The 57,671-nt window shown below is 63.1% G+C and carries 46 protein-coding genes (2 of these 46 cut by a window edge); 24 read left to right on the forward strand and 22 right to left on the reverse strand.

Going from position 1 to position 57,671, the window contains the following annotated elements; translation table 11 throughout:
• Nucleotides 1–645: the start of a TonB-dependent receptor domain-containing protein gene (locus HNQ60_RS23865; protein WP_184335290.1), read on the reverse strand. It extends 2,082 nt beyond the left edge of the window; only the first 645 of its 2,727 coding nucleotides appear in the window; the start codon lies at nt 643–645; its stop codon lies beyond the left edge, outside the window.
• 206 nt (nt 646–851) lie between these two features.
• Between HNQ60_RS23865 and HNQ60_RS23870 the strand changes: the two genes are divergently transcribed.
• Both HNQ60_RS23870 and HNQ60_RS23875 read left to right on the forward strand, forming a co-directional pair.
• Entirely contained in the window at nt 852–1,652 is an 801-nt protein-coding gene (locus HNQ60_RS23870; RefSeq protein ID WP_184335291.1) for a DUF72 domain-containing protein, read from the forward strand.
• Nucleotides 1,653–1,735: 83 nt separating this feature from the next.
• Nucleotides 1,736–2,251: a DUF2490 domain-containing protein gene (locus HNQ60_RS23875; protein WP_184335292.1), complete on the forward strand. Its 516-nt coding sequence runs from the start codon at nt 1,736–1,738 to the stop codon at nt 2,249–2,251.
• 11 nt (nt 2,252–2,262) lie between these two features.
• On the opposite strand, the gene HNQ60_RS23880 is transcribed toward HNQ60_RS23875, so the two are convergent.
• Entirely contained in the window at nt 2,263–3,060 is a 798-nt protein-coding gene (locus HNQ60_RS23880; RefSeq protein ID WP_184335293.1) for an exodeoxyribonuclease III, read from the reverse strand.
• Between the two features lie 164 nt (nt 3,061–3,224).
• Here HNQ60_RS23880 and HNQ60_RS23885 point away from each other — a divergent pair, with 164 nt between their 5' ends.
• Together HNQ60_RS23885 and HNQ60_RS23890 are read left to right on the forward strand one after the other, a co-directional pair.
• Complete coding sequence (locus HNQ60_RS23885; RefSeq protein WP_184335294.1) at nt 3,225–4,541, forward strand: PQQ-dependent sugar dehydrogenase; 1,317 nt, start codon at nt 3,225–3,227, stop codon at nt 4,539–4,541.
• A 318-nt stretch (nt 4,542–4,859) separates the two neighbouring features.
• On the forward strand, nt 4,860–7,865 hold the full coding sequence (locus HNQ60_RS23890) for a TonB-dependent receptor domain-containing protein (protein WP_184335295.1): 3,006 nt from the start codon (nt 4,860–4,862) through the stop codon (nt 7,863–7,865).
• Between the two features lie 109 nt (nt 7,866–7,974).
• Here HNQ60_RS23890 and HNQ60_RS23895 read toward each other — a convergent pair whose 3' ends face one another.
• Nucleotides 7,975–9,207 carry a TCR/Tet family MFS transporter gene (locus HNQ60_RS23895; protein WP_184335296.1) on the reverse strand — a complete coding sequence of 411 codons (1,233 nt, stop codon included), beginning with the start codon at nt 9,205–9,207 and terminating at the stop codon, nt 7,975–7,977.
• An 87-nt stretch (nt 9,208–9,294) separates the two neighbouring features.
• Between HNQ60_RS23895 and trxC the strand changes: the two genes are divergently transcribed.
• Nucleotides 9,295–9,732: a thioredoxin TrxC gene (gene trxC, locus HNQ60_RS23900; protein ID WP_184335297.1), complete on the forward strand. Its 438-nt coding sequence runs from the start codon at nt 9,295–9,297 to the stop codon at nt 9,730–9,732.
• A 6-nt stretch (nt 9,733–9,738) separates the two neighbouring features.
• Here the strand turns inward: trxC and HNQ60_RS23905 are convergent, their stop codons facing one another.
• The gene (locus HNQ60_RS23905) at nt 9,739–10,902 is read right to left on the reverse strand and encodes a DUF3089 domain-containing protein (protein ID WP_184335298.1); all 1,164 of its coding nucleotides are present in this window, start codon (nt 10,900–10,902) and stop codon (nt 9,739–9,741) included.
• Nucleotides 10,903–11,027: 125 nt separating this feature from the next.
• Here HNQ60_RS23905 and HNQ60_RS23910 point away from each other — a divergent pair, with 125 nt between their 5' ends.
• A complete protein-coding gene (locus tag HNQ60_RS23910) occupies nt 11,028–12,335 on the forward strand; it encodes a serine hydrolase domain-containing protein (RefSeq protein ID WP_184335299.1) in 1,308 nt (435 codons plus the stop codon).
• A 105-nt stretch (nt 12,336–12,440) separates the two neighbouring features.
• On the opposite strand, the gene HNQ60_RS23915 is transcribed toward HNQ60_RS23910, so the two are convergent.
• Nucleotides 12,441–12,896, reverse strand: coding sequence for a GNAT family N-acetyltransferase (locus HNQ60_RS23915; RefSeq protein WP_184335300.1), 456 nt, complete (start codon nt 12,894–12,896; stop codon nt 12,441–12,443).
• Between the two features lie 211 nt (nt 12,897–13,107).
• Here HNQ60_RS23915 and HNQ60_RS23920 point away from each other — a divergent pair, with 211 nt between their 5' ends.
• From HNQ60_RS23920 to HNQ60_RS23940, 5 genes are read left to right on the forward strand one after another with little or no spacing between them, the layout of a single operon-like run.
• Complete coding sequence (locus tag HNQ60_RS23920; protein WP_184335301.1) at nt 13,108–13,869, forward strand: FadR/GntR family transcriptional regulator; 762 nt, start codon at nt 13,108–13,110, stop codon at nt 13,867–13,869.
• Nucleotides 13,866–15,269 carry an FAD-binding oxidoreductase gene (locus HNQ60_RS23925; RefSeq protein ID WP_184335302.1) on the forward strand — a complete coding sequence of 468 codons (1,404 nt, stop codon included), beginning with the start codon at nt 13,866–13,868 and terminating at the stop codon, nt 15,267–15,269. The genes HNQ60_RS23920 and HNQ60_RS23925 overlap by 4 nt, the downstream gene beginning before the upstream one ends.
• Nucleotides 15,270–15,290: 21 nt before the next feature.
• Nucleotides 15,291–17,447, forward strand: coding sequence for a TonB-dependent receptor (locus HNQ60_RS23930; protein WP_184335303.1), 2,157 nt, complete (start codon nt 15,291–15,293; stop codon nt 17,445–17,447).
• Nucleotides 17,447–18,760, forward strand: coding sequence for an MFS transporter (locus HNQ60_RS23935; RefSeq protein ID WP_184335304.1), 1,314 nt, complete (start codon nt 17,447–17,449; stop codon nt 18,758–18,760). Before HNQ60_RS23930 ends, HNQ60_RS23935 begins: the two co-directional genes overlap by 1 nt.
• The gene (locus HNQ60_RS23940; protein ID WP_184335305.1) at nt 18,757–20,355 is read left to right on the forward strand and encodes a tannase/feruloyl esterase family alpha/beta hydrolase; all 1,599 of its coding nucleotides are present in this window, start codon (nt 18,757–18,759) and stop codon (nt 20,353–20,355) included. Before HNQ60_RS23935 ends, HNQ60_RS23940 begins: the two co-directional genes overlap by 4 nt.
• A 58-nt stretch (nt 20,356–20,413) precedes the next feature.
• Here the strand turns inward: HNQ60_RS23940 and HNQ60_RS23945 are convergent, their stop codons facing one another.
• Nucleotides 20,414–21,586 (reverse strand): amidohydrolase family protein, encoded by a 1,173-nt coding sequence (locus HNQ60_RS23945; protein ID WP_184335306.1) that lies wholly within the window; start codon nt 21,584–21,586, stop codon nt 20,414–20,416.
• A gap of 182 nt (nt 21,587–21,768) precedes the next feature.
• Here HNQ60_RS23945 and HNQ60_RS23950 point away from each other — a divergent pair, with 182 nt between their 5' ends.
• The 4 genes from HNQ60_RS23950 (at nt 21,769) to HNQ60_RS23965 (ending at nt 24,982) form a co-directional block, all read left to right on the forward strand.
• On the forward strand, nt 21,769–22,323 hold the full coding sequence (locus HNQ60_RS23950) for a thioesterase family protein (protein ID WP_184335307.1): 555 nt from the start codon (nt 21,769–21,771) through the stop codon (nt 22,321–22,323).
• A 107-nt stretch (nt 22,324–22,430) separates the two neighbouring features.
• Complete coding sequence (locus HNQ60_RS23955) at nt 22,431–23,804, forward strand: Kelch repeat-containing protein (protein ID WP_184335308.1); 1,374 nt, start codon at nt 22,431–22,433, stop codon at nt 23,802–23,804.
• Nucleotides 23,805–23,937: 133 nt separating this feature from the next.
• Nucleotides 23,938–24,321 carry a hypothetical protein gene (locus tag HNQ60_RS23960; RefSeq protein WP_184335309.1) on the forward strand — a complete coding sequence of 128 codons (384 nt, stop codon included), beginning with the start codon at nt 23,938–23,940 and terminating at the stop codon, nt 24,319–24,321.
• A gap of 142 nt (nt 24,322–24,463) precedes the next feature.
• Nucleotides 24,464–24,982 (forward strand): Rid family hydrolase, encoded by a 519-nt coding sequence (locus tag HNQ60_RS23965; protein ID WP_184335310.1) that lies wholly within the window; start codon nt 24,464–24,466, stop codon nt 24,980–24,982.
• Nucleotides 24,983–24,986: 4 nt separating this feature from the next.
• Here HNQ60_RS23965 and HNQ60_RS23970 read toward each other — a convergent pair whose 3' ends face one another.
• Both HNQ60_RS23970 and HNQ60_RS28180 read right to left on the reverse strand, forming a co-directional pair.
• Nucleotides 24,987–25,835 (reverse strand): SDR family NAD(P)-dependent oxidoreductase, encoded by an 849-nt coding sequence (locus HNQ60_RS23970; protein WP_184335311.1) that lies wholly within the window; start codon nt 25,833–25,835, stop codon nt 24,987–24,989.
• Between the two features lie 66 nt (nt 25,836–25,901).
• Nucleotides 25,902–26,606: a GNAT family N-acetyltransferase gene (locus tag HNQ60_RS28180; RefSeq protein ID WP_221304415.1), complete on the reverse strand. Its 705-nt coding sequence runs from the start codon at nt 26,604–26,606 to the stop codon at nt 25,902–25,904.
• A gap of 76 nt (nt 26,607–26,682) precedes the next feature.
• Here HNQ60_RS28180 and HNQ60_RS23980 point away from each other — a divergent pair, with 76 nt between their 5' ends.
• From HNQ60_RS23980 to HNQ60_RS24005, 6 genes are all read left to right on the forward strand, one after another.
• On the forward strand, nt 26,683–27,738 hold the full coding sequence (locus tag HNQ60_RS23980) for a LacI family DNA-binding transcriptional regulator (protein WP_184335312.1): 1,056 nt from the start codon (nt 26,683–26,685) through the stop codon (nt 27,736–27,738).
• A gap of 147 nt (nt 27,739–27,885) precedes the next feature.
• Nucleotides 27,886–29,271 carry a DUF1254 domain-containing protein gene (locus HNQ60_RS23985; protein WP_184335313.1) on the forward strand — a complete coding sequence of 462 codons (1,386 nt, stop codon included), beginning with the start codon at nt 27,886–27,888 and terminating at the stop codon, nt 29,269–29,271.
• A 148-nt stretch (nt 29,272–29,419) separates the two neighbouring features.
• Nucleotides 29,420–30,115, forward strand: a complete 696-nt coding sequence (locus HNQ60_RS23990) for a YIP1 family protein (RefSeq protein WP_184335314.1) — start codon at nt 29,420–29,422, stop codon at nt 30,113–30,115.
• Nucleotides 30,116–30,138: 23 nt separating this feature from the next.
• Nucleotides 30,139–31,359 carry an efflux RND transporter periplasmic adaptor subunit gene (locus HNQ60_RS23995; protein WP_184335315.1) on the forward strand — a complete coding sequence of 407 codons (1,221 nt, stop codon included), beginning with the start codon at nt 30,139–30,141 and terminating at the stop codon, nt 31,357–31,359.
• Nucleotides 31,356–32,096 (forward strand): ABC transporter ATP-binding protein, encoded by a 741-nt coding sequence (locus HNQ60_RS24000; protein ID WP_184335316.1) that lies wholly within the window; start codon nt 31,356–31,358, stop codon nt 32,094–32,096. The genes HNQ60_RS23995 and HNQ60_RS24000 overlap by 4 nt, the downstream gene beginning before the upstream one ends.
• Nucleotides 32,093–33,364: an ABC transporter permease gene (locus HNQ60_RS24005; protein WP_184335317.1), complete on the forward strand. Its 1,272-nt coding sequence runs from the start codon at nt 32,093–32,095 to the stop codon at nt 33,362–33,364. Before HNQ60_RS24000 ends, HNQ60_RS24005 begins: the two co-directional genes overlap by 4 nt.
• A 59-nt stretch (nt 33,365–33,423) precedes the next feature.
• Here HNQ60_RS24005 and HNQ60_RS24010 read toward each other — a convergent pair whose 3' ends face one another.
• Complete coding sequence (locus HNQ60_RS24010; RefSeq protein WP_221304416.1) at nt 33,424–33,975, reverse strand: Npun_F0296 family exosortase-dependent surface protein; 552 nt, start codon at nt 33,973–33,975, stop codon at nt 33,424–33,426.
• A gap of 64 nt (nt 33,976–34,039) precedes the next feature.
• Nucleotides 34,040–35,326, reverse strand: coding sequence for a hypothetical protein (locus tag HNQ60_RS24015; protein ID WP_184335319.1), 1,287 nt, complete (start codon nt 35,324–35,326; stop codon nt 34,040–34,042).
• A gap of 236 nt (nt 35,327–35,562) precedes the next feature.
• Between HNQ60_RS24015 and HNQ60_RS24020 the strand changes: the two genes are divergently transcribed.
• A complete protein-coding gene (locus tag HNQ60_RS24020) occupies nt 35,563–37,032 on the forward strand; it encodes a lysozyme family protein (protein WP_184335320.1) in 1,470 nt (489 codons plus the stop codon).
• A gap of 43 nt (nt 37,033–37,075) precedes the next feature.
• On the opposite strand, the gene HNQ60_RS24025 is transcribed toward HNQ60_RS24020, so the two are convergent.
• Nucleotides 37,076–37,516: an ABA4-like family protein gene (locus HNQ60_RS24025; RefSeq protein ID WP_184335321.1), complete on the reverse strand. Its 441-nt coding sequence runs from the start codon at nt 37,514–37,516 to the stop codon at nt 37,076–37,078.
• Between the two features lie 352 nt (nt 37,517–37,868).
• Between HNQ60_RS24025 and HNQ60_RS24030 the strand changes: the two genes are divergently transcribed.
• Both HNQ60_RS24030 and HNQ60_RS24035 read left to right on the forward strand, forming a co-directional pair.
• Nucleotides 37,869–39,488 (forward strand): GMC family oxidoreductase, encoded by a 1,620-nt coding sequence (locus tag HNQ60_RS24030; protein ID WP_184335322.1) that lies wholly within the window; start codon nt 37,869–37,871, stop codon nt 39,486–39,488.
• A gap of 83 nt (nt 39,489–39,571) precedes the next feature.
• The gene (locus HNQ60_RS24035) at nt 39,572–40,132 is read left to right on the forward strand and encodes a hypothetical protein (RefSeq protein WP_184335323.1); all 561 of its coding nucleotides are present in this window, start codon (nt 39,572–39,574) and stop codon (nt 40,130–40,132) included.
• 30 nt (nt 40,133–40,162) lie between these two features.
• Here the strand turns inward: HNQ60_RS24035 and HNQ60_RS24040 are convergent, their stop codons facing one another.
• From HNQ60_RS24040 to ptsP, 11 genes are all read right to left on the reverse strand, one after another.
• Nucleotides 40,163–40,546 carry a VOC family protein gene (locus tag HNQ60_RS24040; protein WP_184335324.1) on the reverse strand — a complete coding sequence of 128 codons (384 nt, stop codon included), beginning with the start codon at nt 40,544–40,546 and terminating at the stop codon, nt 40,163–40,165.
• Nucleotides 40,547–40,555: 9 nt separating this feature from the next.
• Nucleotides 40,556–42,052 carry an MFS transporter gene (locus HNQ60_RS24045; RefSeq protein ID WP_184335325.1) on the reverse strand — a complete coding sequence of 499 codons (1,497 nt, stop codon included), beginning with the start codon at nt 42,050–42,052 and terminating at the stop codon, nt 40,556–40,558.
• A 2-nt stretch (nt 42,053–42,054) separates the two neighbouring features.
• On the reverse strand, nt 42,055–43,851 hold the full coding sequence (locus HNQ60_RS24050) for an alpha-amylase family glycosyl hydrolase (protein WP_184335552.1): 1,797 nt from the start codon (nt 43,849–43,851) through the stop codon (nt 42,055–42,057).
• Between the two features lie 74 nt (nt 43,852–43,925).
• Nucleotides 43,926–46,712 (reverse strand): TonB-dependent receptor, encoded by a 2,787-nt coding sequence (locus HNQ60_RS24055; protein WP_184335326.1) that lies wholly within the window; start codon nt 46,710–46,712, stop codon nt 43,926–43,928.
• 73 nt (nt 46,713–46,785) lie between these two features.
• Nucleotides 46,786–48,834, reverse strand: a complete 2,049-nt coding sequence (locus HNQ60_RS24060; RefSeq protein ID WP_184335327.1) for a glycoside hydrolase family 97 protein — start codon at nt 48,832–48,834, stop codon at nt 46,786–46,788.
• Between the two features lie 135 nt (nt 48,835–48,969).
• Nucleotides 48,970–50,577 (reverse strand): alpha-glucosidase family protein, encoded by a 1,608-nt coding sequence (locus tag HNQ60_RS24065; protein WP_184335328.1) that lies wholly within the window; start codon nt 50,575–50,577, stop codon nt 48,970–48,972.
• Nucleotides 50,578–50,768: 191 nt separating this feature from the next.
• Nucleotides 50,769–51,929, reverse strand: a complete 1,161-nt coding sequence (locus HNQ60_RS24070) for an aldose epimerase family protein (protein WP_184335329.1) — start codon at nt 51,927–51,929, stop codon at nt 50,769–50,771.
• 106 nt (nt 51,930–52,035) lie between these two features.
• Nucleotides 52,036–52,755, reverse strand: coding sequence for a response regulator (locus HNQ60_RS24075; protein ID WP_184335330.1), 720 nt, complete (start codon nt 52,753–52,755; stop codon nt 52,036–52,038).
• 58 nt (nt 52,756–52,813) lie between these two features.
• The gene (locus HNQ60_RS24080; protein WP_184335331.1) at nt 52,814–53,893 is read right to left on the reverse strand and encodes an acyltransferase family protein; all 1,080 of its coding nucleotides are present in this window, start codon (nt 53,891–53,893) and stop codon (nt 52,814–52,816) included.
• Nucleotides 53,894–53,896: 3 nt separating this feature from the next.
• Nucleotides 53,897–55,597, reverse strand: coding sequence for an N-acetylglucosamine-specific PTS transporter subunit IIBC (gene nagE / locus HNQ60_RS24085; RefSeq protein ID WP_184335332.1), 1,701 nt, complete (start codon nt 55,595–55,597; stop codon nt 53,897–53,899).
• On the reverse strand, nt 55,594–57,671 hold the 3' portion of the coding sequence (gene ptsP / locus HNQ60_RS24090; protein WP_184335333.1) for a phosphoenolpyruvate--protein phosphotransferase. The gene runs 442 nt beyond the window's last position; only the last 2,078 of its 2,520 coding nucleotides appear in the window; the start codon falls outside the window, past its right edge — the gene reads right to left on this strand; its stop codon occupies nt 55,594–55,596. The genes nagE and ptsP overlap by 4 nt, the downstream gene beginning before the upstream one ends.

Below are 57,671 nucleotides of genomic sequence, written 5' to 3' on the forward strand. Positions count from 1 at the left end.
GCGAGCGAACACATTGCCTTGTGTCGTACCGGCCGTGGATTCGACCCAGAAGCCAGGCACCTGCGCGATCAGGTCAGCCGAACTGGCTGGTGCCTGCTGCGCGATCGCATCCGCATCGAAAGTGGAGATGGCGACGCTGGAATCGAACTTCGTACGCTCGGAAACGGCGGTACCGGTGACGACGACTTCCTCGACGCCGAACAACGCATCTGAAGTTTCAGCCGGAGGCGACGCCGCTGCGGTCGTCGCTTGCGGGGCGGGAGCTGGAGCCTGTGCGGCCAGCGCCATGGGCTGCAGAGCAGCGAATTCGGCCGTCGCGGCCGGACCCGCGTCGGCTGCCTGCGCAATCGCGATCGTACGATCGTTGACGCGACGCGCTCGCAGCCCGGTGTTGTTCAGCAGCCGCTGCAGCGCCTCCTCGTTCGAGTAGCGACCCTGCACGCCCTGGGACTGCTTGCCTGCGCCGATCTCGGAAAAGAAAACGACCTGTTCGCCCGTCTTCTCGGCGTAGACGCGCAGCGCGGAAGAGAGCGATTGGGCGGGTATATCGAATTGCGTCGACGCCGCAGCTGTCGCCGAAGCGGCACACAGCATACAGAGCGATGCAGAAACGGCGGCAGCAAGCCAGGTATTCCGTGACGGCATGAGAACTCCCCCTTGTTTGAATTGCCAGCGGCTGGCGCTGACGCGGCCGCCGCAAGGTCACCTCCATTAGAGGGGCTGACCGGCAACTCCTGCCCCCTCGCGCGCGGACCGGTTAATCTGTGCCGCGATCTCCCGACGGACGCAACGGGGCTTCTACATAGCGCGAGGCGTCGTCGGCAAAACCACGGCAACGGAGACGGCAGCGCATGGGCGGACAGGGGCGGATACGGGTGGGCATCGGCGGCTGGAACTACGAGCCGTGGCGCGAGACGTTCTATCCGAAGAGTGTGGCGAAGAAGGACGAGCTCGCTTACGCAAGCACGAAAGTGACCGCGATCGAGATCAACAGCACGTTCTATCGCCTGCAGAAACCGGACGTGTACGCAAAGTGGCGCGAAGCAACGCCGGACGACTTCATGTTCTCGCTGAAGGCGCCCCGATTCGTGGCGCAGCGCAGGGTTCTCGCCGAAGCGGGTCCGCACCTGCAGCGGTTCATCGACAGTGGTATCACGGAACTCGGCGCCAAACTCGGGCCGCTCCTGTGGCAGCTCGAACCCAAACACGCCTTCGACGCCGATGACATGCAGCGCTTTCTCGACTTGCTGCCCGGCGCAGCCAACGGGGTGCGCCTGCGTCACGCCGTCGAGGTGAGACACGAGAGCTTCACGACGCCACGCTTCCTTGAAATCACGCACGAGCGCGCGGTGACCGTCGTACTCGAAGACGATGAAAGCTATCCCGGCTTCGCGGATGCAACGGGGCGATTCATCTACGCACGCCTGCGCCGTAGCGTGTCGAGCGAGCCGACGGGTTACCCGTCGTCGGCAATCCGTGATTGGTCAGAGCGCGCAAGGATTTGGGCGACCGGTGCCGAACCCGACGATCTGCCGCGCGTGGAGAAAACGAAACCCGCGAAGGCGGCGCCGCGCGACGTGTTCATCTATTTCATCAACGGTGCGAAGGAACGCGCACCCGCCGCGGCGATGAGTCTGATCGCGGCGCTGTGACCAGAGCCGGATAGCGGGCAAGCCTTCCCTGGCCTGGCCTGCGTCCCGTTGCCCCCGCTACGGATTGTGACCGCGCCTCGGCGGTGTTTCCTTCCTCGAAGGAGGCCGAGCTGTGGAGCGTGCTGCTCAACGTGCGAACGGACAACGAGAGCTCACCCGACATCAACGAATATCGGCCGCTCGTGGGATTGAAGAACTATTTCATCCGCAACCAGCGCCTGACCTTCTACAACCTGGCGCGCATGGAGTACCGCATCCAGGATTTCGACGGGGCCGAGGACAAGGAGTTCTTCCGCTTTCGCGACCGGCTCGGCACGGAGTTCGCTCTAACAGAGAAAGCCAACCAGCCGGGTGCCTGGTACGGCATCGCCGATGTCGAAGTGTTCTATCGCACCGATCGCGACATATCGGACCTCGCGCGGCTGCGCGGCGGGCTGGGCTGGGTGATCGGCCATTACGTGCGCGCCGAACTCATTTATCACATGCAATTCACTCGCACGGCCGGCGAGAGTTTCGAGTGGACCGACAACATCTGGCGCCTGAACTTCAAGGTCGCACGCCAGCACGGCCTGCTGCAGCGGCTCGATTTCGATCACTGAGCCGCCGCCCCTCACTTCGCCAACGTAATACTCACCGGGCAGTGATCGCTGCCCATCACATCCGAATGAATCTCCGCCGCCTTGACGGACTTGCTCAGCGCACCTGAGACCAGGAAGTAATCGATTCTCCATCCCACGTTGCGGGCGCGGGCCCCGGAGAACACGCTCCACCAGGTGTAATGACCATTACCCTGCGTGAACTTCCGGAACGTATCGACGAAACCGGCGTCGAGGAAATTCTGGAAGCCTTCGCGCTCTTCTTCGGTGAAACCCTTCTTGCCGCGATTGGGCTTCGGATTCGCCAGGTCGAGCTCGGTGTGCGCGACGTTCAGGTCACCGCAGAAAACGACGGGCTTCTTCTTCTCCAGTTGCTGGCAGTAAGCAAGGAACGCAGGGTCCCAGTGCTTGTGGCGCAGCGGCAGCCGGCTCAGATCGTCTTTCGCGTTCGGCGTGTACACGGTAACGACGTAGAACTTCTCGAACTCGGCCGTGATCACGCGGCCCTCCTCCGCTGCGTCGCGCTTCAGCTCATCAGCGAATTTGAAACGCTTCGCGAACTCCTTCGGGAAGCCGTTGATCACCGAGAGCGGTTCCTTCCTGGCGAAGATCGCCGTGCCGGAGTAGCCCTTCTTCACCGCCGAGTTCCAGTACTCGTGATAACCGGGCAGATCGATCTCGATCTGTCCGCGTTCCGCCTTCGTCTCCTGCAGGCAAAGGATGTCAGGTTTGTGCGCCTCCATGAACGACTGGAAAGTGCCTTTCTTCAGTACCGCGCGGATGCCGTTGACGTTCCAGGAGTAGATCTTCATTGGTGTTCTCGTGATCGAACCGGAAGCAAGTATAGGTGCAACTAACAAGACGATGCGCGTCTGCAATCCGCCGGTAGACGGGCGCTGCGGACAACCGCACGGAACAGCGCCATCCGCAGGACGTTGTTGGCAAGGACCCCCAGCGACGAGCGCCGGAGACGGCCATGAAATCCGGAATTGCGTGCTTCATTGCGATTGCCTCCTTGACCGCAGCACCGACGCTTGCGGATCAGACAGGCACTCCACCTGCTTCGACCGGCCCGAATCCGCAGCTGCCGGAACCCAAGGCTTCCGTGCTTCCTGTCGTGAAGATCGCGCCGGCCGTGGGCTGGCCCGAGGGCACGACACCCAAGGCGGCCGAGGGACTGGCGGTCAACGCGTTCGCTTCGGGACTCGATCACCCGCGCTGGCTCTATGTGCTGCCCAACGGCGATGTCCTCGTGGCGGAAACCAATGCGCCACCCCGCCCGGAAGACAAGAAAGGCCTCAAGGGCTGGGCGATGAAGCAGGCCATGAAGAAAGCCGGCGCGGCCGTGCCGAGCGCGAATCGAATCACCCTGTTGCGCGATGCCGATGGCGACGGCAAGGCCGAGTTGCAGACCCCCTTCCTGCAAGGCCTGAACTCGCCATTCGGCATGGCGCTCTCGGGCAGCACGCTCTATGTCGCGAACACCGATGGGCTGATGCGATTCACGTACAAGCCGGGCGCAACGAGCATCACCGACAAGGGCACGAAAGTGGCGGACCTGCCCGGGGGCGACCTGAATCATCACTGGACCAAGAACGTGATCGCGAACGCGGACGGTTCGAAGCTCTACGTCACCGTCGGCTCGAACAGCAACGTCGCCGAGAACGGGATGGACAAAGAGGAGCAGCGCGCCGCGATTCTCGAGATCGATGCGAAGAGCGGCGCGACTCGATTGTTTGCCTCGGGGCTGCGCAATCCGAACGGACTCGCATGGGAGCCGAAAACCAAAGCACTCTGGACTGCCGTGAATGAGCGCGATGAGCTCGGCGACGATCTCGTCCCCGACTACATTACTTCTGTACGCGATGGAGCCTTCTACGGCTGGCCCTACAGCTACTTCGGTCAGCACGTCGATGATCGCGTGAAGCCGCCTCGCGATGATCTCGTTGCCAAGGCAGTTGCGCCCGACTACGCCGTGGGCGCGCACGTCGCCGCATTGGGCCTCACCTTCTATGCAGGAAATCTGCTGCCGCAACGCTATCGCGGCGGCGCCATCGTGGGCTTGCACGGCTCCTGGAATCGCGATCCGCCGAGCGGCTACAAGGTCGTCTTCGTTCCGTTCGCGGACGGCAAGCCTTCCGGATCGATGGAGGATCTGCTCACGGGATTCCTGAGCGAGAAAGGCGATGCGTACGGAAGACCGGTGGGAGTGGCGGTCGACGCAAAGGGCGCTGTGCTCGTCGCCGATGACGTTGGAAACGTGATCTGGCGGATCGGTGCATCGACACCGTAACGTTTCTTCCGCGCACCACCGCGCAACGACCTCGGCTCTCCTTCGCACTCGTTGCAACAACGAACAAACGCCGTCGCCCTCGCGCCACATTTAACAATTGATGATCCGTCATTCGTCCCGCGCGTCTCAGCCGTGGCGGAAATCGTCTTCGTTGAGCCACTTGAGCAACCCTTGCGCCGCGCCGGCGTGAACGTCGCAGTACGTTTCACGCAACGTTAGGCGTCGATCTGACGCATGCAATGCGCAGCTGTCAGCCTCGCGTGCAGGGACCCGCAGCATTGTCGTCCCTGCGGAACAGCAACAACGCAGGAGAACCCCATGTCAAATACCAGCCATCGGTGGCGCTCCCCATTAAGGGCGCTACTGCTGAGTGTGTTGGCGGCATCGGCCGCGCACGCGCAGGACGAGAACATCCAGGAGATCGTCGTCACCGGCTCGCGCATCGCGGCGCCGAACCTGACCAGCACGAGTCCGGTGCAGGTCGTGTCGTCGAAAGAGATTCAACAGACCGGCCGCACGGACGTCGTCGAGATCCTGAACCAGCTGCCGCAGGTGATTCAGAACTCCGCGGTCGACTTCTCCAATACATCGAACTCGCTCAGCACGCCTGGCGGACTCACGACCGTCAATCTGCGCGGCGTCGGCCCGCAGCGAACGCTCGTGCTGGTCGACGGCAAGCGCCTCGGCAGTGCCGACGCCAACACGGCGAATCCGAATCCTTCCGCCAACCTGGACCAGATTCCGATGTCGCTCGTCGAGCGCGTCGACGTCGTCACGGGCGGCGCTTCGGCAGTGTACGGCTCGGATGCCATCGCAGGCGTCGTCAACTTCATCATGAAGAAGGACTTCGAGGGCCTGAACATCGACGCCCAGTACAACGTCTTCCAGCGCGACAACGACAACGGCTTCATGCAGGGACTCGCCAGAGAGCGCGGCATGACCGTGAGTGACGGCAGTACTAACGACGGCGACACGTTCACCGTGTCGATCACCGCCGGCGCCAACATCGCCGACGGGCGCGGCAACGTGACGGGCTACCTCACGTATCGCACCGCCGATCCCATCACGGGCGCCGACATCGACTTCGCGGGCTGCCAGCTCGTGCTCAACTCCGACGGCACACCGCGATGCGGCGGATCGGCGAACTCGAATCGCTTCTCGCCGGCGGGAACTACCGCGCAGTACGCAGTCGTTGGCAATCAGTTCGTGCCGTGGGGTCTCGGCGTGGATTCGACTCCGCCTCCGGAGTTCAACTCGAACACCTACGTGAACATGTATCGCGACAACGAGCGCTACATGGGCGGCTTCATGGCGCATGTGACCATGAACGACTACTTCGAGCCGTACGTCGAGTTCAACTTCATGAACGACCGGACGCGCGTCGAAATCGCGCCGTCGGGTCTGTTCGAGAACTCGAACCCGTACAACGGCTCGGGCTTCTACTCGATCAACTGCAGCAATCCGCTGCTGAGCGCACAGCAGCGCTCGATCCTGTGCACGCCGGCACAGATCGCCGCGGACACGGCGAATCCCGGGTCGACGAGTGTCGACGTCAACATCGGTCGCCGCAACATCGAAGGCGGCCCGCGTATCGCGGAGTTCGAGCATGACAACTACCGGGCAGTCGTCGGTACACGCGGCAATCTCACCGATGCGTGGAACTACGACGCCTACGGTCAGTACTACTACACGTCGCTGTACAACCTGAACACCAGCTACCTGAACTTCCAGGCGATCGCGGATGCCTTGCAGGTAACAGGGACGCCGGGCAGCCCGACGTGCATCAGCGGCAACGCAGGATGCGTGCCTTTCAACATCTTCAGCGAAGGCGGCGTGACGCCGGAGCAACTCGCTTATCTCTACACCGATGGCACGGCGTACGGCACGGTGACGCAGAAGATCGCGCACGCTGACATCACGGGTGATCTCGGGCTGTACGGCCTCAAGCTGCCGACCGCGGACACGGGCATCGGCGTAAACGTCGGCTTCGAGTATCGATCCGAGGATCTGGCGTTCAAACCCGACGCTGCCGAGCTGTCAGGCAACCTCGCCGGCTTCGCCGGTGCATCGGTTGCGATCAATGACGGCTACAACGTCCGGGAAGCGTTCACGGAACTTCGTGTCCCGCTGGTCCAGGGACGCACCGCCATCTATGACCTCGTGTTCGATGCCGGCTATCGCTTCTCTGACTACTCGACGGCGGGCGAAACCAACACGTACAAGTTCGAGCTGCAGTACGCACCGATCGAAGACCTGCGCTTCCGCGGTTCGTATCAGCACGCAATTCGTGCGCCGAACATCATCGAGCTCTTCAACCCGCAGAACTACGGTCAGCAGAGCTTCCTCGGCATCGATCCCTGCGCACGTCAGCCTGACGGTTCGCCGGCAACCCGCTCGCTCGATGATTGCATGCGCACCGGCGTCACGGCCGCTCAGTACGGCAACGGCGGCAGCACCAACACGATTCCTCAGTGCGTATCGAATCAGTGCGGCCAGGTCACGGGCGGCAATCCCGAGCTCGATCCGGAACTCGCGGACACGTATTCCGTGGGTCTGACCTGGGCGCCGGGCGCGCTGGGCCTCGTCGCGAGCCTCGACTACTACAGCATCGAGGTCGAAGACGCTGTCGGAGCGATACCAGGTGCGTTCCTGTTCCAGCAGTGTCTCGATACGGGCAATCCCGAGTTCTGCAGCCAGATCGTTCGCACGGGTGCAGGCGCCCTTACCGGTGCAAGCGTGCAGACGGGCGGCTACATCCTGCAGACCGGCGTGAATGTCGGCGAGCTCACACTGAAAGGTGTCGATGCGCAGATCAGCTACTCGCTGCCGATCGGCGATATCGGCAGTCTCTCCTTCGCGCTGAACGGTGCGTATGTTCTCGAAGCGGGCAACACGCCGCTGCCGGAAGCCGATCAGAGCTACGATTGCGCCGGCCTGTTCGGCACGATCTGCCAGACCATCACGCCTGAGTGGCGCCACAACCTGCGCATGAGCTGGGAAACGCCGTGGGATCTGGATCTCTCGCTCAACTGGCGCTTCATCAATGGCGTGGACCTCGACGCCAACCAGTCAGATCCGGACCTGAATCCGACCGGCGACTTCGACTCGTTCAACGCGCACATGCCGTCGGTGAGCTATTTCGACCTGTCGGCGCTGTGGAGCGTCGGCACCGGCACGACGCTGCGCGCCGGTATCAACAACATCTTCGACAAGGATCCGCCGCTGATCTCGACGAACGTGTCGGGCACCGGTGGTCCGAACTCATATCCGACCTATGACATCCTCGGTCGGCAGGCCTTCTTCGGCTTCTCGCAGAAGTTCTGATCGTCAGGCTCAAGGGCGCTCCGTCATCGACGGAGCGCCCTTTTTCTTTCCGCGGGCCGCGCTTGCGAATCAAATGAGAACGACTATCGAATGCCACGAGTGGTGACTGCTAAGCGGCACTCGCCGCTTGCGCAGCGGCAGGTCGCTTCCAGAAGATGAGCAGCGCGGCGCCCGTATTGATGAGAGCAGCGAGAACAAAAGCGGCGCCGGGGAAATGCACCGGCGCTCCGGGTGCAGTGAAGTAAGCAAGCGTCTGCGACATCACGAGCGGCCCGATGACATTGGCAATGCTCGTCAGCGAGGCAATGCCGCCCTGCAACTCGCCCTGTGCGTTCGCCGGAATCTGTCGTGACATGAGCGCATTCAGTGATGGATAAGTGATCGCCTGCAGCGCACCGACGCCCGCGAGCACGAACACCATCCATCCCTGCGGCACGAGCGCATAGCAAAGCGCCATCAGCGCAGCCGTCGACAATCCCAGCAACGCTGCGCGCTCGCCGCCGATCCGTGCCGCGAGCCTTCCAGTGAGAGTTGCCTGCGCCAACGCCATCGCGACTCCGGTCGCCACGAGCGACAGTCCGATCATGCCCGACGACCAGTCGAACCGCGCCGTCATGAAGAACGCCCACGTGCTCGGATAAACATTGTTGCCGAGCAGGAACGCCGCCGTGGCGAATGCGTAGATCATCACCGCCGGGTAGTGACGCAACAGTGCGGCAACACCCAGCGGGTTCGCACGACGCCACGAGAATGCGCGCCGTCGTTCCTGCGGCAACGACTCCGGCAGCACGAAGAATCCGAAGATCAGATTCGCCGCAGCGAGCGCTGCCGCCGCGAAGAACGGCGCACGCGGACCGAACTCACCGAGCAGGCCACCGATTCCCGGCCCGATGATGAAGCCCAGGCCAAACGCGGCACCGACCAGACCGAACGCATGCGCCCGCTTCTCCGGCGGTGTCACATCGGCGACGAACGCCGAAGCCGGCACATAGACCGCGCCAGCGATGCCTGCAATTGCGCGACCGATGAACAGCCAGAGAATCGAAGGCGCCATGCCCATCAGCGCATAGTCGATGCTGTAAGCGAACAGCGAGATCAGGATGACCGGCCGCCGCCCGAAGCGATCACTGAGATTGCCGATCACCGGGCCGAAGAAGAATTGCAGCACCGCGTAAGTGACCAGCAGCCATCCGCCGATCCGCGTCGCCGCCGCGATATCCGCGGCGCCCATGCTCATGAGCAGCTGCGGCATCACGGGCATCACGATCCCGAACCCGATCGCATCGACGAGGCGCGTAATGAAGATGAAGATCAGGGGTCGCTTGCTGGGGTCGGCAGTCATCGGACGCACTCAATGGATTTCGGGACCTTGCAATGCTCAGCGCGGACCCTCATGTTCCGCCCATTGCCGCCGCACTGCGAGAAGCGAATGAGCGACCCGATCCATGTCGTCTGCGGAAACTGCGATTCCGTCGTCCGCGTTCCGGCCGAGCGCGCCGAGGACGCGCCGCACTGCCCGAAATGCCGCGCGCTCCTGTTCGATCCGCATCCGCTGGAGCTCAAGACCAGCAACTTCGACAAACACCTTTCGCGCAACGATCTGCCCGTGATCGTCGATTTCTGGGCACCCTGGTGCGGTCCTTGCCGCACGATGGCGCCGCACTTCGAAGAAGCCGCGCGCAGAGCCGGGCCGAACGCGCGCTTCGCCAAAGTGAACTCCGACGAGGAACCTTCGCTGTCAGGACGCTTCGGCATTCGCGGCATCCCGACGCTCATCGTTTTCCGCGGCGGCAAGGAAATCGCCAGGCAATCCGGCGCGATGGATCTTGGCACGTTGCAGCGCTGGCTGGTGTCGGCACTGAGCTAGGTCTTGTCATTCCCGCGCACGCGGGGATCCATCCGGATCGACTCCCGCATTCGCGGGAGTGACGGAGTGCGCCGCCATGAACGCCTCCACTCTCGCCTGCGCGTTCCGCCGGATGTTCATATGGAACAGACTGAAGTCGTAGATGTGATAGTTGTCGCGTCCCATCGGTCTCGCGCCGAAGCGATCCGAGCGGATCTCGGTCACGACCAGGTTGCCGTTCACGCATCGAGCATCCGCCGCGCCGACCTCGACCCGCGGCTTGAACGTCGCATCCTCGGCAACTCCTGATCTCGTCTCGAAGCGCTGATTGAACGTCACGGCGCCGAGATTCAACGCAAAGTCCGCGCGTTCCCCGTCGGCCTTCCACGTCAGCGGATTCACGCAGATGTTGCGGGAGGTGTCCTGGAACTCGCGAACGTCCGGGCCAACGGTGTTCCAGGTGACGAGACACCTCGTCTGGGTTTCGCTCGCACAGACCGGGATATCCGGAACATCTTTGGCATACGCTTCCTGATCGAACGCGAATCCCACGGGATAGACGGCGACCAGCCGCTCGATGAGCGGCGTGCCGGTCACCCGGCGGACCAGCAGCTTGCGGATATGAGTCGATCCCTGGCTGTGTCCCGCGATGATGAAGGGGCGACCGCCGTTCATGTCACGGATGAAATGATCGAAGGCGCGTTCGACGTCTTCGTACGCCAGCCCGAGCGCCGCTGGACCGTCCTGGCCCTGATCCAGAAACGAGTAGACCGTGGCCTGTCGATAGCGAGGCGCGAACACACGGCAACAGCCGTTGAAGACCGACGCCTGGTTCTTCAGCACGAACTCGTCGGTGAGCTGGTTGGTCGCCGCATCGTCGAGCCGCTGGTTCCAGTGATCCGGACGGTAGTACGTCGTCGGGTGCACGAAGAACACGTCGACCGGTGCAGTCGCCTGCACGTCAGTCGCACCGGCCAGAACGACGTCCGCCGCGTCCGCCCGATCGGGCAGTGCCGCCCAGGCATCCGGCCGCGAGTAATCGGGGGCTGCGGCTTGCTCGTCCTGCGCAAACGAGTGCTCGGGTTTCATGCGGTTGAACGCCAGCATCATCGCGATCAGGTCGCGATTGAGGTAGCCGACGATGCCGATCACGGCAACCAGGAGGGCGAATCCCCAGGCCAGCTTTTTCATTCTTGTACCCTACGCGGTTCGAGGCTGCGGGGATTGTACAAAACCGAACCCGGATCCGAGGACTTGGCATCCTCTCCGGCCCACCTGCATGATGGACGCTCACTCACACGAGCCGGAGCAGAATCATGCATCGATGGGGTCTGGTTGCCTTTGCCGCGTCGGGAACCTTCCTGCTTTCCGCCTGTGTTTCGACGCAACCGACCGCTGCATCTGCGACAACCCGCGGGGCAACCGCAGCCCTTCCAGCCCTCTCGGCCGATCGCCTGGCACGGATCGATGCCCTGATCCAGCAGTACGTGGACAATGGCCAGATCGCCGGTGCCGTCGCACTGGTCCTGCGGGACGGTTCGCCTGCCTACGAAAGCGCAGTGGGATGGAGCGACAAGGAATCCCAGCGCCGCATCGAAAAGAACACGCTGTTCCGCATTGCCTCGCAGTCGAAGGCCATCACCAGCGCGGCGGCGCTGGTCCTGATGGAGGAAGGCAAGCTCACGCTCAACGATCCCGTCGGCCGCTATATCCCCGAATTCAACCAGACCACGGTCGCGGTGAAGGACGAGAAAGGCGCGGTCACGATCGTGCCGGCGAAGCGCGCGATCACGATCCGCGACCTTCTCACCCACACCTCGGGCATGTCGTACGGCCGCGAGCCCTACATCGCCGATCAGTATCAGGCCAAGGGCCTCGGACCCGCCGCTGGCAACGGCTGGTACACGGCCGACAAGGACGAACCGATCTGCGACACCATGGGCCGGCTCGGCACCTTGCCCTTCATTTCGCAGCCCGGCGAAGCCTGGGTCTACGGCTACAACACGGACGTTCTCGGCTGTGTCGTCGAACGCGCCGCCGGCGCATCGCTCGACGAAGTGGTCCGCTCACGCATCACCGGCCCGCTCGGCATGAACGACACGTTCTTCTTTGTCCCGAAGAACCAGGCGGATCGACTCGCGACACTCTATGGCTCGGGGCCCGATCTGCGCATCGTGCGCGCGCCCGAAGGCCCGAGCGGCCAGGGTCACTACGTCGAAGGCCCTCGCCGCAATTTCTCCGGCGGCGCGGGCCTGGTCTCCACGGCTCGCGACTACGGTCGTTTCCTCGAAATGATCCGTAACGATGGCATCCTTGACGGCACTCGCATCCTCTCACCGCGCACCGTCGCGCTCATGCGCACGAACCAGATCGGCAAGCTCTATCGCACCGAGGGAATGGGCTTCGGCCTCGCCTTCGACGCCGTAAATCAATACGGCTCGAGCGGCCTCGCTGCTCCGGAGAACTTCGGCTGGGGCGGTGCGTACGGCTCGCTCTACCGCGTCGATCCGCAGGCCCATATGACGATCGTGCTGATGATCCAGCTCATGCCGAACCAGAGCGATTTCCGGGACAAGTTCCTGAACATGGTTTATGCGTCGATCATGGAGCCGGTGGACCCCTGAGAAGAGCGGCATTTCACACGCAGTTCACGGAGAGCACGGAGGCAGAATGGATTTTTTTATCGTGCCCGTCCGGTCTGCGTGAACTCCGTGTGAACTCTTGAACTCTTAGCTTCCCAGCTTCTTCGTCAGCCTCACCGCATCCTCGATGCCGCTGTAGTACCCCGTGACGCGTCCTATCTCGCGGTAGCCCAGCGCCGCATAGAAGCGGAGTGCGGATTGATTGCTGGCGCGCACTTCGAGATTCACACGGAACAGGCCCGCGACGATCGCGCTCTCTTCGACCCACGCGATGAGCTGCTTGCCGATCCCGCTGCGCTTGCGGTCCTCGGCGACGCCGATGAGCGTGAGATGCACCGATTCGGTGTCGAACTGGGCCATCGCGAATCCGACCAGCCCGGAGCCTTCCTTCGCCGTGACGACGAGGTTCTCGCGCTCCTTCATGTGAGCCGCGACACGGCGGGGGGTCCAGCGCCACGGCAATCCCGGTTCGATCAACGTGCGCGACATCGTCGCGATGGCTGGGGCATCACCGATCTTCGCGGGGCCGAGAGCAACTGGCATGCGACAAAGCATAACGCTGTCGCGCTGCAGCCCTTGCGCAGCGCAAGCGGCCGTAACCTATCCAATAGGTTGAAGATGATGCGGTGCGGGTGGCGTTCCGCCTACTAGCCCCAGCATGACGGTCTGGCCGCTAGCCGGCGTATTCCTATCCAACCTGTTTGACAGGTCAACGCGCTCGCTGCTAGATTCCCGCCCGCACTCAGGGGACCCCATGACCAAGCTCCAGTCGGTACCGAATCTCCAGCGGCCTACCCTCTCCTCCCAGGTGGCGCGGCATCTGTTGGACTTCATTTCACGCGAAGGCCTGCGACCGGGCGACACCGTACCGAGCGAGGTGCAGATCTGCCGCGAGCTCCAGGTCAGCCGCGGCAGCGTGCGTGAGGCCTATCGGACCCTCGCCGCCCTCGGCATTCTCGAAATCGAAAGCGGTCGCCGGCCGCGCCTGCAGCAGATGAGCGCCTACGTGCTCGCGCAGGTATTCGGATACGCCCTGAACACGGCCCAGGTGAATCCCTCGCATGTGCTCGAGACCCGTCGGGCCATCGAAGTCCAGGGCGCGCAGCTTGCGGCCCGCCACGTTTCGGACGCTCAGAAGAAGCTCCTCAACGAACTCGTGATGCAGATGCGCTCCGCGCTCGGCGTCCGCGACCACGCCCGACGCATGGCGGCCGACATGGCGATCCACACGACGCTCGCCGAAGCGAGCCTGAACCCGCTGAATCCGCTGCTCCTGAATGCGCTGCGCGCACCGCTCGAACAGCTGATGAGCATCGACCTGGGCAGTCGCCGCAGCGAGAAAGAGCTCCTGCGCATCGTCGACGCTCACGAAGCCATCGTCGAGCGCGTGTGCGCAGGCGACGCCGTCGGGGCCGGCGGCGCGATGTCCCTGCATTTCGACTTGTCGGTCGCTTCGATGCCGAACATCGATTCCGGCGCGAAAGCACCCGCCATCGCGGCCGAGGATGCGACATGAACGCGGCTGCGGGCGATCGTCACGCACTCACCCAGCGCGCGATCGAATCGCTCGGCAACCGCTTCGGCCAGCGCCTCAGCACCGGTGCGGCCATCCGCGAACAACACGGTCGTGGCGAAGCATTCGCGACCGGCTTCCCGCCCGACGCGGTGATCTGGCCCGAAAATACGGGCGAAGTCAGCGAGGTACTGCGGACCTGCCATGAGTTGCGCATCCCAGTCATCGCCTACGGCGCGGGTACGTCGCTCGAAGGACATGTGAGCGCGCCGAATGGCGGCATCTGCCTCGACATGTCGCGAATGAACCAGGTTGTCGAGGTTCACGCCGAGGATGCGGACTGCGTCGTTCAGCCGGGCGTGACTCGCGAAGCGCTCAACAGCTATCTGCGTGATACCGGACTCTTCTTCCCAGTCGATCCCGGTGCGAACGCGACACTCGGTGGAATGATCTCCACCCGTGCCTCCGGAACGACGACCGTTCGCTACGGCACGATTGCGCACAACGTGCTCGCGCTTGAAGTCGTCCTCGCCAACGGCGAAGTGATCCGATGCGGCAGCCGCGCACGAAAGTCCTCAGCGGGCTACGACCTCGTACGCCTCTTCACGGGCGCTGAAGGCACGCTCGGAATCATCACCGAAGCGACGCTCCGGCTTCACGGCCAGCCCGAAGCAGTAGGCAGCGGCGTCTGCTCGTTTCCGCAGTTGCGCGACGCAGTAGAGACGGTCATCGAGCTGATCCAGTCCGGCGCACCGCTCGCCCGCATCGAATTTCTCGACGACGTACAGGTACGCGCCTGCAATGCGCACTCGAAACTGTCGCTGCCCGAGATGCCGACGCTCTTCATTGAGTTTCACGGCACGCAGGCAAGCGTCGCGGAGCAATTCGAGCGTGCGGAGGAGGTCGCCCGTGCTCATGGCGCAACCGGTCTCGACTGGGCCTGCGATGAAGCACGCCGCGCGAAACTCTGGCGTGCGCGGCATCACGCCTACTTCGCAGCGCTCGCGATGCGTCCTGGATGCGAATGCGTCGTCGCCGATGTCTGCGTGCCGATCTCCGGCCTTGCCGAATGCGTCGCTGCGACGCGCGCCGATATCGATCGTGCTTCGCTGATCGCACCGATCGTCGGTCATGTCGGCGACGGCAACTTCCATGTGCTGTTCCTGCTTGCGCCCGACGATGCCGCCGAGCACGCGCGCATGGAAAAGGTTTACGACTCCATGATCGCGCATGCCCATCGCGTCGGCGGCACCTGCACCGGCGAGCACGGAATCGGTCTCGGCAAGCGCGACAAGCTCGTGGCGGAGTTTGGGGAACCCGTCGTCGCTCTCATGCGACGGCTCAAGGAGGCCTGGGATCCTCATGACATCCTGAATCCGGGGAAAGTGTTCCGCAGTTCTTAAAGTCAGTTTTCGGGGGAAACGATGCGTACGTTCAAAAGCCGGGTTGTTACCGGACGGGCAGGTTTTGCCTTCGTGATGGCCGCCGCTGCCGTAGCAGCGACGCACTCGCTGCCGGCGCGGGCACAGGATGTCGGCGCGGATCAGACCATCGAACAGGTTACCGTCACCGCGCGTAAGCGCGACGAGACGCTGATCGATGTGCCGATCTCCATCACGGCTGTAACCGAAGACACGATGGACCGCAGCGGCTTGCGGTCCGTCGCGGACATCGCACCGGGCGTGCCGGGACTCAACATCAACTCGGATAGCGTCGGCCGCGCATTCGTGTCGATCCGCGGCATCGGCACGGCATTGCAGGCGGGCGTGCAACCGGGCGTGGGCATCTTCCAGGACGGCATCTACGCACCGGCAACGTCGTACATCAACAACCCGACCCTCGACATCGCACGCATCGAAGTGCTGCGCGGCCCGCAAGGTACGCTCTACGGCAAGAATACGCTCGGCGGTGCGATCAACATCATCACGCGTCCGCCCGGCGACTCCTTCGAAGGCAAGGTCTTCGGCTCGTACAGCGAAGGCAACGAAACCCAGGAGTTCGGCGGCCGCATCGGCGGACCGATTGGTGACTCGGTCCGCGCCAAGCTCGCCGTCGCGACGCGCGACAGCGATGGCTTCTTCACGAACAAGCTGATCGGTGGCCAGGTCGATGCCTCGGACAGCGACCAGGCCGATGCCAGTGTGATCTGGGACTTCAACGACGATACGCGGCTCACGGTGAACGGCTACTACCTCGACTTCACCGGCGGCGCAACGAACTACAACGCCGTGACGGGTACGACCGACTATCGCGACAACGTTCAGATGAACGTCATCGGCCGGCAGACGACCAAGTACACCGGCGGCAACGCGAAGCTCGAATTCCCACTGGCGTCATTGAAGACAACGGTCACTGCGATCGCTGCATACGACAAGCGCGACTACACCAGCGTGAGCGACGGTGACTTCCTGCCGCTCGACATCGTGCGCTCGAACGGTGCCGGCATCGACGAGACTTACACGGGTGAACTGCGCTTCGACACGCAGTTCACCGACACCTTCTCGACCTTGATCGGCCTCTACGCGAATCGCGAGGAGTCCGACGCCTCCGTGGCGCAACTGCTCGTTCCGGCCAATCGCGTCACGACTTCGATCGCCAGCACGAGCGGCAATACGTACTCCATCTTCGCAACTGGCTTGTGGCGATTCAGCGAGGACTGGGAATTGTCTCTCGGCGTTCGTGTCGACGAGGAAGACCGGGATCGCGACAGCTCACTGACGGTGTCGACGGCACCGGGCGTCGTCCTCACCGATCCGCCGCGCTCCATCGACTCATCGGAAGTCGAGCCTCGCGTCTCGCTCACGCGCTTCTTCAATCCGAACACGATGATGTATGCGTCGATCGCCAAGGGGTATCGCGGCGGCGGCTTCAATGCCGCCAGCGTCCCCGCGCAGTTCTCGACCTACGACGGCGACACTGTCTGGACGTACGAGATCGGCGGCAAGGTCGCCTCCGAAGACGGTCGCTGGTTCATTTCCAGTGCGATCTACTACAACGACTACACCGACTTCATCGGCCAGAACGCACTCGCGATCGGTCCTGGTGGTGGCCTCGTTTCGATCGATCTCAACCTCGGCGACGTCGAGTCGTACGGCCTCGAAACGGAAGCCGTCGCGAAGATCACCGACCTCTGGGCGCTGCGTGGCAGCGTAACGCTCATGCACGCCCGCATCACCGACCAGAGCGGCTGGATCGCCGTCACCGGCACGCCGCTGGCAACGGATCGACTGCTGTTCCAGCCCGACTGGAATTTCAGCCTGAGCTCGGACCTGAACGTTCCGGTCGGCAACGGCGAGATCGACTGGAATCTCGGCGTCACCGGCAAGGGCAGCCGCCCTGGCTCCAGCTTCGATCCGACCACACCGTCGATTCTGGACAGCTACTACCTCGTAAACACATCGCTGAGCTACCGCCTGGGGGGCCTCACCGCAACGGTATTCGCCAACAACCTCACGGATGAGAAATACTTCGAGTCCTTCATCGACGGCTCGCTGCTGGCGGCCCTGGGCCTGCTCAACCAGGATCTCGGCATCCTCGGCGCGCCGCGTAACGTGGGTCTGCGACTGCAATACGAGTTCTGATGAGCCACACAACCGATCGGACACCGGGAGAATCGGCGCTGCGCAAGGTCGCGTGGCGCCTGATTCCCTTCCTCGGCGCGCTCTATTTCTTCGCCTTCCTCGATCGGGTGAACGTTGGATTCGCGGCGCTCACGATGAACGCCGACCTGGGCCTGTCGTCAGCGGTGTTCGGCATCGGTGCCGGCATCTTCTTCCTCGGGTACGTCGCGTTCGAAGTGCCGAGCAATATCCTGCTCGAGCGCTTCGGCGCGCGGATCTGGATCGCACGCATCATGCTGACCTGGGGCGTGCTGTCGGCCGCGATGGCCTTCGTTCAGGGCCCGACTTCCTTCTATACGGTCCGCTTCCTGCTCGGCATCGCCGAGGCAGGATTCTTCCCCGGCATCATTTACTACCTCACCTGCTGGTTCCCCGCGCGTCATCGGGCACGAATCATCGCGCTCTTCATGATTGCGCTGCCGCTCTCGAGCGTCATCGGCGCACCGATCTCGACCGCATTGCTCGAGATCCGGGCGATGGGCTTCGCGGGCTGGCAGTGGATGTTCCTGCTCGAAGCGATCCCGACCATCGTGCTCGGCGTCGTCGTTCTCTTCTATCTGCCGGATCGCCCGTCCGAGGCAAGATGGCTCACGCCGCAGGAACAGCAGGCACTGAGCGACGATCTCGCCGCAGAACGCGCGGCACACGACGACGGTCACATGACGAGCCTGCGCGAAGCGCTCTTGATGCCGCGCGTGTGGCGTCATGGACTCGTGTACTTCAGCGTGCTCGTCGGACTGTACGGTTTCAGTTTCTGGCTGCCGCAGATCATTGCGTCGCTGGGCTCGATGACGCATCTGCAGGTGGGACTGGTCACGGCGATTCCATATGCGCTCGCCTGCGTCGCGCTCGTTCTGTGGGGCCGGCATTCGGATGCAACGGGTGAACGGGCACTACATGTCGCGTTGCCTGCGCTCATGGCTGCGGTTGCCCTGGTCGTGAGCGGATCGATCGACAATCCGGTGCTTGGCTTCGCCGCGCTCTGCATTGCCGCAATCGGCATCTACTGCGGCCTTCCCGCTTTCTGGGCCTATGCGACCGCCGGCTTGCAGGGCGCCGCCGCTGCCGGCGCAATCGCACTGATCAACTCCATCGGCAACATCGGCGGCTTCCTCGGCCCCAGCGCCATTGGCCTCGTGAAGGAACGCACGGGCAGCTACGCGCTCAGCCTGATGTTCATTGCGGCCTGCCTCGCGGTCGGCGCGGGCCTCGTGTTGCGGGAGCGGGCGCGCAATGCCCATCCAGTTGGTCTTCTGAACAAGGTGTCGCAATGAGAGCAACCTTTGCGGTTCTGCTGGCGGTCTCGGGGCTCTTCCAGGCGGTCAGAGCGGATGAGAAAGCGACGTGCGAACAACTCTCCGCACTGAAGCTGCCCGAAGTGAAGATCACTGCGGCCACCTTGGAGACCAGCGGCTCACTCAAGTCCGATCTGGGCCAGACGATGACTGGCCTGCCGCCCTTCTGTCGCGTGATCGGCATCGCAACGCCGACTGTGCAATCGCAGATCGGCTTCGAAGTGTGGCTGCCTCAATCGAACTGGAGCGGCCGTTACGTGCAGGTGGGCAACGGCGGCCTTGCTGGGATCATTTTCCACCCGCTTCTCGCGCAGATGCTCGAACGCGGGCACGCCGCGACGTCGACCGACAATGGCCACAAAGGCAATCCGTTCGACGGCAGCTGGGCAATCGGCGCACCGGAAAAGGTTCGTGACTTCGCCGAGCGTGCCGTGCATGTGACGACAGAAGCCGGCAAGCGCATCACGGCCGAGTACTACGGCTCGAAAGCGAAGCGCGCCTATTTCTTCGGCTGTTCAGAAGGTGGACGCGAAGCGCTGATTGCAGCCCAGCGCTATCCCGCCGATTTCGATGGAATCGTCGTGGGCGCGCCGGCGAACTACTGGACCGACCTGTTGACGGGCTTCGTGTGGAGCAGCCAGGCGCTGCACAAGGATCCCGCCACGTTCATTCCGCCGGACAAGTTGCCGCTGATCCAGAAAGCGGCGCTCGTAGCTTGCGACAAGAACGACGGCGTCGAAGACGGTGTCGTATCGGCACCAGACCGCTGCAACTTCGATCCGGCCGTCCTTGCCTGCCGCGATGGCGCGACGGATCAATGCCTGACTCCGCCGCAAGTCGACGCTCTGCGCAAGCTCTACGCTGGCCTTCGCGATCCTCAGTCGGGCAAGGAGATCGCGCCAGGCTACGTGCCGTCCGGGGAGAACGAGACGAGCGCGATGGGTGGCGGTCTGCGTGCGTACGCCTTCGGCGGCGCACCGGGAGCGAGCGCTCAGGTGCTCTTCGCAAAGGGTTACTACGGCGGCTTCGTATTCGAGAACAAGGAATGGGACTTCCGGAACTTCGACTTCACGAACGACACCGCAAAAGCTCGTGCGAAGCTGGGCGCGCTGATGGATGCGTCGAACCCGGACCTGAGTGCGTTCCGCAAACGCGGCGGCAAGATGATCCAGTATCACGGACTGCTCGACGGCTCGATTCCGCCGGCGATGTCGGTGCGCTACTACGATGACGTCGTCAAGAACACCGGCAGCCTGCCGGCTACGCAGGACTTCTATCGCCTGTTTCTCGCGCCCGGCGTGCTCCATTGCGGATTCGGCCCTGGGGCGAATGCGTTCGGCAATCTCGGTCCGCGCGGCCCGGCGAACGCCGAGCACGACACGCTCTTCGCGCTGGAGAAATGGGTGGAACACGACGTCGCGCCGTCACAGATCATCGCGACGAAGTACGTCAACGACGATCCGGCCAAGGCAGTGCAATCGACGCGGCCGCTGTGTGCGTATCCGCAAGTCTCGAAGTGGGATGGCAGCGGCCCGATCGAGCGCAGCGAGAGCTTTCGCTGTGCTCTTCCCTGACTTTGCCCACCCTTGAGTGGGTCAGGCTTCTGCCTGTGAGTCCGCCTCTAGCCGGACGTCACGCCGAAGGCGCTCCCGTCGGCCCGTCCATCATCCGCTGAAAGTTCTCGAAGTAGAACTTCTGCTTCGCCTCTTCCGACAGGTCCGTAAACGTCCGCTCGAAGCGACCGATCGGATCGTCGGTGCCTTCGGGGTGCGGATAGTCGCTGGAGAAGAGGAACAGATCCTCACCGGCGTCGCGGATCATCCGACCGACGTCCTCGCCGGGGAACGGCGTGAACTTCACCGCGCGCCGAATGTAGTCGGATGCTTTCATCTTCAGCGCCGCGACAGATTCGTCCGTCCGCTTGAAGATCTTCTGGCTGATGTCCAGCGTGCGCAGATACTCAGGCACCCAGCCTGCGCCGAGCTCGATCACTCCGCCGCGCAGCGCGGGGAAACGCTCGAACACGCCATCGAACACGAGCGCCGTCAGAAACTGCTGGGGAGCGATCGCGAGCACCATGAAATCCCGCACGCGCAGATTCTCGCCCTGCTCCGCGCCCGTGATGTCTTTCGGCCGGGGCTTGCCGTTGTTCTCGTAAGCGGCCAGCTTCGTCGGACTGTTCGGACCGACGTGCAACATGAAGGGCACGTCCAGATCGCAGAACGTCTGCCACACCGGATCGAAATCGGAATGTCCCGGCGAGCGCTCGTCGACCGGCATGGCCGGAATCCAGAACGCACCGCATCCGAGCCGCACTCCTTCCTTCAGCTCTTCGACGCACTTGCGCGGATCGGCGAGCGACAACTGGCCCACGGCGATGAGGCGCTTGTCGCCGCGACAGAACGACGCCATCGCGCGGTTGTGGGCACGAACGCCGCCGTAACGAACGTTCATGTCGGGATGCTGCAGGTACTGTCCGCCGGAAAACGTCGAGAACACGAGCTGACGCGCGAATCCCAGATCGTCGAGAGCGCCGCTGCGCTCGGCGGGATCGAATGCACCGTAGGCATTCCAGCCCTTCACGCCCCGGACCACGTCGTGCAGTACTTCGTGCGATTGCGCACGCTGCCTCTGCTTCGTCACCGCATCGTCGATGAAATCGAAACTCTTCGTGCCGGACTTGCTGAGGTTCAGCGGCGGCAGGCGGTCGCGAACCTCGGGGTCCGCGTGCCGGCTGATCCAGTCGACCGTTTCCATGATGTGGCTATCGGCATCGCAATAGACGCGATTGGTCGCGTAGGTCATGGCACACTCCGATCCCGGAAGTGACGAGGTGATCCAGTGATGCGGTGATCACGCCCGCGGGCGCGACGCACTGCGTGGACTTCGCGACCGACGCTAGTCCCTCGTCCCGCGCACTGTCAATCGAGTTATCAGTTGTTTGCTCAACGGTACTGCAGTGCGGATAAATCCACTGCGGAGGATCGATGTTTCCCTGGCTGAGACTGATCAAAGTGGCGTCGAAACTGCCCGGCGCGCGACGCATGGAATTGCTGGGGACGAGCTGCGTTCGCCTGCGCGCATGGCCGAACGATCTCGACTTCAACCTGCACGTCAACAACGGCCGCTATCTCACGCTGGCCGACCTCGGACGATTCGACTGGTTCGTTCGCAGCGGCACACTGCAGGTCGCGCGGCAGCACGGTGCAGTGCCCGTCGTCGGCGACGCGATCGCGAAATTCCGTCGCGAAGTCCGCGCGTTCGAACAATTCGAGATCCGCACCCGCCTCGTCGGATGGGACGAGAAGTGGGGGTTCCTCGAGCATCGATTCGTGAGAGCCGATCGTGTCGTGGGCGTCGTCGGCATCCGCGGTGTCTTTCGCGGACCCAAAGGTCCGCTGGCGCCGGGCCTTCTGATGGAGGGGCTCGGGGTCTCGGCCACTTCGCCCGCATTGCCGCGCTGGGCGGCGCAGTGGCACGACGGGTGTGAATCGCTGTCCCAGATGCTGAGGGAAGAAGAAGCGGCGCAGGGGTTGCGATGAGCGCAGGAAACATACTCACTACACCGCCGTAACAATCCCGTTACGAACCGCACCTCGTATCGATGCGACGATGCTTCACGTGGCCCATCTCGCCACGAGGAAGCATCATGTTCTCAGCAGTGCATCAAGCATGGAAACATCGGGCATTCCTGCCTGTCCTGGTCCTGGCATTCGCAGCATCACTCACGGCCTGCGGCAGCAGCGACGACGACGAAACCGACAATCCCGATATCCAGCTGAAGGCGGACAGCAGCAGCTATTTCGTCGGTGAGACCGCGAAGATCACGGCGGCCTTCCCGAGCGGCACCGGTCGCATCGAACCGGGCGACATCGCGGTAACCAACGGACAGACGATCACGACGCCGGTGCTCACGGCAAACATCCGCTACAAGCTCACGGTAACCAACGGCACCGAGACGGACATCCGCTATCTGGATGTCTCAGTCAGGTATCGCGAGCGCTTTCGCGCAGTGACCGCGCCGTTCGCACGCTCCGAACATGCAGCTGCGGCGCTGAACGATGGTCGCGTGATCATCTTCGGCGGCGAAGGCACGGAGAACATCCTCCCGGAGAAAATCTTCGTCTTCGATCCGAGTGACGAGACGTTCAAGCAGTTCGGTTCTCTGAGCAGCGGACGCGTTGCTTTTACCGCCGTGTCGCTCAACGATGGAGATGTGCTGGTTTACGGCGGCATTCCCGGGCTCACGAGCTCACCGCGCGCGGAGATCATCGATGGCCAGACCGGGGCGGTCAGGACAGCAGATGACCAGCCTGCGTTCAATCGCCTCTACGCCGCGGCAACGAAGCTGATGGACGGCCGCGTGCTGATCAGCGGCGGCATGGTGTCCGGGCAGGCATACACGCAAACGGTCGAGCTGTACGATCCGGAGGACGAGGAATTCACGCTGCTGCCCGGCGGCCTCAACGTCGGACGCGCCGATCACTCGATGGTCCGCATCGACGACCGGAAATTCCTGATCTACGGCGGCGTCACCCTCGACAATCAGCCGGCCCCGCCTGAGCTGTACGATCCGGTCACGGGCAACTCGACGACGCTGCAGGATCCCGAGAACGGCGAGCGATACCGTCACGTCGCCCACACGGTGCAGGACGGGATCGTGTGGATGCTCGGCGGCAAGGATTTCGACGAAGAGCCTCTGACGGCAGTGCAACGTTTCGACCCAGCGACGTCGACCTTTCTGCAGAGCTTCAACCTCGCCACACCGCGCAGCTCCGCGGCGGTCGCACGATTGGCAGACACACGAGTACTGATCGCCGGCGGCGAGACGACGACATCAGCGCTCTCCGCGACGCAGACGACTGAGCTGCTCGGCGCACCGACGGAACGCCGCGACGGTCCGCAGATGAATGCCAAGCGCAAACTGCACACCGCGACGCGTTTGCCCAACGGCAAGGTCCTCATATTCGGCGGTCTCGACGAGCAGCAGCGCGTGCTCTCGTCCGCGGAGATCTTCGAGTAGTCCTGTCAACCGCACGGCCGATGCAGCGTTGTGATCGACGCAAGCATCGCCGTGCGGCTTCCCCTTGCCCGGATTGCCGGTTTCCGGGGAACGCTCACACTGGCGGTGCGCCCAATCACCGGAGTCCGTCCCAATGAAACGTCTGTCAGTCCTCGTCGCGGCGCTGGCCGCCAGCGTCCTCTGTCTCTCGATGTCGATCAGTCTTGCCGATTCGTCCGCGCCCGCGGAAATGACGATCGAGCAACTAAAATCGCGCCTCAATCTCTCGGCCGAGCAGCAGGCAAAGATCGCGCCTTACGTGGAAACCCGCAAAGCGAAGCTGCAGGAAGCGCACGGGAAGATCAGCAGTTCGAGCTCGCGAAAAGACAAGCGTGCCGCGCTCCAGGAGGCGAAGCAGGCCCAGGACGAATTCGTGAAGAATGTCGAGCCCGTTCTCACCGCCGAACAGCAGGCCGAGTGGCAGAAGATGCGGGCGGAAGCGCGCGAGCAGATGAAGGAACGACTGAAGAATCGCTGAGCGACGCAGGCAGCCACCGCTTCGTCGCAGCGTCGTGCAGGCAGGACCGCAGGACGGGTAGCATCGCCACCAGCACCCACTCCCTCTGGCCAGTGACCAGTAGCCAGTTGGCCAGCCAGCCCTGCCTCAAAGGACTCCCCGCATGCCCCGCACGATCCTGTCGATCGCCCTGCTGACGATGACTTCCGCAGCCCTCGCTGCCGACAGCACCTGGCCGAAGCGTATCCCGGCACCGCACGGCGAAGTCATCCTGCCGACTGAACGCGACGAGAAATCATACGAGCAGTACCGCTACGCCACGATCCGTCGTGTCGACGACACGTTGTATCTGTCGGGACTGATCATCGGTCGTGCCCCCGATGAAGGCACGGATGTCGCCGCATTCAAGGTGCAGGCTCGCCGCGGACTGGAACGATTGCGCTCACGACTCGAAGCCGCCGGCGCGGGCTTCAAGGATGTCGTGATGATCAACAGCTTTCACGTGTGGCAGGGACCGAACTTCTCCGGCACCCGCGACGAGCAGTTCAATGCATTCGAAGAAGTGATCGGCGAATTCATGAAGCCGCCGTATCCGGCATGGACGGCCGTCGGCACGACGGGACTGTTGTCGGATGGCGGGATCGTCGAGGTGCAGCTGATTGCGAGGGTGCCTGGGAAGTAACGTCTCAGCGCAAAGCGCTGAGTCCGCCATCCACCACGATCACCTGCCCCGTGATGTAGCTCGCCTCGTTCGACAGCAGGAACACCGTCGAATAGGCGACTTCCCATCCCGTGCCCTGGCGACCCAGCGGAACGGGCGTGGTTGCCCGCGACGGACGGCCGCGACTCGCAACGCGACCCAATGGCGTGTCCATGAGACCTGGCGCGACGATGTTGGCGCGGATGCCGCGACGCGAGCCTTCGAACGCAACGTGGCGGCACAATCCTTCCATGCCGGCTTTGGATGCATCGTAGGCAGGCACGTTCGTGCCGGGTCGCAGACTGGCCGTCGAGCTGATGAAGACGAGCGAAGCACCGGCGTTGAGATGCGGCATCGCTGCACGTGCAATCAGGAAATGCGAACGGAGATTGACCGCGAACACCTGGTCCCAATGCTGCGGACTCGTACCGGCAAGGCCGCGACCGAGACCGAACCCGACGTTGAGAACCACTCCATCGAGGCCACCCAGCTCGCGCACAGCATCCGAGACGAGCTTCTCGCAGTCTTCTTCCTTGCTCGCGTCCGCTACGATCACGTTCGCGCGACCGCCCTGCGCTTCGATCTGATCGCGCGTGAGCGACGCAGCCTGCGCGTCCCGATCGACGCAACTCACCGTCGCTCCCTCGCGGGCACTCAGTAACGCAATCGCGCGACCGTTGCCGACCGGCGGATCCGGATCGTCGCAAGGTTGCGAGCCGGCGCCGACGACCAGGATGCGGCGGTCGGCGAGGCGACGTCGCGCGGGGGCGAGCCCCCTGGCTTCATCAGGAGTCCAGATGGTGGCGGGGTCGCGCGGTTTGGTGGGGTCGGACATGGGATGACCGGTGACGGGGTGGAACGGTTCGATTGTGATGGCATCACTCGTTCCGCTCATCCCCCATCACGCTTCTTTTCGCTTCAATGCCCAGAGCGCAATGTCGCCCCGGTCCACGAATCCCAGCCTTCGATAGAGCGCCTTCGCTCGTTCGTTGTCCCGGTTCACGTGGAGGAACGGAATGCGGCCTTCGCGCAAGCAGGTGTTGCACAGCTCCGCAACCAGATGCGCCGCGAATCCGCGACTCGTGAAATCGGGGTGTGTGCACACCGCGCTGATCTCCTGGTAGCCATCGGGACACATCCTTTCCCCGGCCATCGCGGCCAGCGTTTCGCCGCAGTAGATCCCGATGTAAGCCCCCATCTCGACCGTGCGCGCCCGGAAATAGCCGGGAAAGACGAGTGCCGTCAGCGCGAGCATTGCGTCGCTGTCCGCTGCCGTGAGCGGGCGGAATTGCGGGCCGGGACGATCTTCGACAGGGGTGCGACAGATCATCTGCGCGATGTGGAATTGCTGGGTTTCCCAGCCCCTGGCCAGCGGCGGAGCAATCCCCAGCAGATAGACGGATTCCCCCGGCGCGACGATCCGGCGCAGGTCTTCATCGGCCTGTTCGTCCGCCGATCCGACCGCCGCGAAGGGCGCGATTTCAGCGGGATATCGGGCCGCCTTGCCCTGAACGATCGCGAGTTTCCCATGGCGCGATACCAGCGACTGCCAGATCGGATTGTCGAGCGGATGCGTCTTCATCTCGGCCCAGATTAGTCGCCGCACTGATTTATGCAACGTGCCCGGCCGCGAACCCGCGCCCTGCGGTAGGATGGCGGGCAGCCGCCGTTGACTCATTTATATGGCTCGGCGCGCGGATCGAGGGGGAACGGAGTTGAAGGGCAAGGCGACATCGCACGACATTGCATACCTCGCCGGGGTTTCCCAGCCGACGGTATCGCGCGCCTTGCGTGGCAGTCCGACGGTCAGCGAAGAGACCCGCAAACGCATCCTCGAGATCGCCCGGGAGCTCAACTACAAGGTCGACAAGAACGCGTCCAACCTGCGTTCGCAGCACTGCGGTACGCTGGCGCTGCTCTTCTTCGAGGATCCGACCCTCGACGATTCGTTCATCAATCCGTTCTTCCTGTCAATGCTGGGCTCGCTCACCCGCGCCTGTGCGGTGCAGGGCTACGACCTGCTGATTTCGTTCCAGCAGCTCTCCGACAACTGGCACACGGATTACCAGGACAGCAACAAGGCCGACGGCATCATCCTGCTCGGCTACGGCGACTATCTCGAATACTTCGCACGCCTCGAACAGCTCGTGCGGAAGGGAACGCATTTCGTGCGCTGGGGCGCAGTGATGCCTGGCCAGCCCGGCATCTCAATCGGATGCGACAACTTCCGCGGCGGCAAGGACGTGACGGAGCATCTGCTCTCGCGCGGCAGAAAGCGCATCGCCTTCGTCGGGCACGCTTCCGATCACTACCCCGAGTTCTTCGAGCGCTATCGCGGCTATTCACAGGCGCTCGCCCACGCGTCTTTGCAGACGCTGCCTGCGCTCCAGATCGATGCGTTCACCACCGAACAGTCAGGCTACGACGCTGCCTGCGCATTGCTCGATCGCAATGCCGGCTTCGATGCGCTGTTCTGCGCGAGCGATCTGATTGCGATCGGTGCGATGCGCGCGTTGCAGGAGCGCGGCCTGCGCATTCCCGAAGACATCGCAGTCGCCGGATTCGACGACATTCCGACGGCGCGCTTCGCAAATCCTTCGTTGACAACCGTCCACCAGGACACGAAGGTTGCCGCGACGCTGCTGGTCGAAAGCCTGCTGAACACTATCCAGGGCGAAGAAGCCGCAAGCCAGACCATCGCGCCTTCGCTCGTGATCAGGCAATCGACCGGCGGTTGAGACGGGAGCTTTGACTGCTTCCGTCACACCCGCGAACGCGGTGGCCAACGGAAATCCCCAAGGGGAGTGTCCATCCCAGTGGCAAGATGGATTCCCGCTTTCGCGGGAATGACGGATAAGTCCCATGCGAACAAGAGGGCTGACCGAATGAACCTGCACCGCTGTCTGCTGGCCTGCATGTCGATTCTCCTCGCGTGCGCATCAGTTCGCTCGCAAGCACAGGCTCCTTCGGCGACGGAAGCCCAGGAAATCGCAGCCGAGGCCTACGTGTACGCCTACCCGATGGTCATCGCCGAACTGACGCGGCGCGTGAGCCTCGGCGTGAGAGGCGTGCCGATGAATCAGTTCGATCATCGCCGCGCCTTTCCGGACGCCAACTTCACGGCCATCGTGCGGCCGAACGCCGATACGCTCTACTCCATCCTGTGGTTCGACCTGTCGCGCGAACCACTGATCATCAATGTGCCGGACAGCGCAGGACGCTACTACCTCCTGCAGATGATGGACATGTGGACGGACACGTTCGACGTGCCCGGCAGCCGCACCACGGGCAATCACGCGCAGACGCTCGTGCTAGCGACGACCGACTGGAAAGGTGAGATTCCGGCCGGCGCCCTGCTCATCCGCAGTCCGACTTCGATGGGCTGGATCATCGGCCGCGCGCAGACGAACAGTGCCGCCGACTACGCGAACGTCCACAAATTCCAGAACGCTTTGACGGCATCGCCGCTGAGCCATGCAGGCAAGAGCTACACGCCGCCGAAAACTCCGGTACCCGCGGATTGGGACGTACGCACGCCTCCGGTCGTACTGATCGATCGCATGAATGCGGACACGTTCTTCTCGCTCTTCGCCGAGCTGATGAAGGTCAATGCGCCGCACGTGAACGATAATCCGATCCTGCATCGCATCGCCCGTATCGGACTCGCACCGGGCAGGTCCTTCTCCTTCGCTTCGCTGCCTGCCGAGATCCAGCAGGCGGTGCAGGCTGCAATCGGGTCGGCGCAAGGTACGATCAAGCGGGGCCTCATGAGCTCCGGCGTTCGCCAGAACGGCTGGCGAACCAATCTCACGGGCATCGGTACCTACGGCACTGACTATCGCGCGCGGGCGTCGATCGCTTTCGGCGGACTGGGCGCCAATCCGATCGAGGACGCCATCTATCCGACGGCACTGATGGATGCGGACGGCCAGCCCTTTTCGAGCGACCGGCGCTACACGATTCACTTCAGCAAGGAGCAGCTGCCGCCGGTGCGCGCATTCTGGTCGCTGACGCTCTACGACCAGCGGCAACTCTTCACCGCCAATCCGATCAATCGCTATGCGATCGGTGATCGTGACCCGCTCAGGCTCAATGATGATGGATCGCTCGACATCCATATCCAGCGCACCTCGCCAGGCGCCGACAAGGAAGCGAACTGGCTGCCCGCCCCTGCAAGCGGTCCCTTCTCCATGAACCTGCGCCTCTACTGGCCGGAGCCAGCAGCTCTCAATGGCGGCTGGTCGCCTCCCCCCGTAAAGAAATTGCAGTAGCGGGAGCCCGCGACCGGCGAACAGCGGAACGATGCCGGCCGATGGCCCGGACCCGGGCTCGTTCAACGTTGAATGAATGATACGCTGCGCACGAACAGCGGCGCGCGGGATCGCCGGCCTGCACGAATCACAACGGGGAGTATCCAGAATGACCAACATGGAACTGGCCATCGCGCTGATCACTTCGCCCAGCGCCGCCTTCGCCGATCTCAAAGAGAAACCGAAGTTCTGGTTTCCGCTGCTGGCGGTGCTCATCAGCACCGTCGCCGTCCTCATCTGGTACTACAGCTTCGTCGATTTCGACTGGCTGGTCGACCGCATGATGAGCGCGGATACGCGGACGCAACAGATGCCCGAGGAGCAGCGCAACCAGGCCATGGCGATGATGAAGCCCGGCTTCCTCATGTGGTCTTCCGTCATCAGCGTGATCATCTTCGTCACCGCGGCGCGAGCGCTCGAAGCGCTCTATTTCTCGCTTTCCGGGAACATCACCAACGTCCGGCACTCCTACAAGCAGTGGTTTGCGCTGAGCTGCTGGACGAGCCTTCCGCACATCATCGGTACGCTTGGAATGGTGGCGTTCCTGCTGACCTCCAGCACGAACCAGGTCAGCAACGAAGAACTGCAGCTGCTGTCGCTGAATGAGCTGATCTTCCACGTGCCGCTCGGAGGCAAGGGCTACGTGCTGCTGTCGAGCCTGACGATCATCCATCCGTGGGTGTGGTGGCTCACCGTCGTCGGCGTCCGCGTCTGGACCCAGCGCTCGTGGCTGTTCTCGACGGTGTTCGGCCTGCTGCCCTCGATCGTCGTCTATGGGGTCTGGGCGCTCATCGCGTTCTCCTGATCCGCGCCGCCAAGGACGCTTCGATGCAACGCAAGAAATGGGTTCCGTTTGCCGTCATCGCCGCACTGGTCGTCATTCCGGTGGCGCTCAAGCTCCTGCGCAGCGAAGAAGCCAAGGCGGTGGAAGCGCAGAACGTCGCGATGCGTGTTCTCTCGCCCTCCATTCTTGCGTCCGGCACGCTGGTCTATGAAAGCGAGCGCAAGCTCGTGTCGGAAGTCATCGGCCGCGTCGAGAACGTTCTCGTCCATGAAGGCGACCAGGTCAAGACCGGGCAACTGCTGCTGCGACTCGATCCCGCCGCCTCGCTCGCCCAGATCGCGCGACTGGAAGCGGCGCGAGCCCAGTCCCAGCTCAATATCGAGCGCCAGCAGGTGAACCTGCGCACGCAGGAAGCGAAATGGAGGCGGCATGAGTCGTTGCGCGAGAAGAACCTCATCGATCAGAACACCTACGAAGAGATCTCTGCCCAGCGGGATCTGGCGCAAGTGGAGCTGAACACGAGTCGCGCGATGCTGCGTCAGACCGAGGCACAAATGAAGGAGGCGCGCGAGCAGCTTGCGAAGACGGAAATCCGCTCGCCGATCAGCGGCAAGGTCACCGCGATCTTCATCGAAACCGGCGAGACCGCCGTGCCGAGTGCGATGAGCATCGCAGGGTCGGACCTGATGATCGTCGCCGATACGGCCAGCCTGTATGCGGAAGTGAACGTTGACGAGACAGACGTGGCCCGCGTCGGCGTCGGACAGGAAGCGAAGATCGTTCCCGCCGCATTTCCCGACAAGGCATGGGCGGGCACTGTCGAGCAGGTCGCGATCTCGCCGCGCCAGAACACGGGACAGGCCAAGAACTACGCGGTGAAGATCCGCCTCGCGGCGACAGAGGAAATGCAGTTTCATCCCGGCATGAGCTGTCGCGCCGAGATCTCGACGCGCCGCGAGAACGCCAAGAAGACCGTCGCCGTTCCGGTTCAGGCGGTGAAATACGAACCGTCGGAAGACAAGGACGCGAAAGCCAAGGCCAGCGTCTTCGTCGTTGCCGACGGCAAGGTGAAGCAGCGCGCAGTGGAAACAGGCACGGCCGATGACATGTACATTGAGATTCAGCGCGGCCTGAAGGAAGGCGAGACCATCGTCACCGGACCGGCCAAGACGTTGCGGTTCCTGCGCGACGGCGAAGCAGTGACTGTCACCGCTCCCGAGGAATCCGCAGCCAGCGATGCAGCCGACCCGGCTCCGAAGCGATGATCCGCCTCGAGAGCATCGGCAAGGTCTACACGCTCGGCGACAACGAGTTCGCCGCGCTGACCGACGTCGATCTGCACATCGCCCGCAACGAGTTCGTTGCACTGACCGGAGCTTCGGGCTCCGGCAAGTCGACGATGATGAACATCCTCGGCTGCCTCGACAGCCCGACGACCGGCAGCTATTCCCTGGACGGCGAGGCGGTCGCGGGCTTGAGCGAAGACCAGCTCGCGGGTGTGCGCAATCGCAAGATCGGATTCATCTTCCAGAACTTCTATCTGATGCCGCGCTTCACCGCGCTCGACAATGTCGCCCAGCCTTTGATCTACCGCGGCCTCTCGCCTTCCGTTCGTCGCGAACGTGCACGCGAAGCCCTGGCGCGCGTCGGACTTGCCGACCGCACGCATCACAAGCCGAATGAACTGTCAGGCGGCCAGCGTCAGCGCGTCGCCATCGCACGAGCACTCGTCGGACACCCGGAGCTGCTGCTCGCCGATGAACCTACCGGCAATCTCGACAGCCGCACCGCTCGCGAAATCATGGCCCTGCTGACGCATCTGCACAGCGAAGGCGTCACACTCATCATCGTGACGCACGATCCGGGCATCGCATCACATTGTCATCGCGTCGTCCGCCTTCACGACGGCCGCATCGCGGAAGACTTCCAGCAGCAGCCGGCTCCGATCGAACCGCCCGCTGCGACCGTCGCCGCACACTCCCCGGCCGAGAGACCCGCATGAGTGCGTCGGCCGACAGCGCCAATCGATTTCAGTCCTCGTGGTACGCGATGCAGGAATGCCTGCGCTCAGCGTTGTCGAGCATTCGCGCCCACGGATTGCGCAGCTCCCTCACCATGCTCGGCATCGTGATCGGCGTGGCCTCGGTGATCTGTGTCATCGCACTCGTGCAGGGACTGTCGCAGTCGATCTCCAATCAGCTGCAGGGACTCGGCGGCAGCACACTGACGCTGCGCTCGCATACGCCGCTCGAAGATCAGCTGCGCGGCAAGCGCAACCGCCTGAAGCTGAAGGATCTGGAAGAACTGCGCTTCCGCATCGACGGAATCAGCAATATCACGCCGCTCGTGTTCGCCGGTCAGGGCATGGGCTCACAGATTCGCTACGGCGCCAACACGGCGTCCGGTCAGATGTTCGGCACGACATCGAACTACCAGGACGTGCAGAAGATCTTCCCGAAGACCGGCCGGTTCCTGACGGAGAGCGACGACGCCAGCCGTCGCCGCGTCGTCGTCGTGGGCGAGCAGATGCGCAAGGACCTGAAACTGCCGGAAGACCCGGCCGGCGAATTCGTGCAGATCGGCAACGAATGGTTCAAGGTCGTCGGCGTGCTGGAGCCGCGAGGCGAAATGTTCGGCATGAGCCAGGACAACTACCTGCTGATGCCCTTCCGCACGGCCCTGGCCGTGAACGGCGTCGTGCTCGAACCCGATCTGTGGATCACGTTCTCCGTCAACGATCTCGAAGCGTTGGAGAGCACGAAGCTGCGCGTCGCGATGCTCATGCGCCAGTTGCATCAGATCGGCCCGAAACAGCCCGACGACTTCGTCGTCGAGGCGTCCGACATGATCGCGAAGACGTTCAAGCAGATCTCGACCACGATCACGCTCGTCGTCGCGGGCATCGTCGGCATCTCGCTGCTCGTCGGCGGCGTCGGCATCATGAACATCATGCTGGTGTCCGTCACCGAGCGAACCCGCGAGATCGGCATCGCCAAGGCGCTCGGCGCACGACGCCAGTACGTGCTGATGCAGTTCCTCATCGAAGCGATGGTGCTCGCCATCATCGGCGGTCTCATCGGCATCGCGATCGGCTTCGGCCTCGGCTACGGCATCGCGCAATCGATTCCGGACTTTCCACCGCCCTCCGTTCCGTGGTGGGCAGTCACCGGCGCATGCGCGTTCTCGGGCCTCATCGGCGTGATCTTCGGCATCCTGCCCGCGAGCAAGGCCGCGAATCTGGCGCCGATTGATGCGTTGAGGTACGAGTAGGACGGAATCAGGCGGAGAGGCGAGCCGCTTCCGACGACCGTTCGGCAGTGCGGAATGCTCTACATTGCATCTGCCTCGGATACCACCACATTGCTGAACGCGTGGTTGTCCGATTCGAAGGCGGGTAAGGATGTTCTGAACTCGATCCGCGTATAGGTCGTCGCACGGAAGTGAATGTTCACGTAAGTGCTGAGGGTCCCGGGCGTCGCCAACTGTCGCTCAGCGATCAAACGCAGGACGTCGCGGCCGGTCACGGTCGCGATGAGCCGGCCATCTCTGAAGAAGCGCAGCTCGTTGTACTCATCGATCGAGCCCCAGTAGAGCCCGTAGTAGTTGTAGCTGACCCCCGGCTCCGCGATGAACGCCGCCGCAGTCGGTTTGACAGAGTAGTAGGGCGTCTTGTCACCGTTCGGCTGAGTCGAGCCGGGGACCGAACCAGTCACGATTCGCCCCGCTCCCGAGTAGCGAGCAAGTTTCCTATCGTCGAAAGTTTCAACTCGCGCTCCCGCGACGCGCGTCGTCATGCCTTCGCTCAGCTCGACGAGAGGATCAGCGTGGGCCGCTGCCGAGCCGCCGGACGCGGCAGCGAGTAACAGACTCAGAACGTTCATGCGCATGCGATCGGCACCTTCTGGTCGCGGCTGCAATCACCACCGCGTACGCCCAACCCAACAACTAGTTCGCTCCACCAAGAATCAGATCCGCACCCTGATCTGTAACCGCCTTCTCCACCCACTCCGCAATATCAGCGTTGCCGACATCTGATATTGCCTCGAGATACGCGGCCCTACTCACGACACTCTCGTTGCTGGATGCACGCCCGAGATGGTTGCGCCAGACCGCATAGAGGCCATCGTTCTTTGTGGCGAGTCGTATCCTCGAATCGATCGCGAGGTTGATCAGCATTCCGCAGCTGTATGCGACATCGAATGTTCCCGCAGCGATGGCCTCGCGAACTGACCTGCCCTTGAGAAGCTCCCGGCACTTGCCGCGTGCCTCGCCTTCGGCGGACTGCACGTACGCGCTGGCATCAGCGCTCAAGGCCATGGCAGCGAACGCCTCGGCAGAACCCTCGGTAATCCAGTCGTCGCCCGATGTCGTGGATGTGTGCCGTTGATATAGGTGGGCCGCCTCGTGCGCGAAGTGCCAGGCAAGCTCGTCCGGGAAATTGGGCTTCTCCATCTCCGCAGGCCACTTGCTGCCGTAGAAATGGATGAAGACCTGCGCTGGCAGCACACCGCCTTGTCGACCCCACCCCTTCGGATGCGACACGTCGTAGGAGACGAAGAGCATGGGACGTGTCGGCAGAGCACCCAGCTTTCCAGAGAACAGGTGCATGAACTCAGGCAATTGCTCGAGCAGCTGAGCGCGGATTCGCTCGGGAAGCGCCGTGTCGATGACGGCAATGAAATCGTCGGTCTGCTGTGGAACATTGTTGCCGACGTAGACGGAACGCCCGTCGCCTCCATCGACCCAGTGCGCCTGCGCCTTCATCGCCTTGCCATTGAGGATGATCTGATCCTCTGTCGCCGCCCAGAGAGACATCGACCACGATGCGTCATCGGGACAGCTGTCCTGACACGCAAAGAAGCGCCCCGTGTGAAACAGCATTCCTCCATCACCGAATGGCGAAAACGGTGCGTAGTTTTTCGGCAGTACGCTGTACGTTGGGCTCATCCGGAAGCGGACAGTGCTGAAATGAGCGCCGTCCTTGCGCCGCGCAACTTCTCCGCGATCCGTGGTGACAATTTCGAAGCCTTGATCGGGCAGCCACGTCCGGACACGTGAATCGTCGGGAGAGAATTTGAATTCGACCTTGTCCACCGGCTGTGCGAAGTCATACCTGACTTGCCATTGCTTGCCACGCAACGCCGTAACGAGTATTTCCGGAGCTGGAGAAGCAGCCTGCACCACGGTCGAAGCAATGCATGCGATCGCCAGGAAGAACTGCGCAATTTTCATGCTGGACCCGCCATCTCTTTTGTTGTCAGTGTTCCGTAGCTCAACAGACGTGCGGGCGTGACTGAACAGGACATGCCGCGACCGCAGACAGTAGCTCAGCCGCCTTCCTTCCGGCCACCTGTCATTCGTAAGCTGATGCGCGTGACCGACGGCATGGCCTGCCCAGGTACGTGGGTTCCCTCATGTGCGGGTCAATCTAGCGCTTGCCGTCCCGGCAGGTCGCGAAGAAGATGCGCATGATGAAAACGACTGCGCTGCCCCTCGTGCTGGCCCTCATGCTGGTTTCCCTGATCTGCGCTGGATGCGCGACGACAGGGGGCACCGCCGATGAAGAAGAGCCGCCGGTAATTGACGCAGAAGGCGTTCCTGCAGCCGAAGCGGCTCCTGTCGAGCCGACCCCGACCGAAGCCGGCGCTGTCGTCGCGGACACAGGTTCCAAGCAACAGGAAGGCGAGGTACCGCTGGCCGTCGCCGAATCGGAGCAACCGGAGGCGCCTCCCGAGGAAGTCGTCGTCCAGGGCCGTCGTCACGAGGTGATCCACGACCTAGTCGCCGAAGCGCAGGCACTGCTGGAGAATGTAGAACTCCAGTACGTCTTCACCGGCAAGGGAAAGAACCAGGTCCTCCGTGGTCGCCCCGTTGCTTTCGCGCTGTGGAGCGAAACGAAGCAGGAATGGTCTGTCGCGCAGATCGAGCTCCCGCGCCCGCCGATCAAATGGAAGCCCGGCCGCAAGCCCCTGCCCTTTCGCAACCTCACGCCTGATATCCAGGCACGACACGTGAAGGGCACCGGCGCCGAGCGACTGATGTTTTCTTTCTCCCAGGACGGCGTTCCCCTGAAAGTGTACGGACGCAAGTTCCCTGTCTTCGACAACAACCTCATCAAGCGCAGGCAGTGGCGCGCCGTCGCGCAGACCGCGAAGCCGATCGTCTATCTGCCCTTCACCGAAGACACCTTCGATCCCGGCTTCGTCGCCGGCGGCAAGGATTTCCTGATTGCCACGGCACGCCAGGCGATCGAAGAACTGCGTCTCGCAAAGGTGCCGAGCGCGGCGTTTCCGGGAGAGTTGCTCGCCGATTCCATCCCCATCCAGGTCATCACGACGCTTGCGGTCATCGAGCAGACGGATGACAGGGACTATGTGGAGAAGCAGGGGCTCGCCTTCGACGAGGTGCTGAGCCAGTACGGCCTCAAGCAGGAGGAGGCGTATCGATACAGTGTCTCGAGCGCAAACGCGATCGGACCGATGCAGTTCACCAACCGCAGGGGAAACGGCACGTATTCACTCGTAGTCAGACGTTGCCGTGGCGCGAAGCTGGATCCGAACTTCGAGCGCGGCGCAACGAATCTGTTGAACGCCATGAAGGCCGCGGTCTGTCTGCTGGATCTCGAACTGGCGGCGATGCGCTCGGACATTCGCACTGCATACGTCGCCAATCCGGCCGTGCTGGGCATCTTTCCGGTCGCCGCATACAACGGCGGACCGCGCAACGTCACCAAGCTCTATCGTGTCCTGACCCGGATGAAGGTCGACCTCGACGAACTGAGCCGCCCGGGGGAGCACCCCGAAGGGTCCAACGTGAAGTGTCCCTGCGTGTGGAAAGCGGAAGGCGAGAACGTTCGTCCGGTGACGATCCCGAAGTACAACAACGAGAACCGCTGGTACATCGAGAAGTACCAGAGCATCGTGAGTCTGTTTGAGTGAGACGGCGCGGGAGTGCGCCCGCGACCGCAAGCAGACAATTGGCCTACTGCTCCGCGAGCGATGCGCTTCGTGTACGCGAGTAGCGCACGACTAGGTAGATGAGCAGGCCAGGAGGCCCGAAGATGTATGTTGCAACGAGCGGCACAACCATCCACCCTGCGTGAATGCCGAGTCGACGTGCGTCGCGCGACTCCCAAGCGCCGATAAAAAGATCGAACAGCACGAGCTGGAGCCAGATCGCCAGCGAGAACCAGGGACTGTCCAGCAACAGCATGAAACCGTGGAGCGAACCGATGTCCGCGCCCTCCGCTGCGGCAGGTCGCACCACAACCATGATGGTGACGGCCGCACTGTAAAGCACGGGAATCCAGATGCTGTGAATGAGGCGCTCGGTCCAACGCCATTCCGGCGCGACGATCAGCAACAGCCAGGCAGGAAGCAGCAAGACATTGGAGAGCAGATAGATGAGCTCGAAGTGCTGCATGACTCACTCCTCGATGAACGCCGCGCGTTGTAGCGCAGGTTCGTGAGCCAGGAAAAGTCTGTCGCACCGCTGGCGGATTTGTTTATGATGGTCGCAAGCTGAAGAACGGCGCCAGCCGCTCGATCGACGCCGCAAGGCGCTTCAAATGCAGCACGAAGCGCATGATTCAAAACACTATCTTCCCATCGAGCCCCGTGTCGCGGGTCACTCAGCTACCTGTCACCAGCTCGCGCGACTTTGAATACGCTTTGCACTTCTGTTCTGAAGTGCAGGCGTTGCGACCAAAACCTCCGCAGTCAGGTTGCAGCCTTGCGCCTCCATCGGCCATGAATGCAGCGGGGAACTACGGCAAGTGAGCAGGTCCTTCGGCACCTTCGACTACGTCATCGTCGGCGGCGGCACCGCGGGCTGCGTGCTTGCGAACCGGCTGAGCCGCGATCCTGACGTGAGCGTGCTGCTGCTCGAAGCCGGCGGCAAAGACGACTGGATCTGGATTCACATCCCTGTCGGCTATCTCTATTGCATCGGCAATCCGCGAACGGATTGGTGTTATCGGACGCAAGCAGAAGCCGGATTGAACGGTCGCTCGATTCTCTACGCGCGAGGAAAGGTGCTGGGCGGCAGCTCATCGATCAATGCGATGATCTACATGCGTGGCCAGGCGCAGGACTACGACGGCTGGTCGCGGATCACCGGCGATTCGCGTTGGTCCTGGGATCGTTGCCTGCCTTTCTTCAAGCGCGGCGAAGATCACTGGCGCGGCGGCGATGAGTTTCATGGACACGGCGGTGAGCTGAGGGTCGAACAGCAGCGATTGCGCTGGGACATTCTCGATCGGTTCGCCGATGCCGCCGAACAAGCAGGCATCCCGCGCACCGACGATTTCAATCGCGGCAACAATGCCGGCGTCGGCCGTTTCGAAGTCAATCAACGGCGCGGCATCCGGTGGAACGCGCGCAAGGCGTTCCTGCAACCCGTTCGGCATCGGCCGAATCTGAAGATCGTCACCGGGGCGGTCATCGATCGCGTGTCGTTCGATGGATTGCGCGCGACCGGCGTCGAGTTCCTGCTCGACGGCGAACGTCAGCTCGCGACCGCGCGAATCGAGACGGTGCTGGCCGCCGGCTCCATCGGTTCTCCAGCCATTCTCGAGCGCTCCGGCATCGGCGATCCGCGGCACCTGCAATCACTGGGCGTCGCCGTGCGCCATGCGCTGACCGGTGTCGGCAACAACCTGCAGGATCATCTGCAACTGCGGATGATCTTCAAGACTCATGGGATCCGGACGCTGAACCAGTCCGCTCACTCGCTGTGGCACAGAGCGATCATGGCATTGCAATTTGCACTGCTTCGCACAGGGCCGCTGACAATGGCGCCGAGCCAGCTCGGTGCGTTCGCGAAGTCGGACGAGAGAGTGCTCACGCCGGATCTGCAGTATCACGTCCAGCCGCTGTCGCTCGACAAGTTCGGTGACCCGCTGCATCGCTTCGCGGCCTTCACGGCAAGCGTTTGCAATCTGCGACCGACATCGCGCGGCGATACGCACATCGTCGCTGCCGATCCCCTGTCGTCACCCGGCATCTCGCCCCGATATCTCAGCACTGACGAAGACCGGGACGTCGCCGCGCGCGCTTTGCGATTGACGCGCCGCATCGCTTCGATGCCTGCGCTTGCGCCATATCGACCCGAGGAGTTTCTTCCGGGACCCCGGTTCGGGACCGACGCCGAACTCGCGGCCGCGGCGGGCGATATCGGCACGACGATCTTCCACCCCGTCGGAACGTGCCGCATGGGTCGCAGCGATGATGAGAGCGCTGTCGTCGATCCGCGACTGCGGTTACGGGGCATCAAGGCGCTTCGGGTGGTCGATGCGTCGGTCATGCCCACGATCACGTCCGGCAATACCAATGCCCCGACGGTGATGATTGCCGAGCAAGGAAGCGTCATGCTCATCGAGGATCGCCGGCGCTGAGCGTGTGACGTAACGACGGACCCATTTGCCTCGCAGTGCGTTGTAGGCCTGAAACCGCTCCCGCCGTCGATTCCAGGTGCCACATGCGCAGCCTCATCCTTCTGGCCATCGTGTCCTTGACCGCCGCCTGCTCGATGCCGCCGGCGCGGGAACCCCGCGAATTCCTCGACGAGCAGACGACCGCCACCATCACAGCCGCCTCCGAGCCGCTGATCCTGGTCGGCGAATCCTCGGGTCCGGCCCGCCGGGAACTCGAGCGCAACCGGGACTACCTGGAGATCTACGGCATCGACGTCAACAAGATGGGCAGCCATCGTCAGTATTTCGCCGTCATGGCCTGGTACGCGCCGGATGCGACGACGGGCACCGCGCCGACGCTGACCCTGAACCTCGGTCGCGAAACCATCGAACTGACCGCGGCAACGGAAGAACCGCGAACCCTCGGCATCTCCCAGCCGCTCGCACCGCCCTACTCGAAAGCATCGATGTGGTGGTATTTCCCGACCGATACGGCGACCCTGAAGAAAGTGGCAGCGTCCGGAGATCTGAGCGCAACGCTCACTACGCCGTCGCAACGGCTCGCGTACGTTGTGTTTGACGATGGGCGGCCGCAGTTGGCGGAGCTGACGTCGGTCCTGCGCTAGGAATGGGCTGCTGGCGGTCGGCCAGAAGCGCTATTCCCCGCTGCCGTAGGGCCTCGTGATGATCTCGAGGTAATGCCCGCTCGGATCGTTCCAGTACACGCCCCGCCCGCCATCGTTGCGGTTGATCTCGGACGGACGCGAGTGCATCGGATCCGCCCAGTACTCGAGGTTGCGCGACCGGATGCGCTCGAAGATGGCGTCGAACTCCTCCTCGCTCACCAGGAACGCATAGTGCTCGATGGGCATGGCCTCATCGGAATGCTGGAAATCCAGCGTCACGCCGTTGTCGAGCGAGACGGCCCAGAACGGCCCGAAGCGGACCGGCGCCTTCACGCCGAGAATCTCGCTCAGGAACCTTGCCGAGGCTTCGGCGTCACGGGCAGGGACGATGGTGTGGTTGAGCTGGATGGGCATGAGTCGGGCCTATGGTGCCGCCGGCACCGTCGTCGCGTGCTCCGCTTGCGGATTCGCCACTCTCAGTACGGCAAGGCCGGCAATGAACAGGCTCGCTCCGCCGATCACGAGCGCATAGATCGGCTGGCCGCCGGCGAAGGCTCGAAGCATGAAGCCGAGCACACTCGCCGCGAGCAGCTGCGGAATCACGATGAAGAAATTGAAGATGCCCATGTACACGCCCATCTTCGCAGCGGGCAGGTTGTTGGACAGCAAGGCATAAGGCAACGACACGATCGACGCCCACGCGAAGCCGACGCCGATCATCGCCACGATGAGGAACTGCGGATCGCGGATGAATACGAACGACGCCAGCCCCAATGCACCGAGCCAGAGATTGATGAGGTGGCTGACGCGCAGACCGAATCCGCGCACCATGAATGGAATGACAATTGCTGCAATCGCGGCGAACCCGCTGTACGCCGCGAACAGGACCCCCACCCAGTTGGCGCCCTCGTTATAAGCAGCCGATTGCGGATCGGTGGTGCCATAGTGAACCTGCGTAACACCTGACGTCGTGTAGATCCACATCGCGAACAGCGCAAACCACGAGAAGAACTGCACGACCGCGAGGCGGCGCATGGCAGGCGGCATTTCGTGGAGATCCGACATGATCGCCGTGAATGCGTTGCGACGCTGCCAGGCACTCAGCACGAGCAGCGCGATTCCGTAGACGATCAGTCCAGCGGCGAGCAGATAGAGCTCGGCCTCGAGCGACTGGAAGTAGATCAGCGCAACCGCGAGCACGCCGGCCATCAGCCATAGGACCCCGTCGCGGCGCGCCCTGCCGGTGTTGATCTTCGGCTCCTCGACCGTCCCCGCGTCGTCGAAGCTGTTCAGCACGTCCGGTGGGTACTCGCGCGTACTGAATACTGTCCAGCCCACTGCCGCGAACAGGATCGCGCCGCCGGCGTAGAACGCGTATTTGACCGTATCCGGAATCGCGCCCGCCTCCGCAGTGTTCTCGACTCCGAATCGCGCCAGAATCCACGGCAGCAGACTCGCGACCACCGCGCCGATGCCGATGAAGAAGCTCTGCATCGCATAGCCGGCCGCCCGCTGCTTCGGAGGCAGCTGATCCCCGACGAAGGCGCGGAACGGTTCCATCGACACGTTGATCGACGCATCGAGAATCCACAGCACGCCTGCCGCAATCCACAGCGTCGGCGAGTTCGGCATCACGAACAGCGCGAGCGTCGTCAGGATGGCGCCGAAGAGAAAATAGGGCCGGCGACGACCGAGCCGGTTCCAGGTGCGATCCGAGTAGTACCCGACGATGGGCTGGACGATCAGCCCGGTGAGCGGCGCCGCGATCCACAGAATGGGGATCTCGTTCACGTCCGCGCCCAGCGTCTGGAAAATCCGGCTCACGTTCGCGTTCTGGAGCGCAAAGCCGAACTGGATGCCGAGGAACCCGAAACACATGTTCCAGATCTGCCAGAAGGACACCCGCGGCTTGCTCGTCATGCTTACTCCGCTGCGCAGATCACATAGCCGAACGCGTCGAGTTCGACACGCACACTCCCAGGCGCCCACGGCTTTGCGCAGTTGCCGTGCAAAGACTTCAAGGCCGCTGTGTGCGGATCGATCTCCACGTTCGCTTCGAGCCGTGCATTCGACGTGTTGAACGCAATCACGATCTCCCGGCCGGATCCGGGATCGAAGCGCGACACCGCGAAGAGTCCCGGCTTGTCGCCGAAGTTGCGAAGCCGCTGCTCTCCCCGGCGCAGCGCCGGCTGTTCGGCTCGCAGTTTCGCCAGTTGCGCGATCGAACGGAAGAGCGGGTGCGACATGTCGAAGTTGCTCCGCGCCATCGTAGCGCTCGTGCCGACAAGGCGATTGTCGTTGTACGAAGCGACGAGGCTCGGGAACATGTCTTCGCGGGCGTCCTGGTCGTTGCCGTCGCCCGCGAATCCCTGCTCATCACCCGAGTAGATCACTGGCACGCCACGCAAGGTGAAGAGCATGGCGTGAGCGAGGGTCGTGCGCTTCAGCACTTCGTCGTCACTCGCGGCGGGATAGCTCTTGCGGACAAAGTGGGCGAAGCGCCCGTTGTCGTGATTGCTGATGAACGTCGGCAGCCGCAGCCCGCTGGCCTTGCCGCCTTCGTACAGATCATCGGCGCTGAACAGCCGCACCCATTCCTGCGTTCCCTTGTCGCCGGCCACTGTCGCCAGCGCTGCCGCACGGAATGCGAAATCGATGACCGAAGGCAACTGATCGACGCGCGTCGCCCTGGCAAGCAGCGCCGGATCGATCTGTTCCGTGAAGACCTCGCCGAAGATGTGAAAATTGGGGATGCCGCGCAAGTGCGCCCGGCTCAGCATCGCCGGCGTGAAGCGTTGCCAGAACTCCGGGTTGACGTGCTTCGCCGTGTCGATGCGGAAGCCATCGACACCCATGTCATCGATCCAGCGCCCGTAGATCTCGATGAAGCCGTCGACGACTCGCGGGTTCTCCGTCATCAGGTCGTCCAGCCCCGCGAAATCGCCGAAGGTGATGCTCTCGCCTTCGAAAGTCGTATTGCCGCGGTTGTGATACCAGATGGGGTCGTTCAGCCATGCGGGAGTTTTCGCGTTGAACTCCGCTTCGGGCACGAACGGCGAGTATGCGTAATCCGCCCGCTTGAGGCGCGCGAAGTTCTCCGCCGTCTGCACGCTCTCGCCGAGGAAGCCCTCGTTGATCGACTCACCGCCGAGACCGCCGCGCCGTGAGTACGGAAAGTCGGCGGCTGAGCGGAACACACAACTGCGCGCCGGGCATTCGCGGTACGCGATCACGTCGGCTGTATGGTTGGTGATGATGTCGAGATAGACCTTCAGTCCGCGCGTATGCGCTGCATCGACGAACGTGCGCATCTCGGCGTTCGTGCCGAAGTGAGGATCGACACGCGTGAAGTCCGTGATCCAGTAACCGTGGTAGCCCGCCGATTCCTGTCCCGGCGCGCCTTGCACCGGTTTGTTCTTGTAGATCGGTCCGAGCCAGATCGCCGTCGCGCCAAGCGCCTGAATGTAGTCGAGACGCCTGATGAGGCCTGCGAGATCGCCGCCGTGATAGAACCCTTTGTGCGCCGGATCGAAACCAGTCTCGAGCCGGTCGCCCTTCAGTCCGCCGCGATCGTTCTTCGGATCGCCGTTCTCGAACCGGTCCGGCAGCATGAAGTAAATGATCTCGTCTTCTGGGAGGCGGTCGCGAAAGCCCCCGGCGGCGAGCGAGTCATGCGCGACGAAGATGCCGAGCAGGAGGGTGAGGAGTGCGTATCGCATGCGGGACATTGTAGTGAGTCCCTCCCCCGCTCGCGCGGGGGAGGGCCAGGGAGGGGGGGCAGCCCTGGACGATCTCACAGCCGATAGTTGAGACCGAGCAGGTACTGTCTTCCGTACTGCTGGAAGTCCTGCTGGCGTGTCTCGATCACCGAATAGGCGATGTACGGCTCGTTGGTGATGTTGTTCACCTGGAACAGGATCGACAGTCCCTCCAGCGCACCGCTGCTGAACTCGTAGCCGAGCTGCGCGTCGGTGATCTGATCGCCCTTCACGTACTTGAACGCACGGTCGTTGGCGAAGTTCGTCACCTCACCGATGTACTCCGAGCGAGCGCGCGTTGCGACACGAGCGGAGAAGCCCGAGTTCTCGTAGTAGAGGGTTGCGTTCCAGACCGTTTCCGACAGGCCCGGCAGCGGAATGTTGCCGAGGCCGTTGCCGCCGGTGAACTGGTTGTTGGGCGGATCTTCGATACGGATGCTGCTCTCGGTCTGCGAGATGCTGAGGATCGCACCGAAGCCGGTGAGCGCGTCGGTGAACAACTCGCCCGTCAGCGACAACGACAGTTCCAGGCCCTTCAGGTTGCCGCCATTGCCATTCACGGGTTGCGTGAAGCGCCCGGTCGGCGAAGGTGTGACACCTGGCATGAAGTAGCCGGGAGGCAGCGTCGCCAGGAACTCGGAGAAATCGTAGTCAGCTACCGTCTGCGCGTAGATGTACGTCTTCAGATCCTTATAGAAGCCGGCGAGCGAAACGTAGGCGTTCGTGCCGAAGTACTTCTCGTAAGAGACGTCATAGGCATATGCCCGCCACGGATCGAGCTGCGGATTGCCGCCCGAGCCGCCCGGCAGGCCGGTGGCCGCGTCGTAACCCATTTCGCTCGATGCCTTCAGCTGATCCATGCGAGCGCGGGCGATTTCCTTTGCGACGCCCACACGCACCGCCTGTTCGGACGGCATCATGAACGCGAGATTGATCGCGGGCAGGACGTCGGTGTAGTCCTTGCCGTCGGAGTAAGGCACCGGAGTGCCGTTCTCGATGCGCAACGCATCGGAGCTTTGATCGGTCTGCACGACCTGCACACCGACATTGCCGCGCAACGTCACGCTCGACGAGATGTCGTGCTCGAGATTGCCCTTCAGGTAGCCGGTCGTGACCTCTTCCGTCACTGCCCAGTTCTTGCCGACCAGGTACGAGAAGCCAGGCTGATCCGGCGTGCCGTAGACGATCGGGTTGAAGTAGTCGCGCAGAACGCCCGCGACATCCCATGCAAGCGTCGGATTCGCATTCGCGTAGGACAGATTCGTCGGCGCCAGCAGATGCTCCGCACCCACCTGGTAGTAACCGCCACCGATCGTCGACAGGCCGCCTTCCGGCTGCAGCTTGTCCTTCGTGCGATCGGAATAGTTGGCGCCCACTGCGACGTCCTTGAGCCAGCCGCCAAACTCGCGGACCACATCGATGCGGGCCGACTTCAGTTCATCCTCGACGTGCGGGATCTTGCTGTAGCCCGAACCGTAGATCGTCGGGCCGAGGCGAACCGCGTTCGGGTCGGCATAGTTGAGATCGAAGTTCAGCGTCGGCATGTCGTCGCGGAACAGCTCGAAATAGCCGGAATCCGGAATGTTCGAGGTGCCGCCGGCAACGTACTGCGCGTTCGTCTCGTACTGCCTTTCGTCGCGCTCGGCCTTCGAGTAGCTGACGTCGGCGATGAACGTCCACTGGCCGGCGGTCCATTTGTTGTTCCAGCCCGCGGCGATGATCTCGTCCTCGGTCTCGAACAGGAAGTTGCGGGCGAGCGGGACGCGGTTCAGCAGGTCGCCGCCGATGACCGTGTCGTCCACGATGATCGCGTTCGCGAAGCCGGGACCGGAGATCGGGTAGTTGCCCAGGTTCACTTCCAGGCTGCGCGCGTTGTCGGTCTGCTTGCGCTTCGTGTAGTAGAGATCGAGCACCGTTTCATACGATTCGCTCGGGCGCCACTGGATCGCGGCCATTGCGCCGTCGCGCTTGTTTTCGCCCATGTCGCTGCGAACCTTCATGCCGTTCGTCACATAGACGCCCAGCGGCACTTCAGGGTGATAGTTGAATCCGTCCACCGCCGGATCGTTCGCGTGCCACGGCTCATAAGTGCCCGCGCCTTCGATCGCGAGCGGCGACTCTAGGTGCGCGAAGCCGAACGTAAAGCCGAGCGTGTTGTCGAGGAACTGATCGATGTAGGAGAAGCTGGCGCGATAGCCCATTTCATCGGAGTCCGCGCCCATGTCGTCCTGCGAGTTCATTTCGCCACGAACGTTCATCACGATGGCGCGGCTGGGCATGTCGAGCGGACGCGTCGTCCGCAGGTCGATGGTGCCGGCAAGGCCCTGCCCCACGAGCTGCGCATCCGGGGTCTTGTAGACCACGACCGAGCTGAGCAGCTCCGAGGGATACTGGTCGAACTCGATGCTGCGGTTGTCGCCGGTGCTGACCTGTTCGCGGCCGTTCAGCAGTGCAGTGGTGAATCCTGGGTCCGTGCCGCGGAGGCTGATTGCCGAGGCGCGTCCTTCCGCACGCTGCGACGTCAGGCCCGGCAAGCGGGACAGTGAGTCCGCGATGCTGGTGTCCGGCAACTTGCCGATGTCTTCCGCGGAGATTGCTTCGACGATGCTGCCGGAATCGCGCTTCAGCACGATGGCATCTTCGATGCCGTGCCGGATGCCCGTGACGACCACGGTCTCGAGTTCCTGCGTCGAGGCCTCCGCGGCGATGGCGGTGTTCATGCCCAATGACAGGACGAGTGCGCAACTCATCCATGCCGCCGGGTGCTTCGCGAGTGCCCGCCGCACTGCACCTGCGATCTGCGTCTGCGTAGAAGTATTCATCGTCATTCCCCCATTTACGGACGGCGCCTGCGAGCGCCAGTAGATTCATCGGATCGAAGTAAAGAACCTGTTGTCAGCGCTTCCCTGCTGCGAATCGAATTGCCGCGCCGCCGCCGGCTGCGAGCGGCAGTGTCAATGTGTCATCGCGCGTCACATCACGCGTCTCGATGGCGATGGCATGCGGATTGGTGCGCCAGTCCGCACCGTCGCCGTCGCGATAGATCTGCGCCCGGTAGCGACGACCCGCATCGAGAAAGTCGAGCTTCACCGTCAGCGTGCGGGCGTTCTCGTCGGTGACGCTGCCGAGATACCAGTCGTCGCTGTTGCGGTCCTTGCGGGCGACCGTCGCGAAATCACCGACCTCGCCATTGATGCCCCGCGTCTCCGCCCAATCGGTCGGCACGTCCTTGATGAACTGGAAAGGCTTCGGATAGCGCGCGTAGTTCTCGGGAAGATCCGCGGCCATCTGGATCGGGCTGTAGAGCACGACGTACTGCGCGAGCTGCTTCGCGGTCGTGGACTGGATCGGTTGCCCGCCTTTGCCGACGAGGCTCAACACACCCGGCGTGAAATCCATCGGGCCGGCGAGCATGCGGGTGTACACGAGAATCGGTTCGTGCTCGGGCGGATTCGGCGGCGAACCCCAGGCGTTGTATTCCATGCCGCGTGCCCCTTCGCGAGCAACCCAGTTCGGGTAGGTACGACGCAGCCCCGTGTCCTTGATCGGCTCATGCGCGTTGATTGCGATGCGTCGCTTCGCCGCTTCCGTCACGACCTTCAGGTGATGACGCGACATGACCTGGCCGTCGTGCCATTCGAAGCGGGTCGTGCCGTCCGCGGCCTTCGCCTTCACGCCACCTGCGTCGGCAACGTAGCCCGTCTTGACGGAATCGATGCCGAGGCGCTGGTAGAGGTCGAGGCCCGCTTCCAGCTGCGCCTCGTAGTGAGCGATGTTCGCCGACGTCTCGTGATGGCCGATCAGGCGCACGCCCTTCTTCTTCGCGTACGCAGCGAGCGCTTCGATGTCGAAGTCCGGATACGGCTCGGTGAAGCTGAAGGTCTCGCCGTTCGCGAACCAGTCGCCTTCCCAGCCCTTGTTCCAGCCTTCGACGAGAACGCCGCGAAAGCCGTTCTTCGCCGCGAAGTCGATCATGCCCTTCGTGTTCGCCGTCGTCGCACCGTGATTGGGGCCCGCTTCCCACGTCTGCGTGCCCAGGTGCATGCCCCACCAGATCCCGACGTACTTGAACGGCTTGACCCACGACACGTCGCCGAGCTTGTTCGGCTCGTTGAGATTCAGGATCAGATCGGACATCAGCAGCGCCGATGCGTTGTCGCCGATCTGCAGCGTTCGCCACGGGGTGTTGAATGGCGCGCTGCGGACGACCTTCGGGCCCGACGACGATGGCGACAGATTCGCCTTCAGTCGCTGGCCGCTGACGCGACGCAGCCACATCGCCGAATAGTCGACTAGCGCCGCTTCGTGGAATGCGATGTGCAGCCCATCCTTCGTGCGGATCGTGACTGGCGTATGCGCCTGGCCGATGTTCTCGAGCGCCGTCGTGTTGTAGAGATATTCGTAGCGGTTCCATTCGCCCGCGGGAATCCACCATGCTGTCGCAGGATCGACGACAGCAAATTCGGTGAGCTCATCGATGATCGCCACGCGCTTGAGCGAAGCCTGGTCCGGGAACTCATAGCGAAATCCCACGCCGTCGTCATAGACACGGAAGACCACGTCGAGACTGCGCTTGAGCGGCGTCTTCTCCGTCAGGCGGACCTTCAGCTCGTTGAAATGGTTGCGGATGAACCGGCGCTCGCCCCACGGTTGTTCCCATGTGTCGTCGCTGCCGCGCGTCGCTTGCGATTCGATCCGGAAGTTGCGCTCGAGCTTCGGCGCGTCGGCAAGAATGAAGCCGAGACGGGATTCTTCGATGAGAGGGCGACCGTTGCGGGCGATCGTGTACTCGGGGCGACCTTCGCCGTTCACGCTGACGCTCACGCTGAGCACACCGCCCGGCGATGCGATCGACGCGCGATTCTCCTCAGCTGCGTATGCCGACGCGTGCAGAGCGACGATCGCGAGCACGACGAGCCGGCGGATTCCGCAAGCGAATCTCATGCATCCCCCTTTCTTCGAATGGCGGTCATCGTAGGACCGCCGTGCGAGCGGGAACAATGCCCTGCATACGTATTCATGATCCGTCGCGATTCGCAAAATCGATTCGGGAACTGCGTAGGGGCCTTCGTCATAACGTCAGGCCGCAAACACGACACCGTACGCGGGCAACGTGAGCCGTCCTCCATCGAGCCTGCCTTCGACCAGACCCACGCACTCGACCTGCTTGCGCTTCAGATCAGGCAAAGCGATTTCGATGGGCTGCGCCGACAGATTGAAGGCGGCGAAGAGCGTCGTGGCCTCGTGGGTGCGCTCAAAGGCAACGAGAGGTTCGGGGACATCGAGGAACCGGATATCTCCGGACAGCAGCACGGGCTGCTCTCTTCGCCAGCGCAGGAACGCGCGGAAATTGTTCAGTGTGGAACGACGATCTGCGTTCTGCCGCGCAACACTCAGCGTGCGGTGCTCCGCCGCAAGCGGCAGCCAGGGAGCAGCAGCGCTGAAGCCACCATGCTCGGTGTCGTTCCACGGCATCGGAGTCCGGCAACCATCGCGACCCTTGAAGTTGGGCCAGAACGTGATGCCGTAAGGATCACGCAACGATTCGAACGGCACATCAGCTTCGGGCAACCCGAGCTCCTCGCCCTGGTAGATACAGGCGGAGCCGCGCAGCGAGCACAGCAGCGCAAGAAGCTGATTCGCGATGTGCGGGGACGGCTTCGGTCCGCCCCAACGCGTGACGACGCGCTGTACGTCGTGATTCGAGAGCGCCCAGCACGGCCAGCCCTCGGCCATCTTCGATTCCAGCGTTTCCACCGTCGTTCGCAGATGCGCGGCCGTTGCGTCGTCCGACAGCAGCTCGAAGCTGTACGCCATGTGCAGCCGGCTGCTGTTCGTGTACTCCGCCATCGTCGCCAGCGAATCCTCCGATGAGATCTCGCCGAGCGTCGTCGTGTTCGGATAGCGATCGAGCAGCGCGCGCAGCTCGCGCAGGAAATCCAGGTTCTCCGGCTGCGTGTTGTCGTAGTGGTGATACTGGAATGCGTACGGATTCTCGGGGCGGAATCCACGACCCACACGATGCTCTCGGGGCTTCGGCGGATTGTTCCGGAGCAACGGATCGTGGAAACAGAAACTGATCGCATCGAGGCGGATGCCGTCGACGCCCTTGTCCAGCCAGAACCTGACGTTATCGAGCACGGCCTCGCGCACTGCGCGATTGTGGAAGTTCAGATCGGGCTGGCTCGCAAGGAAATTATGCAGGTAGTACTGGCCGCGGCGTGGATCCCACTGCCACGCGGAGCCGCCGAAGATCGAGAGCCAGTTGTTGGGCGGTGTGCCGTCTTCAGCTGCATCGGCCCACACATACCAATCCGAGTACGGATTGTCGGCGCTCAGCCGGCTCTGCCGGAACCATTCGTGCTCCGACGAGGTGTGGCTCAGGACCTGATCGATGATGACCTTGAGCCCGAGCGAATGCGCCTTCGCGAGCAGCCGGTCGAAATCGTCCATCGTACCGAACAACGGATCGATCGCCCGATAGTCGGCAACGTCGTAGCCGAAATCCGCCATCGGCGATTTGAAGAACGGCGCGATCCAGATCGCATCCACGCCGAGACTCGCCACATGGTCGAGATGTTCGATGATGCCCGGGAGATCGCCGACACCATCGGCGTTGCTGTCGCAGAAACTGCGCGGATAGATCTCGTAGATCACCGCACCGCGCCACCAGGGCGGCTGAGTCATGTCGTCCCCCAAACATCATCGTTGTTCGGGGCGAAGCTTAGTCACTCAGCAGCTGGGAGTTCGAGGGGCTGCATACGTATTCATGGAAGCCTGCTAGCCACTAGCCAGCTAGCCGGTAGCCGGTAGCCAGAGGAAGAAGGCAGAGGCTCTCTCTTTGTCTGGCTAGCGGCTAATGGCTAGCAGGCTAGTGGCTAGTTCGTAGTGAACGCGTACACCGTCCTCGACTCGTACTTCTCGCCCGGCCGCAGTGTCGTGGCCGGGAATTCCGGCTTGTTGGGCGAGTCCGGATAGTGCTGCGTTTCCAGGCAGAACGCGCCACGCTTGTTGTAGATGCGCCCGCCCTTGCCGAGTTTTCCGTCGAGATGATTGGCTGTGTAGAGCTGCACGCCGGGTTCAGTAGTCACGACTTCCATCACTCGTCCGGACTTCGGCTCGGTGACACGTGCGGCGACCTTCATGCCGGGGCCCTGGCGATTGATGACGAAGTTGTGGTCGTAGCCGCCGCCGAGGCGGATCTGCTCGTTGTCCGCATCGATACGCGCACCGATCGGTGTGCTCGTGCGGAAATCCAGCGGTGTTCCCTCGACGCTGACCGGCGCGCCGAGGGGGATCAGATCCTTGTCGACGGCGCTGTAGTTGTCCGCGTTCACGTAGAGCTCGTGACCGAGCACATCGCCTGATCCGTCGCCTGCGAGATTGAAATAGGAGTGCTGCGTGAGATTGACCACCGTCGGCTTGTCCGTGGTGGCCTCGTAGTCGATGGCGAGCTCGTTCGCTTTCGTCAGCGTGTAGGTCACCTTCACCGACAGCGTTCCCGGGAACCCTTCGTCGCCATCTGGGCTCGTGTGCGTGAAGATCACGCCGACGTCGCCGTCCTTCTCGAACGTCTGGCCGGCCCACACGACCTTGTCGAAGCCTTTCAGGCCGCCGTGCAACGAGTTCGGGCCGTTGTTGGCCGCGAGCTTGTAGGTCTGTTCGTCGATCGCGAACTGCGCGCCGCCGATGCGATTTCCATAGCGGCCGATGATCGCGCCGAAGTACGAGCCGTCCTTGAGATAGCCTTCGAGCGTGTCGTAGCCGAGCACGACGTCGGCGAACTTTCCCTTGTTGTCGCGGACTTTCAGCGACGTGATGATGCCGCCGTAGGAGATTGCTGTGGCGCTCGTTCCTGATGGGTTCGTCAGCGTGAACGCCTCGACGGCAGTCCCATCCGGAAGTGTGCCGAACGGTGCACGACTCACGACGCCCTGCGCAATCGTCGTTGGCTGAGAGGTCGCGGGAGGCTTGTCGCAGCCCGACACAAACGTCAACGCGAGCAACAATGCAGGGACAACCGGACGAAATGCAGTCATGAGCGCCCTCTTGGTGGGACTGTCCCTCGGTGGGACATTATGGGCGCCTCTTATATCTGATCCTGTCCGGCGTTGTCACGGCGCCGGGTCGCGAGCGGGCCATTCGTCAGGAGAAGCCGAGCCACGCGAGGAGATCCATGGCGGAGGACGTGATGCCGGTCGCGCCGGCGCGTTTCGCCGCAGCCTCGTGAGCGGTGGCGCCGCGTCTCGAGCAGTAGATATAGATCGGCGTGGACTTGTCCTCGGCGCGGATCAGTTCGACCAGCTTCAGGCCGGCATCCGGTACCGAGCGCTGATCCTCCGTCCGGCCCATGTCCGAGATGATCGCGTCGATGCCGCCGCGATGAAAGAAGCGCAACGCTTCGCTGGTGCTCGTCGCAATGACGACATCGGTCCCGCGTTCTTTCAGGGTCGCCGCGAGCTGAGCGTTGTTGGCGGGATAGTCATCGACCCACAGGACGCGCGTCAGCGCACGGGGCGAGGGCGCCGGCGATACGGCAGGTCCGGGTGCCGGCCTCGCGGGCACTGATCCAGCAAAAGCCGGCTGATCAGGGATGGCCAGTGGCGGCTGGGGAGCAAGGGCCGGCGACCGCGAACGCTCCATCTCCAGCACTTTCTGCTGCAGGTCCGCGATGAGCCTGCGCTGCTGTTCGGTGGCCTCCTCGACCGTCACTTGCGTGCCGGCGACGTTTATCGAGAACTTCCGCTGCTTCAGGGTGAGCAGCAGCTCGCGCAGCGTGGGCCCGAACATGGTGATGAGCACGAGAAACAGGAGCGGCCAGATCAGGGATGCACTGGCGGATATCACGGCGGAGAGTTGATCCATGACGCCCTCACGAACGGTGAAGCGACTGGGAGTTCGCACCTCGTCATGCCCGACGGCGCTAGATCTTCACCACCCAGCCGCGTTTCAGCAACGCGAGCATGGCCCAGGCGATGAGGCCGAGAAATAGCCCGATAGGGAGGATGAGCGCGCCCTGGGCGCCCAGGAATCCGGTGCCGGCGACGTAGACGGCATCGAAGCTCTTCCAGTTGAGCAAGCCCGACGCCAGATAGTGCAGCACGTACGCTGCAATCGCGTTCACGCCGAACGCGATGCATACCTGCGTTCCCGGCGGACGGTGGCCGCGTTTGTCGACCCACTCGTGCAACGCACCGAGCAGCATTGCGGTGATGCCGCTCGTCAACAGCACGAAGCTCATCGACCACAGGTCCTTGCTCACTGGAATAACCAGCGAGAGAGACCCTCCCGTGACGATCAGTACCGCGCCAGACACGATGAGCTGGCGTACCGCACCTGGTGATGAAAGCGCTCGCCCAGCGACCACACCGAGCAGCGCCTGAGCGATTGCGGGAATCGTGCTCAGCAAACCTTCAGGGTCGTAGCCCAACGCCCCTTGCACATATATATGTGTGCCCAGAATCTGCCGATCCAGCCAGCCCTCGAGATTGGCGCCCGGCAAGTACAGATTCGCGGGCGTGCCGTCCGGCAAGGGAACAATGCAGAGCAGCGAGTAGCCGAGCAGTGCAGTGATTGCAGTCCACACGATCTGACGCGTCGAAAGCAGCAACTGCAGTGGCGCGACGACAGCGAACACGAGACCTATGCGCTGCAGGACACCCAGCCAGCGGAAATGGTATGTGTCGTAGTCCGTTAGCCAGTAGATGTTGGTGAGAAGGATGCCGATGACGATCAGCCGCAGCGCTCTCGCGGCAATCCGGCGTGCGGTGATCGTATCGAGGCCGCTCTCCGCTCGCATCGACAACGCGACGGAGACGCCGACGATGAAGATGAAGGCGGGAAAGACGACGTCCGCGAGCGTGAGGCCGATCCAGTGCGAATGCAGAAGTGGAGCCGGCACGGGATAGCGCTGCAGGCCGGCAGCAGAGTTGACGATGATCATGCCGATCACCGTCAGGCCTCGCAGAATATCGAGTGACTCGATTCGGTCTGACGCCCGCATTCTTCAGGCTGGCTGCAACGCCAGGGCGACACCGGCTGCCTGCGGCCCGATGATCACGTGCCACGTCGATTCACCCACTGCGACCGCACCACGTGCACCCGCTGACTTGATCGCCGCCGCAGTCACCGATGCTGGATCACGCAAGGTCACGCTGATGCGCGTCGCGTGGACATCCACTTTCTGAATATTCGCCGCGCCTCCGAGCGCCGCGAGCAAAGCACTGGAATCAGCAACGGCAGCTTCCGACACAGCGACTGGAGCGGCGCTGAGTCCCGCACGAATCTCGCTCGCGAGCTGATCGGCAATCGGACCGACGACTACCTGCAACGTGTCCGATGACGGCCTCACGATGCCGCGCGCGCCCAACTGCTTGAGTTCGGCTTCACGCACGACCTTCTGATCGGCGATGACCAGTCGCAGTCGCGTCGTACACGCATCGATGGAGATCAGGTTTCTCGCGCCACCCAGCGCGCTGATCCAGCCTTGTGCCGGCGTCGCACCCGAAGTCGTCACCTCCGCCGCGACGGCAACTTCCTCGGGCTCGCGCCCGGGCGTCTTCAGATCGAAGCGCTTGATCACGAATCGGAACAAGCTGTAGTAGAGGACAAAGTACACGGCGCCGATGGGCAGCAGCAGCAGCGGTTGCGTCGAGCGCGAGTAGTTGAGGATGTAGTCGAACAGGCCTGCCGAGAATCCGAACCCGAGACGGATCTGCAGAAGATCCATCAGGACCATCGCAAGTCCCGTAAGCAGCGCGTGAATGACGTACAGCACGGGCGCAAGGAACATGAACGAGAACTCGATCGGCTCCGTCACGCCCGTCAGAAATGAAGTCAACCCCATCGATACGAGCAGGCCGCCAACGGCTTTCTTTCGCTCGGGCCGGGCCGTGTGATACATCGCGAGACAGGCGGCGGGCAGGCCGAACATCATCACCGGGAAGAACCCGCTCATGAACGCGCCGGCACTCGGATCGCCCGCGAAGAAGCGCTTCAGGTCTCCTGTCACGCCGTTGAAGTCGCCGAGCAAGAACCACGCGATGTTGTTCAGGATGTGGTGCAGGCCCGTGACGATCAGCGCGCGATTCAGCACGCCGTACGCAAACAGGCCGATCGATTCAGATCCCAGCACGGCCTGACTGAGCGAATCCATCCCCCGCTCCAGCACCGGCCAGCCGAAACCGAAGCACAACGCAACGAGCAGGCCCGCGAATCCGCTCGCGATCGGCACGAATCGACGACCGCCGAAGAATGCGAGGTACGCGGGCAGCCGGATGTCGCTGTAACGATTGTAGAGAACGCCCGCGATCAGCCCGGAGATGATGCCGGCCGGCACGCTGAGCTTGCCGAGCTCCTTCGCGCGAAAGGCGGCTTCCGCGAGCGCCGCTGCCTGGCCGGTGAAATTCGCAGTCACTTCGGGCGGCACGGGAATGAGGATCTCCGCGCCCTTCGTGGCAACGAGGTAGCCGACGACGCTCGCAAGACCAGCGGCGCCGTGATTCTCTCGCGCGAATCCGACGGCAACACCGATCGCGAACAGCAAACCCAGGTTCGAGAAGATCGCATCGCCAGCGGCAGCCATCGCCGCGACATTGAGGAGGTCCGGCTGACCGAGTCGCAGCAGCAGCGCCGCGACGGGCAACACCGCGATCGGCAGCATCAGCGCGCGGCCGATCTTCTGCAGTCCAGGCACGATCTGTTTCATAGCGCGACCTTGAGCTCGTTCGACGTTTCAGCGAGCAACGAACGCACAGCTTCGGCGGATTCCTGGGCCAGCGCGCGTTGCGCCAGCGGGCGACATGCATCGAGCGTCAGATGACCGATGAGATGTTTGAGCTGGGGAATCATCGACGGGACTACCGACAGCTCCGTAAGGCCAAGTCCCAGCAGCACCGGCACTGCCGCCGGATCGGAAGCGAGGCCGCCACACATCGCGACGAGCCGGTTGTGGCGAGCGCCCGCCTCGGCCGTCATCGCAATCAATCGCAGCACCGCTGGATGCAGCGCATCGATGCGTGCGGCCAGGTCAGCATGACCGCGATCCATCGCGAGCGTGTACTGCGTGAGATCGTTCGTGCCGATCGAGAAGAAATCGACTTCGCGGGCGATCTGGTCCGCGATGGCCGCCGAGGCCGGAGTTTCGATCATCGCACCGACCTGCAGAGTCGTCGTGATCCCCAGCTCGCGGCGGATCTCATCGATCAGCTTGCGAACGATGCGCACTTCGGCGACGTCGGTGATCATGGGCAGCAGCACGCGGCACTGACCGGCCGGCTGAACCTGCAGCAACGCACGCAACTGCACTCGCAACAGATCGGGTTGCCACAGGCTCGTGCGGATACCGCGCAGGCCCAGCGCCGGATTCTCTTCGGCAGGCAAAGGCAGATAGGGAATCGGCTTGTCGCCGCCGATGTCGAGCGTGCGAATGATCAGCGGCCGGCCGGCAAGCGCGTCTGCAATCTCCTGATAGCGACGCAGCTGTTCGCGTTCGTCCGGCGCTTGCTCACGCTCGAGGAACAGGAACTCAGTGCGCAAGAGCCCGCAGCCTTCCGCGCCCTGCGCCACTGCATGCGTGGCTTCGCCCAGCGATCCGAGATTCGCAAACACCTCGATCCGCTTTCCGTCCGCCGTACGACACAGATTCTGCGCTGCTGATCGCTCGGCGGACTGTCGCTGGCGCCGCGCCGCGATCGTTCGCTCTGCGCTGGCAAGCTCACCCTGATCAGGAGCCACGCGCAGCACACCCTGCTCGGTATCCAGAATCAGTGCCGTACCGTCTTCGATGCCCAGAACGGCCGGGCCCGCGGCGACCAGCGTCGGCACACCGACCGCCGCGGCAAGAATCGAGACATGCGATGTCGGGCCACCCGCCGCGAGACAGATACCCGCGAGCTTGCGGGCATCCAGCGAGACGAACTGCGACGGCTTCAGGTCCTCCGCGAGAATGACCGCGCGATCAGGAATCTCGATCTGCGTCGTCGGCGTCTGGCCGAGCAGTGCCACCAGCACCTGGCGCTCGAGATCGAGCAGATCGTCCACGCGCTCTGCGATTCGCGGATCGCCCAGCGCCTTCAATGCATCGGCGCTGTCGCGCACGGCGCGGCGCCATGAGAACGCAGCGCTCTTGCCATGCGCGATGGAACGACGCGCCGCGGCAACCAACTCCCAGTCGTCGACGAACTCCAGGTGCGCAGTGATGATCTCTCTGGCTGTTGCGGCGGCTTCCTTCGCGAGTGCCTGGAGGCGCTGCCGCACTTCGCCACGAGCCCGCTCGAGCTCGGCGCTCTCATGCGCAACACCGGCGCCGGCTTCGACGACGGCGATCTCCGCTTCGCGCAGATAGAACGCAGTGCCGATCGCGAGACCCCGGCTTGCGATGACCCCTTTGATGCGGGACGGGTCTGTCGGCGCGGACGCAGCGGCGATCGGCCGGATTTCAGCGTGCTTCGCCTTCGCGGGACCGGGCCCCTCGAGGCCGTGGATCAAGCGGCGAACCTCAGCGATGGCGGCCGCGCCTTCCGCGCCCGACGCAGCAACGATGATTTCGTCGCCCCCGCGAATGCCGAGCGACATCAACGCTACGGCGCTGCGCGGATTCGCGCTGCGACCATTGGCGATCACTTCGAGATCGAACGGCAACGCCTTGGCGTAGTTCGCGATCAGCGCGGCAGGACGCGCATGAATGCCATGTTCGTGGTCGACGCGAATCTTCTCGCTGACGCGTTCTGCTTCGGCCGTCGCCTGCTTCGCATCGGCGCCGGCCAGCGGTTGAATCTCCA

Source organism: Povalibacter uvarum (assembly GCF_014202975.1).
Classification (GTDB): Bacteria; Pseudomonadota; Gammaproteobacteria; order Steroidobacterales; family Steroidobacteraceae; genus Steroidobacter; species Steroidobacter uvarum.

Excerpts from the sequence above, each read along its gene's own strand:
- HNQ60_RS23870 (WP_184335291.1), top strand. The coding sequence starts at position 852 with ATGGGCGGACAGGGGCGGATACGGGTGGGCATCGGCGGCTGGAACTAC.
- HNQ60_RS23880 (WP_184335293.1), bottom strand. The coding sequence starts at position 3,060 with ATGAAGATCTACTCCTGGAACGTCAACGGCATCCGCGCGGTACTGAAG.
- HNQ60_RS23885 (WP_184335294.1), top strand. The coding sequence starts at position 3,225 with ATGAAATCCGGAATTGCGTGCTTCATTGCGATTGCCTCCTTGACCGCA.
- HNQ60_RS23890 (WP_184335295.1), top strand. The coding sequence starts at position 4,860 with ATGTCAAATACCAGCCATCGGTGGCGCTCCCCATTAAGGGCGCTACTG.
- HNQ60_RS23895 (WP_184335296.1), bottom strand. The coding sequence starts at position 9,207 with ATGACTGCCGACCCCAGCAAGCGACCCCTGATCTTCATCTTCATTACG.
- trxC (WP_184335297.1), top strand. The coding sequence starts at position 9,295 with ATGAGCGACCCGATCCATGTCGTCTGCGGAAACTGCGATTCCGTCGTC.
- HNQ60_RS23905 (WP_184335298.1), bottom strand. The coding sequence starts at position 10,902 with ATGAAAAAGCTGGCCTGGGGATTCGCCCTCCTGGTTGCCGTGATCGGC.
- HNQ60_RS23910 (WP_184335299.1), top strand. The coding sequence starts at position 11,028 with ATGCATCGATGGGGTCTGGTTGCCTTTGCCGCGTCGGGAACCTTCCTG.
- HNQ60_RS23915 (WP_184335300.1), bottom strand. The coding sequence starts at position 12,896 with ATGCCAGTTGCTCTCGGCCCCGCGAAGATCGGTGATGCCCCAGCCATC.
- HNQ60_RS23920 (WP_184335301.1), top strand. The coding sequence starts at position 13,108 with ATGACCAAGCTCCAGTCGGTACCGAATCTCCAGCGGCCTACCCTCTCC.
- HNQ60_RS23925 (WP_184335302.1), top strand. The coding sequence starts at position 13,866 with ATGAACGCGGCTGCGGGCGATCGTCACGCACTCACCCAGCGCGCGATC.
- HNQ60_RS23930 (WP_184335303.1), top strand. The coding sequence starts at position 15,291 with ATGCGTACGTTCAAAAGCCGGGTTGTTACCGGACGGGCAGGTTTTGCC.
- HNQ60_RS23935 (WP_184335304.1), top strand. The coding sequence starts at position 17,447 with ATGAGCCACACAACCGATCGGACACCGGGAGAATCGGCGCTGCGCAAG.
- HNQ60_RS23940 (WP_184335305.1), top strand. The coding sequence starts at position 18,757 with ATGAGAGCAACCTTTGCGGTTCTGCTGGCGGTCTCGGGGCTCTTCCAG.
- HNQ60_RS23945 (WP_184335306.1), bottom strand. The coding sequence starts at position 21,586 with ATGACCTACGCGACCAATCGCGTCTATTGCGATGCCGATAGCCACATC.
- HNQ60_RS23950 (WP_184335307.1), top strand. The coding sequence starts at position 21,769 with ATGTTTCCCTGGCTGAGACTGATCAAAGTGGCGTCGAAACTGCCCGGC.
- HNQ60_RS23955 (WP_184335308.1), top strand. The coding sequence starts at position 22,431 with ATGTTCTCAGCAGTGCATCAAGCATGGAAACATCGGGCATTCCTGCCT.
- HNQ60_RS23960 (WP_184335309.1), top strand. The coding sequence starts at position 23,938 with ATGAAACGTCTGTCAGTCCTCGTCGCGGCGCTGGCCGCCAGCGTCCTC.
- HNQ60_RS23965 (WP_184335310.1), top strand. The coding sequence starts at position 24,464 with ATGCCCCGCACGATCCTGTCGATCGCCCTGCTGACGATGACTTCCGCA.
- HNQ60_RS23970 (WP_184335311.1), bottom strand. The coding sequence starts at position 25,835 with ATGTCCGACCCCACCAAACCGCGCGACCCCGCCACCATCTGGACTCCT.
- HNQ60_RS23980 (WP_184335312.1), top strand. The coding sequence starts at position 26,683 with ATGGCTCGGCGCGCGGATCGAGGGGGAACGGAGTTGAAGGGCAAGGCG.
- HNQ60_RS23985 (WP_184335313.1), top strand. The coding sequence starts at position 27,886 with ATGAACCTGCACCGCTGTCTGCTGGCCTGCATGTCGATTCTCCTCGCG.
- HNQ60_RS23990 (WP_184335314.1), top strand. The coding sequence starts at position 29,420 with ATGACCAACATGGAACTGGCCATCGCGCTGATCACTTCGCCCAGCGCC.
- HNQ60_RS23995 (WP_184335315.1), top strand. The coding sequence starts at position 30,139 with ATGCAACGCAAGAAATGGGTTCCGTTTGCCGTCATCGCCGCACTGGTC.
- HNQ60_RS24000 (WP_184335316.1), top strand. The coding sequence starts at position 31,356 with ATGATCCGCCTCGAGAGCATCGGCAAGGTCTACACGCTCGGCGACAAC.
- HNQ60_RS24005 (WP_184335317.1), top strand. The coding sequence starts at position 32,093 with ATGAGTGCGTCGGCCGACAGCGCCAATCGATTTCAGTCCTCGTGGTAC.
- HNQ60_RS24010 (WP_221304416.1), bottom strand. The coding sequence starts at position 33,975 with ATGAACGTTCTGAGTCTGTTACTCGCTGCCGCGTCCGGCGGCTCGGCA.
- HNQ60_RS24015 (WP_184335319.1), bottom strand. The coding sequence starts at position 35,326 with ATGAAAATTGCGCAGTTCTTCCTGGCGATCGCATGCATTGCTTCGACC.
- HNQ60_RS24020 (WP_184335320.1), top strand. The coding sequence starts at position 35,563 with ATGATGAAAACGACTGCGCTGCCCCTCGTGCTGGCCCTCATGCTGGTT.
- HNQ60_RS24025 (WP_184335321.1), bottom strand. The coding sequence starts at position 37,516 with ATGCAGCACTTCGAGCTCATCTATCTGCTCTCCAATGTCTTGCTGCTT.
- HNQ60_RS24035 (WP_184335323.1), top strand. The coding sequence starts at position 39,572 with ATGCGCAGCCTCATCCTTCTGGCCATCGTGTCCTTGACCGCCGCCTGC.
- HNQ60_RS24040 (WP_184335324.1), bottom strand. The coding sequence starts at position 40,546 with ATGCCCATCCAGCTCAACCACACCATCGTCCCTGCCCGTGACGCCGAA.
- HNQ60_RS24045 (WP_184335325.1), bottom strand. The coding sequence starts at position 42,052 with ATGACGAGCAAGCCGCGGGTGTCCTTCTGGCAGATCTGGAACATGTGT.
- HNQ60_RS24050 (WP_184335552.1), bottom strand. The coding sequence starts at position 43,851 with ATGCGATACGCACTCCTCACCCTCCTGCTCGGCATCTTCGTCGCGCAT.
- HNQ60_RS24055 (WP_184335326.1), bottom strand. The coding sequence starts at position 46,712 with ATGAATACTTCTACGCAGACGCAGATCGCAGGTGCAGTGCGGCGGGCA.
- HNQ60_RS24060 (WP_184335327.1), bottom strand. The coding sequence starts at position 48,834 with ATGAGATTCGCTTGCGGAATCCGCCGGCTCGTCGTGCTCGCGATCGTC.
- HNQ60_RS24065 (WP_184335328.1), bottom strand. The coding sequence starts at position 50,577 with ATGACTCAGCCGCCCTGGTGGCGCGGTGCGGTGATCTACGAGATCTAT.
- HNQ60_RS24070 (WP_184335329.1), bottom strand. The coding sequence starts at position 51,929 with ATGACTGCATTTCGTCCGGTTGTCCCTGCATTGTTGCTCGCGTTGACG.
- HNQ60_RS24075 (WP_184335330.1), bottom strand. The coding sequence starts at position 52,755 with ATGGATCAACTCTCCGCCGTGATATCCGCCAGTGCATCCCTGATCTGG.
- HNQ60_RS24080 (WP_184335331.1), bottom strand. The coding sequence starts at position 53,893 with ATGCGGGCGTCAGACCGAATCGAGTCACTCGATATTCTGCGAGGCCTG.
- nagE (WP_184335332.1), bottom strand. The coding sequence starts at position 55,597 with ATGAAACAGATCGTGCCTGGACTGCAGAAGATCGGCCGCGCGCTGATG.